The sequence below is a fragment of the Zoogloea sp. GDB6 genome (genome assembly GCF_056724105.1).
Genome location: NZ_CM161497.1, coordinates 2573766 through 2630377, shown reverse-complemented (window position 1 = coordinate 2630377; position 56612 = coordinate 2573766). Strand labels below are relative to the sequence as shown.

At 61.5% G+C, this 56612-nt stretch carries 54 protein-coding genes and 3 pseudogenes (2 of these 57 cut by a window edge); 12 read left to right on the top strand and 45 right to left on the bottom strand.

Features of this window, described 5'->3' with window-relative positions; translation table 11 throughout:
* Positions 1-764, top strand: the end of a protein-coding gene (locus AC1PQG_RS11890; RefSeq protein WP_481122750.1) for an MFS transporter. Its footprint begins 808 nt before the window's first position; only the last 764 of its 1572 coding nucleotides appear in the window; its start codon lies beyond the left edge, outside the window; it ends in the stop codon at positions 762-764.
* A 54-nt stretch (positions 765-818) separates the two neighbouring features.
* Here the strand turns inward: AC1PQG_RS11890 and AC1PQG_RS11885 are convergent, their stop codons facing one another.
* The 5 genes from AC1PQG_RS11885 to AC1PQG_RS11865 all read right to left on the bottom strand — a co-directional run bounded on the left by AC1PQG_RS11885 (position 819) and on the right by AC1PQG_RS11865 (position 8634).
* Positions 819-1028: a hypothetical protein gene (locus tag AC1PQG_RS11885; protein WP_481122749.1), complete on the bottom strand. Its 210-nt coding sequence runs from the start codon at positions 1026-1028 to the stop codon at positions 819-821.
* A gap of 265 nt (positions 1029-1293) precedes the next feature.
* Positions 1294-2223 carry an electron transfer flavoprotein subunit alpha/FixB family protein gene (locus AC1PQG_RS11880; RefSeq protein ID WP_481122748.1) on the bottom strand — a complete coding sequence of 310 codons (930 nt, stop codon included), beginning with the start codon at positions 2221-2223 and terminating at the stop codon, positions 1294-1296.
* A gap of 1 nt (position 2224) precedes the next feature.
* A complete protein-coding gene (locus AC1PQG_RS11875) occupies positions 2225-2974 on the bottom strand; it encodes an electron transfer flavoprotein subunit beta/FixA family protein (RefSeq protein WP_481122747.1) in 750 nt (249 codons plus the stop codon).
* Positions 2975-3002: 28 nt separating this feature from the next.
* Positions 3003-4985: an acetoacetate--CoA ligase gene (locus AC1PQG_RS11870; protein WP_481122746.1), complete on the bottom strand. Its 1983-nt coding sequence runs from the start codon at positions 4983-4985 to the stop codon at positions 3003-3005.
* Between the two features lie 76 nt (positions 4986-5061).
* The gene (locus AC1PQG_RS11865) at positions 5062-8634 is read right to left on the bottom strand and encodes an indolepyruvate ferredoxin oxidoreductase family protein (protein WP_481122745.1); all 3573 of its coding nucleotides are present in this window, start codon (positions 8632-8634) and stop codon (positions 5062-5064) included.
* 98 nt (positions 8635-8732) lie between these two features.
* Here AC1PQG_RS11865 and AC1PQG_RS11860 point away from each other — a divergent pair, with 98 nt between their 5' ends.
* On the top strand, positions 8733-9644 hold the full coding sequence (locus AC1PQG_RS11860) for a LysR family transcriptional regulator (RefSeq protein ID WP_481122744.1): 912 nt from the start codon (positions 8733-8735) through the stop codon (positions 9642-9644).
* 32 nt (positions 9645-9676) lie between these two features.
* Here AC1PQG_RS11860 and folE read toward each other — a convergent pair whose 3' ends face one another.
* The 19 genes from folE to AC1PQG_RS11765 form a co-directional block, all read right to left on the bottom strand.
* Positions 9677-10309 (bottom strand): GTP cyclohydrolase I FolE, encoded by a 633-nt coding sequence (gene folE / locus AC1PQG_RS11855; protein WP_481122743.1) that lies wholly within the window; start codon positions 10307-10309, stop codon positions 9677-9679.
* A 26-nt stretch (positions 10310-10335) separates the two neighbouring features.
* Positions 10336-12033 (bottom strand): methyl-accepting chemotaxis protein, encoded by a 1698-nt coding sequence (locus AC1PQG_RS11850; RefSeq protein WP_481122742.1) that lies wholly within the window; start codon positions 12031-12033, stop codon positions 10336-10338.
* A 112-nt stretch (positions 12034-12145) separates the two neighbouring features.
* Positions 12146-13270, bottom strand: a complete 1125-nt coding sequence (locus tag AC1PQG_RS11845) for an acyl-CoA dehydrogenase family protein (protein WP_481122741.1) — start codon at positions 13268-13270, stop codon at positions 12146-12148.
* A gap of 40 nt (positions 13271-13310) precedes the next feature.
* Positions 13311-14111 (bottom strand): crotonase/enoyl-CoA hydratase family protein, encoded by an 801-nt coding sequence (locus tag AC1PQG_RS11840; protein WP_481122740.1) that lies wholly within the window; start codon positions 14109-14111, stop codon positions 13311-13313.
* Positions 14108-15166: an acyl-CoA dehydrogenase family protein gene (locus tag AC1PQG_RS11835; RefSeq protein WP_481122739.1), complete on the bottom strand. Its 1059-nt coding sequence runs from the start codon at positions 15164-15166 to the stop codon at positions 14108-14110. Before AC1PQG_RS11835 ends, AC1PQG_RS11840 begins: the two co-directional genes overlap by 4 nt.
* Positions 15167-15168: 2 nt before the next feature.
* Complete coding sequence (locus AC1PQG_RS11830; protein WP_481122738.1) at positions 15169-16314, bottom strand: acyl-CoA dehydrogenase family protein; 1146 nt, start codon at positions 16312-16314, stop codon at positions 15169-15171.
* Between the two features lie 132 nt (positions 16315-16446).
* Complete coding sequence (locus AC1PQG_RS11825; protein WP_481122737.1) at positions 16447-17754, bottom strand: amidohydrolase family protein; 1308 nt, start codon at positions 17752-17754, stop codon at positions 16447-16449.
* Positions 17755-17880: 126 nt separating this feature from the next.
* Positions 17881-19155, bottom strand: coding sequence for a cytochrome P450 (locus tag AC1PQG_RS11820; RefSeq protein ID WP_481122736.1), 1275 nt, complete (start codon positions 19153-19155; stop codon positions 17881-17883).
* Between the two features lie 62 nt (positions 19156-19217).
* Positions 19218-19421 (bottom strand): CDGSH iron-sulfur domain-containing protein, encoded by a 204-nt coding sequence (locus AC1PQG_RS11815; protein WP_481122735.1) that lies wholly within the window; start codon positions 19419-19421, stop codon positions 19218-19220.
* Between the two features lie 40 nt (positions 19422-19461).
* Positions 19462-20001 carry a glutathione peroxidase gene (locus AC1PQG_RS11810; RefSeq protein WP_481122734.1) on the bottom strand — a complete coding sequence of 180 codons (540 nt, stop codon included), beginning with the start codon at positions 19999-20001 and terminating at the stop codon, positions 19462-19464.
* Between the two features lie 11 nt (positions 20002-20012).
* Positions 20013-20516 (bottom strand): carboxymuconolactone decarboxylase family protein, encoded by a 504-nt coding sequence (locus AC1PQG_RS11805; protein ID WP_481122733.1) that lies wholly within the window; start codon positions 20514-20516, stop codon positions 20013-20015.
* A gap of 60 nt (positions 20517-20576) precedes the next feature.
* The gene (locus tag AC1PQG_RS11800; RefSeq protein WP_481122732.1) at positions 20577-21749 is read right to left on the bottom strand and encodes a thiolase family protein; all 1173 of its coding nucleotides are present in this window, start codon (positions 21747-21749) and stop codon (positions 20577-20579) included.
* Positions 21746-22651, bottom strand: coding sequence for a 3-hydroxyacyl-CoA dehydrogenase (locus AC1PQG_RS11795; RefSeq protein ID WP_481122731.1), 906 nt, complete (start codon positions 22649-22651; stop codon positions 21746-21748). Before AC1PQG_RS11795 ends, AC1PQG_RS11800 begins: the two co-directional genes overlap by 4 nt.
* Positions 22652-22665: 14 nt before the next feature.
* Positions 22666-23538, bottom strand: a complete 873-nt coding sequence (locus AC1PQG_RS11790; protein ID WP_481122730.1) for a fumarylacetoacetate hydrolase family protein — start codon at positions 23536-23538, stop codon at positions 22666-22668.
* The gene (locus AC1PQG_RS11785; protein ID WP_481122729.1) at positions 23535-24629 is read right to left on the bottom strand and encodes an amidohydrolase family protein; all 1095 of its coding nucleotides are present in this window, start codon (positions 24627-24629) and stop codon (positions 23535-23537) included. Before AC1PQG_RS11785 ends, AC1PQG_RS11790 begins: the two co-directional genes overlap by 4 nt.
* A 278-nt stretch (positions 24630-24907) precedes the next feature.
* On the bottom strand, positions 24908-25312 hold the full coding sequence (locus AC1PQG_RS11780; protein ID WP_481122728.1) for a nuclear transport factor 2 family protein: 405 nt from the start codon (positions 25310-25312) through the stop codon (positions 24908-24910).
* A gap of 23 nt (positions 25313-25335) precedes the next feature.
* Positions 25336-25695, bottom strand: coding sequence for a Cif family virulence factor (locus AC1PQG_RS11775; protein WP_481122727.1), 360 nt, complete (start codon positions 25693-25695; stop codon positions 25336-25338).
* Between the two features lie 20 nt (positions 25696-25715).
* Complete coding sequence (locus tag AC1PQG_RS11770) at positions 25716-26747, bottom strand: hypothetical protein (protein ID WP_481122726.1); 1032 nt, start codon at positions 26745-26747, stop codon at positions 25716-25718.
* A 14-nt stretch (positions 26748-26761) separates the two neighbouring features.
* A complete protein-coding gene (locus tag AC1PQG_RS11765) occupies positions 26762-28042 on the bottom strand; it encodes a cytochrome P450 (protein WP_481122725.1) in 1281 nt (426 codons plus the stop codon).
* 196 nt (positions 28043-28238) lie between these two features.
* Here AC1PQG_RS11765 and AC1PQG_RS11760 point away from each other — a divergent pair, with 196 nt between their 5' ends.
* Positions 28239-28976: a TetR family transcriptional regulator gene (locus AC1PQG_RS11760; RefSeq protein WP_481122724.1), complete on the top strand. Its 738-nt coding sequence runs from the start codon at positions 28239-28241 to the stop codon at positions 28974-28976.
* 198 nt (positions 28977-29174) lie between these two features.
* On the opposite strand, the gene AC1PQG_RS11755 is transcribed toward AC1PQG_RS11760, so the two are convergent.
* Positions 29175-30809 (bottom strand): ATP-dependent acyl-CoA ligase, encoded by a 1635-nt coding sequence (locus tag AC1PQG_RS11755; RefSeq protein WP_481122723.1) that lies wholly within the window; start codon positions 30807-30809, stop codon positions 29175-29177.
* 181 nt (positions 30810-30990) lie between these two features.
* Here AC1PQG_RS11755 and AC1PQG_RS11750 point away from each other — a divergent pair, with 181 nt between their 5' ends.
* Positions 30991-31653, top strand: coding sequence for a TetR/AcrR family transcriptional regulator (locus AC1PQG_RS11750; protein WP_481122722.1), 663 nt, complete (start codon positions 30991-30993; stop codon positions 31651-31653).
* Between the two features lie 218 nt (positions 31654-31871).
* Here the strand turns inward: AC1PQG_RS11750 and AC1PQG_RS11745 are convergent, their stop codons facing one another.
* Entirely contained in the window at positions 31872-32249 is a 378-nt protein-coding gene (locus AC1PQG_RS11745; protein ID WP_481122721.1) for a VOC family protein, read from the bottom strand.
* A 238-nt stretch (positions 32250-32487) separates the two neighbouring features.
* Here AC1PQG_RS11745 and AC1PQG_RS11740 point away from each other — a divergent pair, with 238 nt between their 5' ends.
* Positions 32488-34068 carry a phytoene desaturase family protein gene (locus AC1PQG_RS11740; protein WP_481122720.1) on the top strand — a complete coding sequence of 527 codons (1581 nt, stop codon included), beginning with the start codon at positions 32488-32490 and terminating at the stop codon, positions 34066-34068.
* Between the two features lie 134 nt (positions 34069-34202).
* Here AC1PQG_RS11740 and AC1PQG_RS11735 read toward each other — a convergent pair whose 3' ends face one another.
* The 5 genes and pseudogenes from AC1PQG_RS11735 to AC1PQG_RS11715 form a co-directional block, all read right to left on the bottom strand.
* Positions 34203-35330, bottom strand: coding sequence for an ABC transporter permease (locus AC1PQG_RS11735; protein WP_481122719.1), 1128 nt, complete (start codon positions 35328-35330; stop codon positions 34203-34205).
* Positions 35331-38075: a ribosome-associated ATPase/putative transporter RbbA gene (rbbA, locus tag AC1PQG_RS11730; protein ID WP_481122718.1), complete on the bottom strand. Its 2745-nt coding sequence runs from the start codon at positions 38073-38075 to the stop codon at positions 35331-35333. It abuts the gene before it with no gap.
* Positions 38072-39142: an HlyD family secretion protein gene (locus AC1PQG_RS11725; protein WP_481122717.1), complete on the bottom strand. Its 1071-nt coding sequence runs from the start codon at positions 39140-39142 to the stop codon at positions 38072-38074. The genes rbbA and AC1PQG_RS11725 overlap by 4 nt, the downstream gene beginning before the upstream one ends.
* A gap of 25 nt (positions 39143-39167) precedes the next feature.
* Complete coding sequence (locus AC1PQG_RS11720) at positions 39168-40610, bottom strand: efflux transporter outer membrane subunit (RefSeq protein WP_481122716.1); 1443 nt, start codon at positions 40608-40610, stop codon at positions 39168-39170.
* Between the two features lie 167 nt (positions 40611-40777).
* A pseudogene (locus AC1PQG_RS11715) lies at positions 40778-41452 on the bottom strand (IS3 family transposase); the annotation flags it as partial.
* 51 nt (positions 41453-41503) lie between these two features.
* On the opposite strand from AC1PQG_RS11715, the gene AC1PQG_RS11710 reads away from it, so the two are divergent.
* Positions 41504-41803 carry a transposase gene (locus AC1PQG_RS11710; RefSeq protein WP_481122715.1) on the top strand — a complete coding sequence of 100 codons (300 nt, stop codon included), beginning with the start codon at positions 41504-41506 and terminating at the stop codon, positions 41801-41803.
* Entirely contained in the window at positions 41800-42621 is an 822-nt protein-coding gene (locus AC1PQG_RS11705; RefSeq protein WP_481122714.1) for an IS3 family transposase, read from the top strand. Before AC1PQG_RS11710 ends, AC1PQG_RS11705 begins: the two co-directional genes overlap by 4 nt.
* A gap of 139 nt (positions 42622-42760) precedes the next feature.
* Here AC1PQG_RS11705 and AC1PQG_RS11700 read toward each other — a convergent pair.
* Together AC1PQG_RS11700 and AC1PQG_RS11695 are read right to left on the bottom strand one after the other, a co-directional pair.
* A pseudogene (locus AC1PQG_RS11700) lies at positions 42761-43918 on the bottom strand (IS3 family transposase).
* Between the two features lie 107 nt (positions 43919-44025).
* Entirely contained in the window at positions 44026-44265 is a 240-nt protein-coding gene (locus AC1PQG_RS11695) for a hypothetical protein (protein WP_481122713.1), read from the bottom strand.
* Here AC1PQG_RS11695 and AC1PQG_RS11690 point away from each other — a divergent pair.
* The 4 genes from AC1PQG_RS11690 (at position 44162) to AC1PQG_RS11675 (ending at position 47889) form a co-directional block, all read left to right on the top strand.
* Positions 44162-46516, top strand: a complete 2355-nt coding sequence (locus tag AC1PQG_RS11690; RefSeq protein ID WP_481122999.1) for a heavy metal translocating P-type ATPase — start codon at positions 44162-44164, stop codon at positions 46514-46516. The genes AC1PQG_RS11695 and AC1PQG_RS11690 overlap by 104 nt on opposite strands.
* A 30-nt stretch (positions 46517-46546) precedes the next feature.
* Positions 46547-47008, top strand: coding sequence for a Cu(I)-responsive transcriptional regulator (gene cueR, locus AC1PQG_RS11685; protein ID WP_079436169.1), 462 nt, complete (start codon positions 46547-46549; stop codon positions 47006-47008).
* Positions 47009-47126: 118 nt separating this feature from the next.
* On the top strand, positions 47127-47375 hold the full coding sequence (locus AC1PQG_RS11680) for a hypothetical protein (protein WP_079436171.1): 249 nt from the start codon (positions 47127-47129) through the stop codon (positions 47373-47375).
* 148 nt (positions 47376-47523) lie between these two features.
* Positions 47524-47889 carry a hypothetical protein gene (locus tag AC1PQG_RS11675; RefSeq protein WP_079436172.1) on the top strand — a complete coding sequence of 122 codons (366 nt, stop codon included), beginning with the start codon at positions 47524-47526 and terminating at the stop codon, positions 47887-47889.
* Between the two features lie 55 nt (positions 47890-47944).
* Here the strand turns inward: AC1PQG_RS11675 and AC1PQG_RS11670 are convergent, their stop codons facing one another.
* The gene (locus AC1PQG_RS11670) at positions 47945-49192 is read right to left on the bottom strand and encodes a type II restriction endonuclease (RefSeq protein WP_481122712.1); all 1248 of its coding nucleotides are present in this window, start codon (positions 49190-49192) and stop codon (positions 47945-47947) included.
* Positions 49193-49356: 164 nt separating this feature from the next.
* Here AC1PQG_RS11670 and AC1PQG_RS11665 point away from each other — a divergent pair, with 164 nt between their 5' ends.
* Positions 49357-49542 (top strand): hypothetical protein, encoded by a 186-nt coding sequence (locus AC1PQG_RS11665; protein WP_374486927.1) that lies wholly within the window; start codon positions 49357-49359, stop codon positions 49540-49542.
* A 68-nt stretch (positions 49543-49610) separates the two neighbouring features.
* Here the strand turns inward: AC1PQG_RS11665 and AC1PQG_RS11660 are convergent, their stop codons facing one another.
* The 11 genes and pseudogenes from AC1PQG_RS11660 to AC1PQG_RS11610 all read right to left on the bottom strand — a co-directional run.
* Positions 49611-50882: an HD-GYP domain-containing protein gene (locus AC1PQG_RS11660; RefSeq protein WP_374486928.1), complete on the bottom strand. Its 1272-nt coding sequence runs from the start codon at positions 50880-50882 to the stop codon at positions 49611-49613.
* Between the two features lie 81 nt (positions 50883-50963).
* A complete protein-coding gene (locus AC1PQG_RS11655; RefSeq protein ID WP_374486929.1) occupies positions 50964-51212 on the bottom strand; it encodes a hypothetical protein in 249 nt (82 codons plus the stop codon).
* A gap of 46 nt (positions 51213-51258) precedes the next feature.
* Positions 51259-51510, bottom strand: a complete 252-nt coding sequence (locus AC1PQG_RS11650) for a hypothetical protein (RefSeq protein ID WP_481122711.1) — start codon at positions 51508-51510, stop codon at positions 51259-51261.
* A 140-nt stretch (positions 51511-51650) separates the two neighbouring features.
* Complete coding sequence (locus AC1PQG_RS11645; RefSeq protein WP_481122710.1) at positions 51651-51941, bottom strand: hypothetical protein; 291 nt, start codon at positions 51939-51941, stop codon at positions 51651-51653.
* A gap of 57 nt (positions 51942-51998) precedes the next feature.
* Entirely contained in the window at positions 51999-52358 is a 360-nt protein-coding gene (locus AC1PQG_RS11640) for a hypothetical protein (RefSeq protein ID WP_139379558.1), read from the bottom strand.
* Positions 52359-52450: 92 nt separating this feature from the next.
* On the bottom strand, positions 52451-54814 hold the full coding sequence (locus AC1PQG_RS11635) for a heavy metal translocating P-type ATPase (RefSeq protein ID WP_481122709.1): 2364 nt from the start codon (positions 54812-54814) through the stop codon (positions 52451-52453).
* A 28-nt stretch (positions 54815-54842) separates the two neighbouring features.
* The gene (locus AC1PQG_RS11630) at positions 54843-55493 is read right to left on the bottom strand and encodes a methyltransferase family protein (protein ID WP_481122708.1); all 651 of its coding nucleotides are present in this window, start codon (positions 55491-55493) and stop codon (positions 54843-54845) included.
* Entirely contained in the window at positions 55480-55743 is a 264-nt protein-coding gene (locus AC1PQG_RS11625; RefSeq protein ID WP_481122707.1) for a DUF2933 domain-containing protein, read from the bottom strand. The genes AC1PQG_RS11630 and AC1PQG_RS11625 overlap by 14 nt, the downstream gene beginning before the upstream one ends.
* Positions 55744-55770: 27 nt before the next feature.
* The gene (locus AC1PQG_RS11620) at positions 55771-56079 is read right to left on the bottom strand and encodes a hypothetical protein (protein ID WP_481123066.1); all 309 of its coding nucleotides are present in this window, start codon (positions 56077-56079) and stop codon (positions 55771-55773) included.
* A gap of 36 nt (positions 56080-56115) precedes the next feature.
* A pseudogene (locus AC1PQG_RS11615) lies at positions 56116-56268 on the bottom strand (YHS domain-containing protein); the annotation flags it as partial.
* Between the two features lie 88 nt (positions 56269-56356).
* A protein-coding gene (locus AC1PQG_RS11610; RefSeq protein WP_481122706.1) for an SET domain-containing protein-lysine N-methyltransferase crosses the window boundary here: on the bottom strand, positions 56357-56612 show its 3' portion. 299 nt of this gene lie beyond the right edge of the window; the window shows 256 of its 555 coding nt (coding positions 300-555); its start codon lies off the right edge, out of view; it ends in the stop codon at positions 56357-56359.

Below are 56612 nucleotides of genomic sequence, written 5' to 3'. Positions count from 1 at the left end.
CCGTCATCTCAGCGCTGAGTCTGCCCGGTCTGTACAAACGTCACCCACTCCAGCGTCTCGTCCTGCGAGGCGGCCTCATCTTCGGCCTCATCACGCTGTTGAGCGGTGTCCTGAGCAGCCTCCCGGTACTGTGTCTGCTCTACGTCTTTGGCGGCATGGCCTGGATGGCGGTCAATACCACCCTGACCACCGTTATCCAAACCTCGAGCGCCATGTGGGTAAAAGCACGGGTTGGGTCGATCTACCTGATGGTAATAATGGGTGGGATGGCACTAGGAGGTGTCTTCTGGGGACTGCTCGCGGCCCGACTGGGCCTAGTCGGTACTCTGACCCTGGCTGGTCTGCTCATCGCGACGGGCAGCATGCTCTCTTTCCGCCACCCCCTTGAATTGGGTCAGGAGAGGGAATTCAGCCCACACCCGGGAGGACTCCCGACCCTCCTTCCGACCGCCGTCGACAGTAACTGTGGGCCGGTGTGCGTGGAAATCAGCTACATCGCCCTTCCCGAATTGCGGGAGGATTTCCTGGAACTCACCCAGGCCATCGAAAGCGTCCGGCGCCGCAATGGGGCCAGCGATTGGCGCCTGCTGCGCGACTTGGCTTGTCCTGAGCGCTATACCGAGCGCTTCGTAGTCGCCTCATGGATGGACTATCTTCGTCAGCACGATCGCAGCACCCATGCGGACGCTATCCGGGAAAGTCGGCTGGCGGCGTTCCACTCCGCACCGGGCATGCTGCCCCGCTGTTATCTGATCGAACGCTGAAACAGAATCGGGCGGCATTCGCCGCCCGACAGACAGTTACCTGCAGCGCCAACCTCAGTGGGGGTGGGATAGGGCTGCCATCAGCGAACCCGCGGTGTATCCCCGCGCCATCACTAGGCTGTGATGCGAGGCATAAGACTCTGCAAAGTAAGCGTCGCAGGAAAACTCAGCGACGCTGCGCACGGGGACAGAGTTGGTGGGTGCAAAAGTGATTCCGGCACAGCCGATAACAAGTGCAACGGCGCTGGTGGGCTTGATGATCATCTTGTCTCCTCCTTGACCCTAATGGGTTCTTTGGGTAAAGGCAGCGCGGATACATGCTGCCTTGCTCTGACTTAAGAATAGCCCATCGAACAATAAATACAAAAAATAAAATACTGTCCAATTTAACAATCCTCAGATTTATCACGAGCCCTGCGATGTGACACCGAAAAAAAAAGCCCATCGGGGGAGACCGATGGGCTGAAAACTCTCCGGTGGCACGATGGGGAGGAGAGGTACTACATAACCACCAGAGAGGCGTTGAGCGTCAAGCGGCCACTGTCAGGGCCGGAACAACCTCAAACAGATCTGCCACCAGACCGTAGTCGGCCACCTGCAAAATGGGTGCTTCCGGATCCTTGTTGATCGCCACGATCACCTTGGAATCTTTCATACCGGCCAGGTGCTGAATAGCACCAGAGATGCCCACTGCGATATAGAGTTGCGGAGCAACGATCTTGCCGGTCTGGCCGACCTGGTAATCGTTGGGGACGAAACCCGCATCCACGGCAGCACGGCTGGCACCCAGGGCGGCACCCAGCTTGTCGGCAAGTGGCTCGAGCATGGCGCGGTAGTTCTCGCCACAGCCCAGGCCCCGGCCACCGGAAACGATGATCTTGGCCGCGCCCAGCTCGGGACGCGCGGATTGTGTCAGTTCCCGCCTGACCCGTTGGGTCAGACCGAGATCGGGTCCGGCGGCCACGGTCTCAACGGTGGCCGAACCTCCCAGCCCCGGTGCAGCGAAGGCCGTAGTACGAATAGTCAGAAACTTGATCGGGTCGGTACTCTTTACCGTAGCTAGCGCATTGCCCGCGTAAATCGGCCGTACAAAGATATCGGCTGATTCGATGCCGACCACATCCGACACCTGCGCCGCGTCGCAAAGAGCGGCGACCCGTGGCAACACGTTCTTGCCTTCCGCAGTCGCGGGCGCCAGCACGTGGCTATAGCGGCCTGCCAGCCTCTTTACCAGCTCTGCCAAGTTCTCAGCACTGCCCCCGGCGTAATGAGCGGCATCGCAAAGCAGCACGCGGGCAACACCCTCCACCTGGACCGCTGCGTTGGCGGCCGAGCTGCAGTCTGAACCAGCTACCAACACGTGGATGTCGCCTTCCAAAGCGCGGGCCGCGCCAATCGTACTCAGGGTTGCCGCCTTCAGGGTTTGGTTGTCGTGCTCAGCAATAACCAAGATCGTCATTTCAGATTACCTTTGCTTCCGTCTTCAGTTTCTCGATCAACTGGGCTACGTCGGACACGAGGATCCCACCACTGCGTTTAGGAGGCTCCACGACTTTCAGTGTGGAGAGTCTTGGGGTCACATCAACGCCCAATACCGCCGGCTCAAGGGTATCGAGAGGCTTTTTCTTGGCCTTCATGATGTTCGGCAGGGTCGCATAGCGCGGCTCGTTAAGACGCAGATCTGTGGTGATCACTGCCGGCAGGCGCACTTCCAGAGTTTCCAGGCCGCCGTCCACTTCGCGCACCACGGTAGCTTGGCCGTTGGTAATCGATACCTTCGAAGCGAAAGTCGCCTGCGACCAATCCAGTAGCGCTGCCAGCATTTGGCCGGTCTGGTTGGCGTCGTCGTCGATGGCCTGCTTGCCGCAAATCACCAGCGCGGGGTCTTCCCTGTCGCATACGGCCTTGAGTAGCTTGGCTACGGCCAGTGGCTGCAGATCGACATCCGACTGCACTAGGATGCCCCGATCAGCTCCGATGGCCATTGCCGTGCGCAGCACCTCTGCCGAGGCGGTCACACCACAGCTTACAGCTACCACTTCGCTGACCATGCCGGCTTCCTTCAGGCGCACCGCCTCCTCCACAGCGATCTCATCGAAGGGGTTCATGCCCATCTTCACGTTGGCCAGGTCGACCCCAGAACCATCAGCCCTGACGCGCACCTTGACGTTGTAATCAAGCACGCGCTTGATTGGAACCAATACCTTCATTGCTGTCGCTCCTTGTGTTGTTATAAGTTCAGCCGGCCAGCTCGGACCGGTCGGCAAACTGAGCCAGGGCTTCGGGGTTGGCCAGCGCGTCAACGTTTTTCACCGGCTGGCCGTGCACCACATTGCGCACGGCCAACTCGACCACTTTGCCGCTCTTTGTACGCGGAATTTCGCGCACCTGGACGATGCAAGCCGGCACGTGGCGTGGAGAGGCGTTGTTACGGATCTGCTGGCGAATGCGGGCACTAAGCGCCTCGTCGATAACCAGGCCATCTGCCAGGCGCACGAAAAGCACAACGCGCACGTCGGTTGGATCAGCCGGCGGCCAGTCCTGACCGATCACTACGGCTTCAAGAACTTCGGGCAGCGTCTCAAGCTGACGATAGATCTCCGCGGTTCCGATACGCACACCGCCCGGATTGAGCGTGGCATCGGAGCGGCCGTGGATGATGAAGCCGCCATGTTCCGTGATTTCGCAGAAATCGCCGTGGCACCACACGCCCGGGAAGCGCTCGAAATAGGCGGACTTGTACTTAACCCCGCCCGGGTCATTCCAGAAGCCAACCGGCATGCTTGGGAAAGGCTGCCGGCACACCAACTCGCCCTTTTCGCCGGTCACCGGTTGAGCGTTGTCGTCCCACACCTCGACAGCCAGACCGAGACCCGCACCCTGGATCTCGCCACGCCACACGGGCAGTGTTGGGTTACCCAGCACAAAGCACGAGACGATATCGGTGCCGCCCGAAATGGAAGCCAGCAGCACATCCTTCTTGATGGATTCATAGACAAAATCAAAGCTCGCCGGCGCCAGCGGGCTGCCAGTGGACATCACCATGCGGAGGTCGGGCAGGCGGTAAACATCGGCCGGACGCAGGCTGCTCTTGGCGAGGGTCTCGATGTACTTGGCCGAGGTGCCGAAATGAGTGAAACGCTCAGCCTCGGCGTAGTCCCACAGGATCCGGCCATCGTCCACGAAGGGGTTCCCGTCGTAGAGCATCAGCGTCGCCCCTGCGGCCAGACCGGACACCAGCCAGTTCCACATCATCCAGCCACAGGTGGTGAAGTAAAACAGACGGTCGCCGTCTTTCACGTCGCTGTGCAGACGGTGCTCCTTGAGGTGCTGCAGTAGCGTGCCCCCGGCGCCGTGCACGATGCACTTGGGTACGCCGGTGGTGCCTGACGAGTACATCACGTAGAGCGGATGGTCGAAAGGCAGGCGCACGTAGCGTGGCTCTGTGACATGCTGGAAAGGTGCAATGAAGGTCTTGTAGGACACTGCCCGCGGCAGCTGTGCCAGGTCCGGTTCCGCACCGGCAGCCAGATAGGGCACCACCACCAGCTGACGCACGCTGGGTAGACGCGGCATCAATTCGGCGAGTTTGCCCGTGATGTCGATCGCTTTGCCGTTGTACCAGTAGCCGTCACAGCTCAGCAGCACTTTTGGCTCGGTCTGGCCGAAGCGGTCCACTACGCCCTGCACGCCAAAATCCGGCGAAGCACTGGTGAACACCGCGCCGATGCTCGAAGCAGCGAGCATCGCGATGAGCGTTGCCGGTACATTTGGCAGATAGGCAGCCACGCGGTCGCCCTGCTCCACACCAGCGGCGCTCAACGCAGCGGCAAAGCGGGCCACCTCGGTGCGCAGCACCTGCCGCGACAGGCTCTGCTTGATCTTGTCTTCGCCCCAGAACACTAGTGCCTGAGGGTTGTCACTGTCACGCAGGAGATTCTCGGCAAAGTTGAGGCGGGCATCGGGGAACCAGCAGGAATCCTGCATGCTGCCCGAGCTAATCAGACCGCGCACGCCCTGCTCGCCGATCACTTCGCAGAATTCCCACACCAGGCGCCAGAACTGAACCGGCGAGTGCAGTGACCATTCGTGCAGGGCCATGTGGCTCTCCAGCGACTGGCCGGAAAGAATCCGAGCGCGGGCGGTAAAGGCTGCCATGTTGCTGGCGGCAGCCCGCGTTTCGGCGGGGCGCCACAGTGGCTGCTCACGATTGCTATCCATATTGCGTCTCCTCATTTTTTATATGCGGCAAGGCCGGAGCCATGCAGTCGAGGCACAAACACTGGCCTGAGCCAGCTCAAGCGGCGGCTTGATCGTGGAATTCGCCCCGGTAACGGGCAAGCAGGGCAGCACGACGGGCATCCGCCTTTTTCATGCTGCTTTCCTTTACGTGCCCGTAGCCGCGGATGGCTTCCGGCAGGCTGGCCAGCTCAAAGGCCAGTTGCAGGCGTTCGCCGTCGAGAGTGCGAGCGAACTCATCCACCAGAGCCAGGTAGTCGCGCACCATCTGCCGTTCGGCGCGGCGTTCGGCAGTCTTGCCAAAGGGATCGAGGAGCGTGCCGCGCAGGCCCTTGAAGCTGGAGAGCAGCGGGAACAGCTTCATCAACCACTGACCGTAGCGACGCTTGACCAGATGACCGTCAGCGTCCTTTCGCGCCAGCAGCGGCGGGGCCAGGTGGAAGCCCAGCTGATAGTCCTTGCCCGGCTCGCCCTCGAACTGGTCCCGCAGGCGCGCCAGGAAGGCCGGCGAAGTGTGCAGCCGAGCAACTTCGTATTCGTCCTTGTAGGCCATCAGCTTCGCAAGATTACGAGCCACAGTCTCTGTGAGTCTTAGCTGGCCGTCGCGCACACGCTGTTCTTCGACCGCCCGGATCTTGGATACAGCCTGGAGGTAAAGATCGGCATAGGCGCGGTTCTGGTATGACGTGAGATGAGAAGCCTGACGCTTGATAAGCATATCCAGACCTTCGCGCAGTTCGAGCACCTGACCAGCGTTCGTCACGTTGCCAGCTACAAGCAACATTGCCTTGAGCCGGGGCAGATCGTGGGCGGCTACACGCCCACACTCAAAAGCTAAACGGTTCTTTTCCACTGCGACGCCATTGAGCTCGATGGCTTTGAGCAGCGACGCACGGGACAGTGGTACCCATCCCATCTGCCATGCAAAACCGAGTACCAGTGGATTGGCGTAAAGGGTGTCACCGAGAAGGGCCAGAGCCAGCGCGTTTGCATCGAGAAATTCGCAGACCTCGCCGACGCTGTTGCGCACATCCGCCTCGGTGGATAAGGTTGGGAACTTCCAGTCCCGATTGCCGATGAATTCGGCCGTCGGTGTGCGGGCACGGTTTACAACAGCCCGGGTTACCCCGTAGCGCATCTTCGACAAGGCTTCGGACGAGGCCGATACGATGGCGTCGCAGCCGATCAGTAATTGGGCTTCCCCGGTCGCAATGCGGGTGGCGTGGATCTCGTTCGGCGCGTTGGCGATCTGCACGTGACTCAGTACCGCCCCCCCCTTTTGGGCCAGGCCGGTCATGTCGAGCACTGTGACACCCTTGTTTTCCAGGTGGGCTGCCATGCCCAGCAACGCCCCGACGGTGACGACTCCAGTGCCGCCGACGCCAGTGACGACGATACCGTACGGACGCTTGAGCGCCGGCAGGGTCGGCTCGGGCAGCGTAAAGTCAGCCAGCACGGCGCCAGGATCACGGCCACCGGCAGCTTTCTTCAACTTGGCACCCTCAGCGGTGACGAAACTTGGGCAAAAACCCTTCAGGCAGGAAAAATCCTTGTTGCAGGAGGATTGGTTGATCTTCCGCTTCGTGCCGAATGGCGTCTCTAGCGGTTCCACCGACAGACAATTGGACGCAGTTGAGCAGTCGCCACACGCTTCGCAGACGTCCTCGTTGATGAACACGCGACGGTCCGGGTCGGGATAGTCGCCACGCTTCCGGCGGCGGCGCTTTTCGGTGGCGCAGGTCTGATCGTAAATCAGGATCGTGACGCCCGAGGTATCGCGTAGTTCCTTCTGCAGGCGGTCGAACTCATCCCGGTGATGTACTTCCACCTCGTTTGGCAGGCCTTCACGCGAGGCGAATTTTTTTGGCTCATCGGTGACGATGAGGATCTTGCTGGCACCCTCGGCAGCCAACTGACGGGCAATCTGCGGCACGGTCAGGATGCCGTCTACCGGCTGGCCGCCTGTCATTGCCACCGCGTCGTTGAAGAGAATCTTGTATGTGATGTTGGCCTTGCCAGCCACTGCGGCCCGGATGGCCAGCAGGCCGGAGTGAAAGTAGGTGCCGTCGCCCAAGTTTACAAAGACGTGCTTATCCCCCGAAAAGTGCATCTGACCAAGCCAGGACACACCTTCCCCCCCCATCTGGGTGAAGGTCTCTGTACGGCGGTCCATCCACATAGCCATGTAGTGGCAACCGATACCGGCCAGTGCGCGGGAGCCTTCCGGCACCCGGGTCGAGGTGTTGTGCGGGCAACCCGAACAGAACCAGGGCTTGCGCTCGGCAGTCAGGCGCGGGCGGGCCGCCTCGCGCTCCTTGGCCTCGATGATGGCGATGCGATACAGGACCTTGGCGCGCACGTCTTCCGGCAGCCCAACCCGCTCCAGGCGACTGGCAATGGCCTTGGCAATCAGCGCCGGCGACAGTTCGTAACGGGCAGGGAGCAACCACTGGCCACGGGGCTGCGACCATTCACCGCCGGCGTTGTCGCGCTCGTCGAACTTGCCGTAAATGCGCGGACGCACGTCGTCGCGCCAGTTGTAGAGCTCTTCCTTGAGGGCATACTCCAGGATTTGGCGCTTCTCCTCGACGACGAGGATTTCTTCAAGCCCGGTGGCGAAGTCGCGCGCATCGTGGGCGTCCAGCGGCCACACGCAGCCCACCTTGAAAACCCGGATACCGATCTTCTGGCAGGTTTCCTCGTCGAGACCAAGGTCAGTCAGGGCCTGACGCACATCGAGGTAAGCCTTGCCGGCAGCCATGATGCCGAACCGGGCCTTAGGTGAATCGATGACCACACGGTTGAGACGGTTGGCACGGATATAGGCCAGCGCAGCGTACCACTTATGGTCGAGCATTCGCGCTTCCTGGTCCAGGGGAGGATCAGGCCAGCGGATATTTAGCCCATCTGGCGGCACCTCGAAGTCTTCGGGTAACACCACCTGTACCCGCTCCGGATCCATGTCCACAGAGGCAGTCGACTCAACTACGTCTGTAACACACTTCATCGACACCCACAGGCCCGAATAGCGGCTCATGGCCCAAGCGTGGATGCCATAGTCGAGATATTCCTGCACATTGGACGGGTACAGCATCGGAATGCCACAGGCAATCAGCAAGTGCTCCGATTGATGGGCCACCGACGAGGATTTGGCGGCGTGGTCGTCGCCGGCCAGCATCAACACCCCGCCGTGCTTCGAAGTCCCGGCTGCATTGGCATGCTTGAGCACATCGGCCGAGCGATCCACGCCTGGCCCCTTGCCATACCACATGCCGAACACCCCATCGACTTTGGCGTTTTCGTACAGATTGACTTGCTGGGTACCCCACACGGCAGTGGCTGCCAGATCCTCGTTGAGCCCCGGCATGAAAACTACGTCGTGGTTTTCCAGGTGCTTCCTGGCCTTCCACAGGGCTAGGTCGAGCCCCCCCAACGGCGAACCGCGGTAGCCGGAAATGTAGCCGGCAGTGTTCAAACCAGCCAGCCGGTCGCGCTCCTTCTGGAGCATCGGCAAACGGGCCAAAGCCTGGGTGCCGCTGATGTATACGCGCCCTTTCTCAAGGGTGTATTTGTCCTCAAGGGACACCGCACGCAGGGCGTCGGTGGTGGTCACCGTCAAGGGGGAATTCATGCGCTGTCTCCTGCTACTCGTTTTATTTGAACAAATAATACGAAACTGTATTGTTATCGTAAAATCACAAATACTGAGTTCAGGTATCTGAAAAACGCATGGACGCCGATAGCAACATCACCCTGCGCCAGCTGCGCTATTTTGTGGCCGCCGCCGAAACCAGGCAGTTCTCCATGGCTGCCACCCGGGCCCACGTATCCCAGTCAGCCATCACCAATGCGGTATTGCTGCTTGAGCAGACCCTCGGCGTGCGCCTGTTCGACCGCCTGCCGCACGGTGTTGCACTCACCGCGGAAGGACACCGCTTCCACCAGCACGCCAACCACATCCTTAATGCTCTGCGCGATGCGGTGCGCGAACCCTGCTTTCCAGCCCATCAGCAAGCAGGGGTGCTGCGCATCGCCGCGTCGTACACCGTGCTCGGGTACTTCCTACCTTCCCTTCTGGCACGTTTCCGCATGCGCCACCCGGATGTGGAGATCGACCTCCATGATATGAATCGGGAGAACATCGAACAGGCGGTGGTGGACGGTCAGATCGACATGGGTGTCGTAATCCTCACCAATATCGTCGATCGGAATCGCTTCGCTCATCAAGTGCTGGTGCGCTCCCGCCGCCAGTTGTGGGCCTCGGCAGCCCACCCTTTGCTGGGCAAGGATTTCGCCTCTCTGCAGGATATTGCTGCCTATCCCTATATCCAGCTGACCGTGGACGAAGGCGAGGCGTCCACCCGCACTTACTGGACGGCCAGGGGTATTGAACCCTCGATCGCTTTTCGCACAAGCTCAATGGAGTCCCTGCGTGGGCTGATCGCCCATGGTTTCGGGGTGACCATCCTGTCGGATATGGTCTATCGCCCCTGGTCCCTGGAGGGGAAAAGGATCGAGGCACGACCGGTCCTCGATGCAGTCCCCCACATGGAGGTGGGACTAATCTGGCGACCGGACGTGCCGCTGCCTGCGGCGACCGAGGCCTTCCGGGAGTTCCTGATCCACACCTGTGGCAGCTGACCGGGATCTAATCCCCTCAGCATCTGCTTCCACTAGCGATTGATGGCGCCGCGCCCCTCGCCCAGCCCGAGCATGCCGAGGAACTCCCGGCGGGTCGCTGGGTTTTCGCGGAAGGCTCCGAGCATGCGGCTGGTTACCAGACAGGCCCCCGGCTTATGGACGCCGCGGGTCGTCATGCATTGGTGGGAAGCCTCGATGACCACGGCCACACCGCGGGGCTGGAGTACCCGCTGAAGGGTGTCCGCGATATCGGCGGTCATCTTTTCCTGGATCTGCAAGCGCTTCGCGTACACATCGACCAACCTTGCCAGCTTGGAGATGCCGACTACCCGCAGGTCAGGCAGGTAGCCGATATGCACCTTGCCGATGATCGGCGCCATGTGGTGTTCGCAATGGCTCTCGAAGCGGATGTCGTTCATCACGATCATCTCGTCGTAGCCCCCCACCTCGCCAAAGGTACGGGCGAGGATTTCGGCCGGGTCGACCTGATAGCCGGCGAAAAACTCTTCATAAGAACGCACTACTCGCGACGGCGTGTCCACCAGACCTTCCCGCGCCGGATCATCCCCGGCCCAGCGGATTAGGGTGCGGACGGCCTCCTCAGCCTCTTCCCGAGTCGGACGGGCAACCGGCAGCCCTGCTGCGCCCTCTCTGCTTTTCGACATCCTTATATCCTTTCTATTATCCTTGCTCACACCCTGAAGTGGCACACCGCCCGGTCCAGCTCACCGGCCGACTCCCGCAGGAGAGCCACTGCCCGAGACACGTCACGGGTGAGCTGATGGCTTTCGCCGGCCAGCTGCGAGAAGCGGTCTACACCCGCAACGATGTCCTGACTGCCTTCGTGCTGAGTGATAACCGCTCCGGCAATCTGGTCCATGCCCCGGTGGGACGCATCCACCAGGACACTTGCCTTCTGTAGAACGCCCTCCAACTCCCCCGTCAGGCGGTGGCTATCGTTAAGGGCCTGAGTGCCTTCCCGCAGGGAGCGCTCGACTGCGTCCGACTGACGGCCAAGCTCCAGCGTCAATCCGTTGATGGAATTGGCAGCTAGCGCTGAACGTTCGGCAAGCTGACGGACTTCGTCGGCCACCACACTGAAACTGCGTCCCTGCTCGCCAGCCCGCGCCGCCTCGATGGCTGCATTCAGGGCTAACAAATTGGTTTGCCCGGACAGCTCCTTGACCTGCGCAATGCTCTCGGTGATGGATGAAGTGCTACGGACGAAGTCACCCACCGAGGCGCGAATCTGGTCAAAAGCACCACGCATGTGCACGATCTCGTCGAGCAGGCGTTGCAGCGCAGTGCGTCCGGCCTCTGCGCCCTGCAGGCTGGCAGACGCCGATTCACGCACATCATTGGCGCTGGCAGCGATTGACTCGACGCTGCGGATCATCTGTTGCACCGTTTCCCCAACCGATGCCGCAGCCTGCACCTGATCGTTGGCCCCGCTCGCCACCCGTCCGGATGCGCCGTAGAGTTCCTCGGCGGAAGCCACCACCACGGTCGAAACTTGCCCAACCTGCTTCACCGCCTTCTGGAATCCGTCCACCAACTCGTTAAAGGCCCGCGCAGTACGCGCCACCTCGTCATTGCCGACGACCGCAACCCGACGCGTCAAGTCACCCGAGCGCAAATCTATGGATGCCTCCTCGATAGCACGGATGGCACCCACGATCTGACTGCGAACCAGCAGGCTCACTCCCAAGGCCAGCAAAATCGCCAGTACGGACACACCGGACACCACAGCCACGACCTCACTCGCCATCCGGTGGGCACTGGTAAAATCCTCCTTGGCCAGGGAGTCCTGCAGGCGGACGAGGGCCGAGATCTGCCCGAAGACGCGGTCATATTCCTTGCGGACCAGGCTGAGTCGGCGGAGGCTACCTTCCGGATCCGCCGCCGCTGCGGACGTCAGCTCGCCAACCGCCTCAGCAAAGACCTGGACCTGCCCCTGCAATTCATCATAGAGGACCTTCTCCTCCTTGTTCAGACCAGGGCGGTTCGCGCTTGCCCCGATGACTCCAGTGAGCTCTGCAACACTGGCCTTGAGATCGTCAGCGTATTGGACGATCTCCTCCTTACGCTCCTCAGCACCCGGTTCCATCAAACGCACCACCATCGCGTATGTACTGACCATCGTGTCCTGGGCCGCTGACGAAGCCACTAGGGTCTTGCGGTATTGCTCGAAGCGAACCTGTTCGAAGGAACGCAGTACGTCCTGCTGACCGTCCATGCCATACCAGGCAACACCAGCCACTCCGAGCAACAGAAAGACAATCAGAACCGGTGCAACGAGAAGCTTGGTACCGATGGAATAGCGTCCCAGGAAGGACGCGGCGGGGCGCCAAGAGGAGCCGCCAAGGGACAGCGCAATAGCTTTCATCATTCCTCCACGCAATAGCGCGAAAAAAGAGGCCCGTGAAAACGGGCCTTCAAGTGGAGATGAATCGTTGAGCGACGGACGACAATGCCTACACGACCGCCCAGACTGGCTCGCCTCAAAGGCTGCGGCCGATGATCTCCTTCATGATTTCGGAGGTACCTCCGTAAATCCTCGCTACGCGGGCATCAACCCACGCGCGGCTGATCTTGTATTCGCTCATGAAGCCATAGCCGCCGTGGAGTTGCAGAAATTCGTCGAGGAGCTTGCCCTGCATCTCGGAACCGACCAATTTGGCCATGGCGGCCACGTCAGCCGAGAGTTCTCCGGTGAGAGCCTGCGCCAGACAATGGTCCACGAAAACGCGCAGCATGGTGGACTGCGCCTTGGCTTCGGCCAGCTTGAAACGGGTGTTCTGGTAGTCAAACACCGGCTTGCCGAAGGCCTTGCGCTCACGCGTGTAGGCGATGGTTTCCTCGAGCAGGGTGTCGATGGACTGGGCCGCACGGATGGCGATGATCAGTCGTTCCCAAGCGAGCTGATGGAACAAGTAATTGAAACCCTTGTTCTCCTCACCCAGGCGGTTTTCCACCGGCACACGCACCTCGTCGAAGAACAGCTCGGCCGTGTCCTGCCCTTTCAAGCCGATCTTTTCCAGCAGGCGTCCCTTGGAGAAGCCGGGCCGGTCGGTCTCGACGCAAATCAGGGTGAGGTTCTTGCTGGCAGGATCGAGCTTGACCGCTGCCACCACCAGATCGGCATTGCCACCGTTGGTGATGAAGGTCTTCTGGCCGGAGATCACATATTCGTCGCCGTCGCGGCGGGCTGCCGTGCGCATTGAGCGCAGGTCGCTGCCAATACCAGGCTCGCTCATGGCGATCACGCCGATGATCTCGCCGCTGACCATGCCGGGCAGCCACTTCTGCTTTTGCTCCTCGCTGCCATAAGCCACCAGATAGTTGGCGACGATCTCGGAATGAGTGGTGAAGCCCACCGCCGTCGCATTGACCCGGGCCAACTCCTCGATCATCACTGCCGAATGTCCATAGTCACCGCCGGCGCCACCGTACTCCTCGGGTACGCAGGAACACAACAGCCCGGCTGCACCGGCCTTCCGCCAGACATCCTTCGGTACGATGCCTGCCGTCTCCCATTCGTGGAGATGGGGCACAATTTCCTTGTCGATGAAGCGGCGGGCCATGTCCCGGAACATTTCGTGGTCTTCACGGAAGACGGTTCGCATTCTGTTGCTCCTCCAGATTGGATCTTGTAGTTGTTCCGGCTCAGCGGCCGGTGTACTGCGGGGTACGCTTCTCAAGGAAAGCGCGGACGGCTTCCTGGTGGTCGTCCGTGTGGTGGGCCAGCGACTGGAAGGCTGCCGACAGCTCCAGCAGGGAATCTAGGCGCATGTGCTGACCTTCCCGGAGCAGACGCTTGGTGAGGCGCAGGCCGTGGGAGGGGTTGGCCGCCATCCGGCGGGCAATATCCTGGGCTGCGCCCTCTAGTTCGGCCGCAGGCACCACCTCGGTCACCAGGCCCCACTCCAGGGCCTTGATCGCGTCAATGGTGTCCCCGGTCAAGGCCATCAGGCTTGCCTTCGGCATGCCGACGATACGCGGCAGCAGCCAGGCGCCACCATCGCCGGGCACGATGCCCAACTTGACGAAACTCTCGGCAAACTTAGCCGTGTCGGCCGAGATACGCACGTCGCACATGCAGGCCAGATCAAGGCCGGCACCGATGGCTGGACCGTTGATGGCAGCCACCACCGGCACATCCAGGTCATATAGGGCCAGCGGAATTCGCTGGATGCCGTTGCGATAGCTGTCGCGCAGCTCGTAGGGTGAGCCGGCGAAGATGCCGCCACGCTCCCGCATGTCCTTGACGTTGCCGCCTGCACAAAAGGCCGGGCCGTTTCCGGTAAGAACGACGACCTTGACCGAACGGTCAGCTTTGACGGCAGAGCACAGGTCCACGAACTCCTGCATCTGGGCCGGCTCGGACAGGGCGTTACGGGTTTCAGGGCTGTCCATACGCACGGTGAGGATCGCGTCCTCCCGCTCGACAATCAGAAAGGGCTTCATGCGGAGGCTCCGGCCTGGGTTTCGAGATTACCGGCGACGAGGGTCGGCCAGAAGAGCGCTGCCCCGCCCTGACACAGGGCCCTGCCGAGCTCACCGGACCAATGGGTAAGGGTTCCAAACTCGCTACGCCAACTCCACAGGCGGCGGGTTGTCAGGTGCAGCGCGTGCTCGTGGGTAAAGCCGATGGCCCCATGCACCGCGTGGGCAGCCGAGGCACCGATACCGGCAGCCTCCGAAGCGCACACTTTGGCACTCGCTACCGCCAGGCGGGAAAGGCTAACGGCAGACTGGGCGAAGGCCGCTTCGGCGCCCATCGCCGAGGCCGCCGTGTGCTCGGAGAGCACGGCGATCTGGTGCTGAATGGCCTGGAAGCTGCCAATGGGCTTGCCGAACTGGACCCGCTCGTTGGCGTAGGTGATGGTCATCTCGAGCATCCCCTGCAGGGCACCGGCGATCTGGGCAGAACGCAGCATGGCCCCGCCAAGGAGGAGCACATCGGCGGGAATACCCGCCGGCAGCGGTACGGAAAGCAGTGGTTGGACGGTTTCGAAACGGAAGCTGTCTCGAGGTTCAGCCGCAGTGTTGCTGCACGCCGTGCGGGCAGCTGCGGCCTCGACTGGCAGCAGCACCAGAGTCGGCGCTTCGCCAGCGGTAATGGCCACCAGCACCGGCACGTCGCGGCCCCAGGGCACGTCGGCCGCCACGCCGCTGACCTTGCCATCCGCGAGGGTCAGGTGGCCGCCGGCAGCGAAGGACAGCGGACCGGCTTGGGCTTCCTGCCCGCACACGCCGAGCAGCCAGTTAGCAAGCAGCGTTTCGGGCAGCGGCAGCGGCAGCCCGAAACGGCCACACAGGCGTACCACGCCACCCAAGTCGGCCCAGGTGGCCCCGGCTCCGCCCTGCTCTTCCGGGACCGCAGCCAGACCGAAGCCGGACGCCTCCATGGCGGCCCAAAGTTCGGCATTCCAGCCCGAGGTTTCGGCGGCCAGTACCTTTTCGGTGCTAACCAGGTCGACGAACAGACGCTCGACGGTCGAGTCGAAGATTTCCCGCATGGTTAACGCAACCCCAATCCGCGCGCGATGATGCCGCGGAGAATCTCCCGCGTACCACCACGCAATGAAAACGAAGGCGCCATCTGGGTCAGATAGGCCAGTACCCGGGCGTGATCCCCCCCGCCCTCCGCCGTCGGCGGAATCTCGACCAACAGCTGGGCCAGCTCGGGGATTTCCTGCTCGAAGACAGCGCCCAGATCCTTCACGCAGGACGCCGCCCAGGTCGGGTTTTCGCCAGCCGCAAGCTGGGCAGTGACCGACAAGGACATGTTGCGCAGGGTGACGAGACGTGCCGCTAGCCGACCGACCTCCTTGGCCTGCAGGGCGTCGGGCGATCTGCCCACCGCATCCATGAGAGTGTGGATCAGTGCGATGGAACTCAGGAAACGCTCCGGACCGCTCCGCTCGAAAGCCAGTTCGGCCGTCACCTGGGACCAGCCCTGCCCTTCGGTGCCGATCAGAGCGTCGGCGTCCAGCACCACCTCATCAAGGAACACTTCATTGAAATGCTCGCTGCCAGTCAGATCCTTGATGGGACGGATGGTGATGCCTGGCAGGGACAGATCGATGATGAACTGGGACAGACCTTCCTGGCGTTTGCTGTTCTCGCCAGTGCGCACCAGCGCAATCATGTAGTGGGAACGGTGGGCGTTGGTGGTCCACACTTTCTGGCCGTTAACCACCCATTTGTCACCCTCGCGGCGGGCTCGGGTCTTGATCGAGGCCAGGTCGGAGCCGGAGTTGGGCTCGCTCATCCCGATGCAGAAATACTGCTCGCCGCGACAGATTGCCGGCAGGTGCCGATCTCTCTGGGCATCGGTGCCGAAATGCAGAATCTGGGGGCCGCTCTGGCGGTCGGAAAACCAGTGGGCCGAGACGGGAGCGCCGGCGGCCAGTAGTTCCTCGATCACCACGTAACGAGCGAACGGACTCGCATCGGAGCCGCCGTAGCGTTTCGGCAGCGCCATGCCGACCCATCCGCGGGCACCAAGGCGACGACTGAATTCGGCATCGAAGCCCATCCAGGAATCAGCCCGGCGAATGGCGGGGTAGTCCTTTAGCGCATCGGCGAGGAATTCGCGTACCTCACCTCGCAAGGCTTCGGCCTCGGGTGGGATACGACTGTATTTGAACTGATCGATGGACATGGAGCGGTCTTAATTAAGTAAGAGGGGCCCGTATGGCGGACGATGTTCGGGGTGAGAGCTGCCCTGCCTCTCCCTTCAGGGGTCGGCAACCACCCCGGGGCCACAGCCCCGGGAGCAGGCGTGACTCGGGTCTTACAGCGCGGTTTGCGCGTCGGCAGCGGCGAACATCCTGTTGATGTCGCCAGATGTCACCGGCTTGGTCGGATCACGCTCGGGAGCGGCGCCACCCAGCCCGAGGGCCGGCTCGATATTCACGTGGCCGGCCTGGGCACGCAGGGCGCCGACCGTGCAGTTCTCACGACCGAGAATGGCGAACGGATCGTAAGAGAACTCGCGCATGGCGTTGAGGTGGGAGATCTTGTTGATGATCTCGGCCGGCAGGTGCTGCGCCTGTTTCCAGAATACGTCGGCGGAATTCGGCCAGGTGCAGTCAGAGTGGGGGTAGTCGCACTCCCAGGTGACCATGTCCACGTTGATGGCATCCAGATTTTTCAGACCAAAGGCATCCTCGATGAAGCAGGTAATGATGTGCTCATTGAAGATGTCGCTGGGCTTCTTGCCGCCGAAGTTGGAGTTGGTCCACGCGTTGTGATGGTTGTGGGTGAAGTCCGCCCGCTCCAGCAGGTAGGGAATCCAGCCGATACCGCCTTCCGACAGGGCCATGCGCAGCTTGGGGTACTTCTTCCACATCGGAGCCCAGATCCAGTCCGCGGCCGAGTTGGAGATGGAGATCGGCATGGAGGTGATCCAGGCGTCGATCGGTGACTCATCGGAAGCGTGGGCGGCCTTCACTCCGGTGCCGATGTGGCAGCAAATCACCACGTTGTTGTCCGCGCAGGCTTTCCACAGGGGATCCCAGTGTTCATTGTGGATGGACGGATAGCCATGCACCGTGGGATTGTCGGACAGGGTCAGGGCATGTACGCCCTGAGCGGCCAGGCGCTTCACTTCCGCGGCGGCGGCCTGCATGTCCCACCAGGGCACCATCATCAGGGGGATGAAACGGCCAGGGGCCGCGTTGCACCAATCATGTAGGTGCCAGTCGTTGTAGGCCTGGATAGCGGCAAGGCTGACGGCCTTGTCAGGCATGACCTGAAAGCGCTGACCGGCAAAGCCGGGGAAGGTCGGAAAGCACAGGGAGCCGAGCACACCGTTGGCGTTCATGTCATCGACACGGGCCTTGATGTCCCAAGTACCGCGACGCATCTGCTCGTAGGAGAGCGGCTCCATGCCGTACTCCTCCTTCGGGCGGCCGACGACCGAGTTGAGGCCCATGTAACCGGTGGCCTGCTCTTCGAACACCCAGATGTCTCGCCCTCCCCGCTGCTCGACCTTCGGCTCGCGCCCCTTGAATTTGGCCGGCATGTGGCGATCGAAGGCTCCCCGCGGCTCGATTGCGTGGTCATCGACGCTGACGAGAATCAGATCTTCCAGTTTCATTTTTGTCCCCTGTTGGAATGGTCCACGCCGGGCGTGGATCGATATTGGAGTTTCAGTTTAGTCCAACATCCATATTTTGTTAAACACTTTTTTGATAAGTGTTCAGTTTTGTTTTTGCTTCAGCCATCAGTCCCAAATTACCGGAACCGCGTGGGGGCCGCGCAGCTGGGCACCGGTGATGCGCGGTCGAGGCTGGTCCGGGTCGAGGCGGATGTTTGGGAAAATGTCGAGAATGGCGTTGAGCGCAACCTGGAGTTCGGTCTTGGCAATGAACTGGCCAATACACATGTGCGGGCCGAACCCGAAGCCGAAGGACGGTTTGGCCTTGCGGTCGATATCGAACTCTTCGCTGTTGTCGAAAACGTCCTCGTCCCGATTGGCGGAGGTAACGATGCATTGGATCATCGCGCCCTTAGGGATCTGCATGCCGGCCAGTTCCAGATCCTGGGCGGCCTGGCGCACCTTGAACGTGGCCACCGGCTCCAGACGGATCGCCTCGTCAATGGCCTTGGGTACCAGAGAACGGTCCTTGCGCACGCGATCGAGCACCTCCGGCCGTTCGAGCAACAGGACCATCAGCGAGCCAAAGGTACGGGTAGTGGTTTCGCCGGCTGCGGGCAGCAAGGAACGAACGAAGGTGGTGATCTCGTGGTCGTCGAGAGAACGTCCCTCGTAGGTGGCGCGGATCAGACGGCTGATCAGGTCGTTGCCTTCGGCGCCGTTCCTGCGCACCTCGACGACGGCCTCCTTGACCGCGTCATAGAGGGACTGAGCGGCCTCCATCGCAGCCTTGCGAGCAACGGCGGCCTTTTCCGGATCAACCTGTGGACCGGCCAGTATGGCCAGTGCCCAGGCAGCATACTGCTCGACTTTCTCCGGCTGGTCGTCAGGAAAGCCGATCAGCGCATAGATCAGGCGGATCGGAAAGTGAAGACCGAAGTCCATCAAATCCGCCTTCTTTTTCGGTACTAGTGGTAACAGGTATTCGTTGCGAACGATGGGATCCATCTTGGTATCGCGCCATGTATTCACCACGTCAGGCATGAAGATAGGCTGCAGCAATGCACGGGCCCGCCGGTGAGCTTCTCCGTCCATGCCGGTCAGGATCAGGCCGTCGAAGAAGGCACCGAGGCCTTCTGCAATGAAACCACTGGTGTAGTTGGCTGCATCGCGCAGCACGGCCATCACATCCTTGTGTTTGAAAACCGTGAAGGTCTTGCGCTCGGCGTCGTAACGGGCAATGTTCGGAACGCCGATCTTGCTCATGAAGTCTTCGGCGATAATCGGTGAGTTCCTACGCATCTCCCGATAGATCGGGTAGAGATCCACATCGTCACCACCGTAGTTGTTGGCGACGCCGGCAAAGGCGCGCTCCAGTGCAGATTCAGTCTTGTCGGTCATTGCTACTCTCTCCTCCTAGTGTATTCATTGGGCTGCACGCATCTAGGAACGGCGTCCATTGGTCAGACGCCTGCCGTCGGCACGTCGCTAAAGCCAGTCCTGCTGTGAGACCCATCGCAAAAAGGCTTATTTGCGGATGCGCCACAGCGACACAGGAAGGCCGTTGTGCCCTGCAAAGCCAATGGGGAACCATCCTGCAACAGTTCAATGGCGCCCTCGACTTTCAGGGGGCCGTTCTTCAACACAGAAACCTTCACCTCCGACATAGGCTCTCTCCTCTCGAAAGACATCTGATCCTCAAACAACTCAGCCCAGCAGGGCCTCGATAGCCGCTACCAGGGCCGGGTGATCCGGTGCCATGTCTGGGGCGAAACGCCCCGCAACACTCCCATCCCGACCAACCAGAAACTTCTCGAAATTCCACATCACATCGCTCCCGCGGACGGGCAGCAGTCCGTGCTCGGCCAGTACCCTGCGCAACTGGTCATCGCCTGACGGCGTGGCTGCTGGCATGGCCGCTATCAGTGCGTCGTAGAGCGGATGACGCTTACTGTTGATGCCGAGTTTGGCAAACAGTGGAAAGCTCACCTGAAAGCGGCTCTCACAAAAGCTCTGAATCTCGGCCTCGCTGCCAGGCTCCTGAGCACCAAAGTCATTGCAAGGGAAGCCAAGGACTACCAGCCCTTGCGAGCGGTACTTCTGCTGCAGGGCTTCGAGCCCGGCGTACTGAGGGGTCAGGCCGCAGGCCGAGGCGACGTTGACGATCAGAAGCACCTTGCCCCGGTAGTCCTCAAGGGTTGCCGGAGTCCCGTCGATACGTGGCACCGGAATTTGGTAAATGCTCATATGGGGATCTCCTAATAGGCTTGCTGCACGTAAGTCATGCGACCGCCAGCCAACATCAGTGCGCAAAACAGGTTGAGCTCGACGATCTGAGGTGTGGAGAACCAGCGCGCCAGATCGATATAAACAGCGTCGTCGATAGACAGATAGTCACCGGCGAACAGTTCGGCATAACGCAGCGCTGCCCGCTCGGGACCGGAAAAACGTTCGTGGTCGGCCGACAAGCAGGCGATATCCAGCTCGCTGACACGGTCGTCCTTGCGGGCAACCTGGCAGGCACGGCAGCTTGTTATGGATGCGATCTTCAGACGCACCAATTCCTTCAGCCGGCCATTCAGTACTCCGTTCAAGTGCATTTCCTCGAGGACTACCAGCCAGGCTTGGGCCACCTGCGGACAGTGGGCCCACACCTGCACGGGCAGGCTCGAGCTCAGCATGCGGCTGGCACGCCCACGGGCCACCGTTTCGGCAAGTGACGGCGGCAGGGCGTTGAGGGGGACGGGATCGATACGGGGCATACGTTCTCCTGCGGGGCCCCACCAGCAGGAGACTATGCTGCCTGCTGGTGGGGCCATCGTTCACAGTCGTTCGATGATGGTTGCGGTGCCCATTCCCCCGGCACAGCAGATCGCCTGCAAGCCGTAACGCGCCTGCCGACGCTCCAGCTCATGCAGCAACGAGGTCATGATCCGCGCGCCACTGGCCCCCAGCGGATGGCCCAGCGCAATCGCACCACCATTCACATTCAGCTTCTCCAGGTCCGCCCCCAGCTCGCGCTGCCACATCAGCGGCACCGGCGCAAAGGCTTCGTTCACCTCGTACAGATCGATATCCCCCAGGCTCAGCCCGGCTTGTCCCAGTACCTTGCGGGTGGCCGCGATCGGGCCCGTCAGCATCAGCGTCGGGTCCGAACCCACGGTGGTAAAGGCGCGGATCCGCGCCTTGGGGTTGACCCCCAACCGCTTGACCGCGGCCTCCGACATGAGCAGCAGTACCGCAGCCCCGTCAGAGATCTGTGACGAGTTGCCGGCCGTCATCCTGCCTTCGGGACGGAAGCTGCTCTTCAGCGTGGCCAGCTTCTCGGCGGTCGTGCCCGGGCGGATGGTTTCATCCGCCCCGAACTGCTCAAGGGTGGGTTCGGCCCAGGTCTTGTCCTTCAGGGCATTGACCGGCACCGGGGCGATTTCCGACTTGAAATAGCCCGCTTCGGCCGCCGCGGCCGCTCTCTGATGGCTCCTGAGCGCGAAGGCGTCAAGCGCTTCACGGCTCAGCTGCCATTTCTCGGCGACCCGTTCAGCCGCTTCGCCCTGGCTGGTCAGCTCGTACCTGTCGGCGGCCAGCCAGCCGAAGGCTTCGCCGTAAAGTTCCCGGTTGCCCCCCATGCGTACCCGGCTCATGTTCTCGGCGCCCCCCGCCACCACGACATCGGCGCTGCCCGATGCGATGAGGCCTGCGGCCACATGCACGGCCACTTCCCCGGAGCCGCACTTGCGGTCGAGCGTGAGACCGGGAATCGTCACCGGCCAGCCAGCCCCGAGCAGGGCTGTGCGGGCGATATTGGCGGACTGCTCCCCGACCTGCGTCACGCAACCGAAGATGACATCATCCACGGCTTCGGCAGCAATTCCAGCCCGCTCAAGCAGGGCGTTCAGGACATGGGCACCCAGATGGTCGGCGCGCACGCCGGCCAAGCTGCCCTTGTACTTGCCGACCGGGGTACGGACTGCTTCGACGATGTAAAGGGCGCTCATAGCGCGCTCGCCTTGAGACCGGAGTTCGGAACACGCTGGCCTGCTTCGTCGTACTGGTACACCCCATGTCCCGTCTTCCGTCCATAGCGGCCAGCGGCCACCATCTTGATGATCAGTGGACAGGGGCGGAATTTCTCTCCCAGCGTGCTGTGCAGGTAACGCAGCACCGACAGCCGGGTGTCCCACCCCGTCAGATCCCCCAACTCCAGCGGACCCATCGGGTGGTTGAAACCCATGCGCAGCGCGGTGTCGATGTCCTCGGCACTGGCCGTGCCTTCCTGCAGCATCCACATGGCTTCGTTGCCGAGCATCGCCGACATGCGGCTGGTGGTCAGGCCCGGTGATTCGTTGACCAGGATCGAGGTCTTGCCGATCGCTTCGCACCACGCCCGGCTGACCGCCACGGTGGTGACGTCGGTGGCGATGCCCAGCACCAGTTCCACCAACTTCATCTTGTGCACCGGGTTGAAGAAGTGCATGCCGATGACCCGCTCGGGCGATGGCACCGCGGTGGCGATCTCGGTGACCGACAAGGCCGACGTGTTGGTGGCGATGACGGCCCCCGGTGCCAGCACGGCGGCACCCTCGGACAGGACGGCCTTCTTGACGGCCAGGTTCTCAGAGACGGTCTCAACGAGGAGCATGGCGCCTTCGGCGGCGTCCTTCAGACTCACGTTGGTACTGAGACGTCCCTTGGCCGCTTCGGCCCGCTCGGGCGCCAGCTTGCCCAGCTTCACACCACCGTCAAGAATCCCGTGAATCGATTTCTCTGCCTTGGACAGAGCTTCGACGTTGCTGTCCACCAGCGACGTAGCAAAGCCGCTGCTGGCAAACGCATGCGCAATGCCCGTCCCCATCAGGCCTGCTCCCACCACGACTACACGCTGCTCTTGGCTGATCATGTCCGACCTCCTATTTACGCGGCGGCCTTGGAGCCGACGACGTTACTGATCGTGCCGATCCCTTCGACGCTGGCTTCGACCACATCGCCTGGGTTCAGGAAACGCCCGGTCCCCTGCCCTACGCCAGCTGGCGAGCCGGTAAACATCACGTCGCCACTGGCAAAGCTCGAACGAGCCTGGACGAAAGCCACCAGCTGGGCTACGTCCCAGGTCATCTCTGCGGTGTTGCCGTCCTGCCGAGTCTCGCCATTGACCTTGAGAGTGAGGCGTAGCTTCGGACTTCCGCCCGGAAACTCGTCGCGAGTAACAATCCAGGGGCCGAGGCCAGTACTACGGTCCTGGCTCTTGGCGGCGAACAGGTCCATGCCGATGCCCGCCGGGCCGCTACGCTGCAAGTCGCGGGCGCTCACGTCGTTGCCAACGGTGTAACCCAGCACGCTGGCAAGCGGATCCACCCCATCCTCGGGTGTGGAGCCAATTACAACCACGAGTTCAACTTCATGGTCGAGTTCATTGGTCAAGGGCGGATAGCGGATCGGGTCGTTGGCGCCGATCAGAGCCCCATAGGCCTTCAGGAAGGCAATTGGCTGGGGCGGCGCCTTGAGGCCAAAGTCATCGGCCAAATGTTTGGCGTAGTTTGCCCCGGCCACCACCACCCGATTGATTGGCTCAATCGGAGGGAGCAGGCGCACCGTGTCCAACGGCCGGGTTTCGCCGGCGAGCGGCAGAGCAGCCCGGCCGGCCTCGGCCTGACCGGCAGCGATCGCCCGGGTCAAGGTCGGGCCCCAGTCGGCGAAGGCACCGGCGAGGGGCTGGATGCTACGGGTATCCGTATCGACCAGCGCCCAGAAGGGGGCACCGCCTTCCATGCAGCGGGCGATCTTCACGCGACCACCGTGGCCGGTTTGTTGAGCTCGACGAGCTTGCTCGGGTCCAGATGCAGCAGCTCCACCGCATTCTTCCAGCGGATCTTCTGCAGATCCTCCTCCGATAAGCGCAGCCCGTCCGTCAGGTCATGGCGCACCGCGTCGCTGCCCCCGAAGTTCGACCCGTACAGGATCCGCTCCGCCCCGATCACGTCGATCAGCGCCTGGCGCATCGGCAACTCGTGCAGTTCCACATCGAAGTAGAAGTTCTTCAGGTACTCCAGCACCGGCTTCTGGTTGTGATAGACATCCAGGTTCGGGTTGGTCTGCGCCAGGCGACCCAGTTGGTAGGGCACGAAGCCGCCACCGTGGGTGATGTACACCTTGAGATCGGGGAAACGGTCGAGCACCCCGCCATTGACCAGGTACCAGAAGGCCTTGGTTTCGTCGTAGTTCATGCCGACGATGGCGGTGGTTTCAAAACGGTCGCTGTTGGCGTTCTTGCCCCAGGTCACCGACTGGTTGTAACCGTGCACGAACATCGGCAGATCCAGATCGCACAGGGTCTCCCACACCACATCCATCTCGGGAGAATCAAATTCCAGCCCCCCAAAGTTGGAACCCCCGGCCCCCAGGCCCTTGGCACCCAACTCGGTGCAAGCACGACGGAGCTCCTTTGCCGCTTCCTGCGGGTTCTGCAGCGGCGCCTGGGCCCAGAACATCAGACGATCCGGCGCTCCCGAGCAGTAGTCGGCCAACACATCATTGACCTTGCGGGAGAACGGCAAGGCGTACTCCAGCGGAGTCCAGTACATGTAGCAGTGAGAAGGCACCGACACCACCTGCGCGCTCTGTCCTGCCGCATCCATACCAACCAGACGCGTCTTCGGATCGCGCCAGCGGGCCATGTATTCCTGAACATTGAGCGCATGCCCTTCCGCCTTGGCCTTGCGCAGCGCCGCCTTCCGTTCCGGGGCTCCCAGGCTGAGGATCCAGTCCCCCACGCGCAGCTTGATGTCGCCGTCGGGTTGCGATTCGAAGGCCGGACCCCAGTAAGGGTCCTGGTCGTAGTAGTCCGGGTGCGGGGCGTGGGCGTGCAGGTCGATCAGCATGGTCGGCGGTCCTCTTTCTCAGGGATGGGCGCTCTCGGATTGAGCGGCTTGGCAACCCGAACCCGACCACCGGAGCGCGCGCACCGACCCCACGGAAACAACCTTTCCGTCAGACCTGTTGCACTTTGTCTCCTGCCGCCGGGCACTCGTCGTTGCCTCGATTCACTGGAAATATCATGCACAAATTAAACATAAAACGCAACTCTGTTCATATTTAAATTTTGGATAAAAAAGGCGGCGCTCAAGCACCGCCCTTCTTTGGCAAGAGCCCTAGCCCATCACGGCTCACTAGAAAATCCCCGGAACTGTCCCACGTTCACTGCCGCCAAAGGCGGCTTGAGGAAGTAACGGACGGCCAGACGGCCTGGGGTGAAAGTATAGGTTTCGATGCTCTCGATGACCTGATCCGTACCAGCAATACAGTTGTGATGATGTACCGCAGCTACACTACCGTTGATGATGGTCGTCACTACCTTGAGCTGGATCTGACCGTTGTGCTTGTCCCACATCTCCTCGATGACAAACCAGCCGTCCCTCTGCTTGGACCGACCGACGTATTCGATGTCGAGGCCGTCCGGTGCTACCTTCCGGTAAAGCCCCATGAATGTGGTCTTGTCCCCGGCGTTCCAGGCGGCCACCTGTCCGCGCGTGAAATGCTCAACGAATGGTCTGTCGATTTGCACCACCGTGGTCCTTTCTGGCATGTTCACGGCTGGCGAATGAAATAGCGAACGGTGACGCAGCCGTCATCATCGAAGCGATACAACTCGATGGTGTCGATAGCCAGGGCGCTACCCTTGACCTTGTTGCGGTTGTGACACGCAACCTCATTGCCATTGATGATGACGGCCACTTCCTCGATCTCGATCTTCGCGTTTTGCTGCTGCCACATCCTTTCCAGCACCAACCAGCCATCGCTTGGCGGGTGACCGACATATTCGATGGTGAGGCCACCGGGAGCGGCAGCACGGTAATGGGCCAGAAAGCTGTCCTTGTCATTGTCATTCCAGGCAGCCACTTGGCCATGGAGGAAGGCCTCGATGGCCTCGCGGGTAATTGAGCTCATGGGGCTTTCTCCTGTTCGGGCTACAGATCGGAACCACGCACATTGCGGGCAGTACCGTTACGGCGGTCGGATTCGCCCCAGCCGAACCAGCGGTCCGGCTCGCGGGTATCGCCGACACGGCGCCAGCGTCCTTCCTGCTGGGCGGTAATCGGGAAGCCGCCGACAAAGTCACGCATCTCCCCCTTTGGATCAGGCAGAAACTCCCAGACCTCATCGCCTTCCAGCACAATGTGCGCGCTTTCCACGAAGTAGCTGCCAGGCTTATGCACGACCTCACCCTCAATGGCAGTTGTGCAGCGCACCTCACCCTTCTCATTCTGAAGAATGGCGTAGCCCAGGTTGTCGTGGCCGACCATGAAGGAGCCCGCATCCCAGGTGCCATCCTTGTAGATGGTCGCGAAGGACCACCAGATGACATGCATCTTGTTTTCCACCACCAGATCCTTATGGAAGTGGATGGCACCGCCTTCAGCCAGCCAGGCTTGATCAAGGGCAATGATGCCCTTCACCGCCCTACCCTCGCAGGTGCCGGCAACGTCGTAGAGCTGTGACACATAGAAAGTGCCCCAATCGAGCCCCGGCAGGTACCACTGCATGCCGCAGCCGATCAGCGCGCCCTTTAGTTCGAACAGACCTTCCTCTTTCCAGGTGAAACCCTTTTCCGAAGCGGTGATCATCCATGGATTGCCCGGCTCGCCCTCCAGGCTGGACCACACAGCTGTGCCACCTCTCAGTGCCCGGTCGGGAAAGAGGGTCATGGCCTGAGCGGTCATGTGCACCCGGTCAATGCGAATGCTTTCGCCGTCGAGACGTGACGACTGGTAGATGAACTTGGTCGGGTTAGGGCTGCTGCCAGGCGCATTCACCGCCCGCACTACGGCATAGATGTGGCCCTCATCGTCACGCACGCAACCGAAAGGCATGTGCTTGGTGAGCTTGAGACCGAAGTGTTCCCGCAGATCAGCCAGACTCTCGCCGCTGACTCGCTGCGGGCCGACCAGGCACTGCCAGGCAAAGTCACCCCGTTCAGGAATCGTGTTGAAGGTTCTCATCGCGTCTTACCCGCTCAGTCCCAGATTACCGGGATCGACGATGCACCCCGCAACTGCCCCCCCTGGATCTCGGGGGCGGGCCGGTCCGGGTCCAGGCGGACATTGGGAAAAAGATCAAGGACGGCATTCACCGCGGCCACCAGTTCCAGCTTGGCAACGAACTGCCCGATGCACGTGTGCGGCCCGTAACCGAAGGTGAAAGAAGGTTTGAGCTTGCGATCGATATCAAAGACATCCGCATTCTCAAAAATGTCTTCGTCCCGATTGGCGGATGCGATAACGCACTGCACCAGCGCCCCCTTGGGAATCATCACGCCACCCACTTCAACATCACGGGCCGCCTGTCGGACCTTGACGGTTGACGTGGGTTCATACCGAATAGCTTCGTCGATCAACTTGGGGACAAGATTACGATCAGCACGGACGCGCTCCACGAGTTCGGGACGCTGCAGCAACAGGGTCATGACCGAGCTGAATGTACGGGTCGTCGTTTCCCCACCAGCAGCTACGAGCGAGCGCACGAAGGTGGCGATCTCCTTGTCATCAAGGCGGCGATCCTCAAACGCTGCCCGAATCAAGCGACTGATAAGGTCCTCGCCGGTCGCACCTTCCGCGCGCCGCTGGGCTACCAATTGAATTACGGCGTCATACAGCCCCTGGCTGGCAGCCACCGCACTCATGCGGGCGGCCTCCTCCTCGGCCGGGTCGTTCTTGGGGCCGGCAAGTATGGTCAGGCCCATGGCTGCGTATTCGTAAAAATCGCCAATGCTCTCCTGTGGAAAACCGATCAGGGCGTAGATAACCCGGATTGGAAAATACAGGGCAAAGTCCATCAAGTCAGCGTGCTTGTTAGGCACAAGCGGCGCAATGAATTCCTCTCGGATCGATCGCTCGATCTCGGCACGCCAGGGGTTGACGCTCTGAGGGGTAAAGACTGGCTGCAACAAGCCTCGAGCTTTCCGATGCTGATCACCATCCATGGCAATGATGATGAGGCCATCACCACCAAAGAAGGTACCCAAGCCCTTGGCAATGAAGCCACTGGTGAAGGTGGCCGCGTCCTGAAGGATCGCCTTGATATCGTTGTACTTGAAGACCGCATAGGTCGGATTGCCGTGACGCTGACCGGCATGGGTGGGTACCGACAGGCTGGCCATGAAGTCCCCCTCCATGACCGGTGCGGTCTTGCGTCTCTGCTGGCACAAGGCATAGATGTCCACGTCCAAGCCGCGGTAATTTCTGGACAGGGCCGCAAACGCAGCTTCAAGCTTTTCGGAACGGTGCAGGCTTGCCATTTCTTGTCTCCTTATCGCGTGATGTCGATGCCACCGATTCTCCGGCCTTACAGCAGGCCGCTCGTGGCTTTTAAGTACACAAAAATATAAAGTGTGCACATAAGGAGATGGTAGCTCTTGCACAGAAAATGGATCCCGGCCTCGTTTGACCCTGAGTCAAGTGGCGGGAATCCCTCACCGGACGGGAAGGAAGACAATGAAACAGGATCACCTCGTTACACAGGCAGCAAGGACAGCCCCGGCCAAGCGCGAGACTATCCGGCGTATTGTCAGTGCTGCACGGCAGGAGTTTGCCATCAAGGGGCTTGCCGATGCCCGCATCGAAGTGATTGCCCAAAACGCAGGCGTGACCAAACAACTCATCTATCACTACTTCAAGGGCAAAACAGAATTGTTCGCGTGCGTACTCGACGAGTCGTCTGACGACACAATGTCGCGGCTCGTGGCTCTGGACTTGGATCACCTGTCTCCCATTGAAGCCGTGCGCGCTTTTTTGGGCCACATGTTCGACCAGTTTCACGTAAATCCCAGCCTCGGAGCCCTGGCCCAGGAAGGCATCCGCTTTCATGGCAGCCACGCCACGCCACACGCCAGGTTCCCCGATCTGGCCCCCTTGCTCGAACGAAAACTGAAAGTAATCCTGGCGCGTGGTGCCGAGAACGGTGATTTCAAACCCGGCGTGGATGCAAGCCTGCTCTTCACTGCAGCGGGCTTGCTGACTACCGGCGTATTTACTAGCCCTTACCTCGTGTCAGTGCTTTCCGGCCTCAACCCAGACGCACCTGCCGACGTGGAAACCTGGCGAAACTACGCTGTGGACTTCGTCATCTCGGCAATCAGCCCGCGTGCCGCCGGCCACACAAGTCAGTGTCCGTTACCCACCAGACGCATGGACCTGGCCGACGAGCCGCGTTTGCAGTACAAACTCGCCTAACCCTGGTGGCGCCTTGCGGCGCCACCAGGTCTTCGGCCGTCCCGTCTCCCTGCACTGCCCGGAAGGCCGTCTATAGTCCCGCCCGACTCGTCCCTGATGAGTTGTACGTTAAACGCCATAGAGTCCAGTTTCATATCCCTCTCCTGATGTGAAACCGCCGCCTTTCGGCGGCGGCAGACTATACGACGAGGCGGGAAATCAGCGCTTGGCGACTTTGATATCGGTTTCTTCCCAGTCCCAGGTATCGGGCGTGCGGCCCTCATCCCGTAGCTGGTACTTGAGCACCCGCCCTTGAGGATTCTTTGGCATGCTGGTGCGAAACTCGATGTAACGTGGCAGAGCATAATAAGGCACTACGTCGGTAGCCCAGAGGAACAAGTCTTCGGCCTTGAGGGTTACACCCTCGCGCAGGATAGCTGTCACCTTCACATCGTCCTCGCCTTTGTCAGATGGCACTGCATGGACTGCAACTTCAAGGATGGCAGGGTGTTTGGCAAAGGCTGACTCCATCTCGAAGCTGGAGATGTTCTCCCCGCGGCGGCGCAAATAGTCCTTCTTGCGATCGACGAAATAGAAGAAGCCCTCGTCGTCGAACTTGCCTATGTCACCGGTGTGGAACCACATGTTTCGCATCACCTTGAGGGTGTCCTCAGGGCGGCGCCAGTAGCCTTGGAACATGATGTCCGGGCGTAGAGGCCGGACCACCACCTCCCCAGGAGTATTCGCGGGAAGCTCCCGATCCATCTCATCCACAATGCGCACATCAAAGTCGGGAACACGCTTGCCGGACGATCCGGGGGCAGCATATTCGCCCCCTGGCAGGGACGTCACAACACAAGCTTCGGTCAGTCCATAGCCATTGCCACCCACCTGGCGGGCACCGAAGCGCTCACGCCAAATGGCTTTGGTCGGCTCGGTGAAGGGATTGCCACGAACGGTGTGAATCTGCCCGAAGCAGCGCCTCATGGCATCACTGTCCGGAGCCTGGGCCAGTAGCCCACCCATACTGCCGAGAATAGACGCAATGGTGGCACCCGAGCGCTCCACTTCAGGCCAGAAGTTCGACACCGAAAAGCGCTCGACGATCGCCACGCGGGCACCCACCATAATGTTGGAGATGATACCCACACACAGCGCGTTCATATGAAACAGGGGCAGCGGCGTGATGGTCACATCGTCTGCCGTTGCCGGCCCGGCGCGCAATTGAAGGCGGGCAAGATTGCACATAAAATTGTAGCTCAGCATGCACCCCTTGGACGGGCCAGTGGTTCCAGACGTGTAGACCAGGCAGGCAAGATCCGCGGGATCCGGCTTAGTCAGGATCGGAGTGTCGTCGTGACCACGGAACTCATCCAAAGGCGCTACAGGTACGGCGCATCTAACGGTACCGACAGGCGCCTCCCCTCGGTACAGCACGCGCTTCATTTCAGGTAACTCGGCCGAAACAGCCGCAATACGCGGCAAGAAATCAGCTTCGCAGATCACCAAAGCAGCACCGGCGTCTGCGATCTGATGACGCAGAAACTCTCCCCGTAACGCGGTATTGACCGGCACACTGACCGCACGCAACTTATTGACGGCAAGCCAACACACTACAGCGTCGATGTTGTTGCCCAGCATGGTGAGGACGGTCGCACCGGGACGTACACCTAGGGCCTCCAATGAGTGGGCCAGACGCGTGGACAGTCGGTCTACATCGGCATATGTGTAGAGATCGCCCGCGAAATCAAGCAGAATCCTGTCCGGATGTGACGCAACCGCCCGATCCAGGGCCGCAATGACAGTATCGCGCTCGCCAATGGTCCAAGTCTCCGGATTTCCCATACCCGCCATGCCCGTGTCTCCTTGTTGTGATCAGCGCCAGAGCCGACGCCTAGTCAGTATTTGTATGTTGCTGCACGAATAAAATATAAACACAAAACAGAGAAGTGTCAAAATTTAGCATGCTGGCTTCGCACGTCCCTTTCGTGGCGTATGCATGCGCCGAAACAGGAAAATGCCTGGGGAGAACCCAATGAAACACACAGAAAAGGCTGGCTTCCCGGCCGTCGAAGAAGATCAGGTTGATGACGCTAGCGCACCGATTCGGAAGACGCGTCGCAATCGGCGCTCGGAAGGAACGATCCAGACCATCTTGGAAGTAACGGAAGCGATTATTCTGGAGTCAGGCGCCGATCGCATCTCGATCCTGGATGTATGCAAAGCTGCCGACATATCCCGGGGCACCTTCTACCGCTATTTCGCCTCTCAAGACGAATTGCTGGATGCCTTTTCACGACACAAGCGCGATCGTTTCTACGCTGCTCTGATCGAGACAACCTCGCCCCACAAGGATCCGGATGCCCGTCTCAACGCAATGATCAAGTTCATCAGCGACTACATCAGCAATAACCGCGCCCGACGCCTACTGATCGTTGCACCGGAATACGCAATGAACTGGTTCCAACGTATATTCCAAGACTCCATCGTGCGCTTTCAAGACGTGCTATGCATCGTTTTCGATGCATGGGACGAGCGCCTCGGCGTGAAGCTAGACCGAGAGTTAATCTGCGAATTGATCATCCGTTACGTGCTAAGCGAGCAACTAGTCCCCGCGGGACCCGATCAGCACAACCTTCCTCGACGCATCGAGCGCTTGATTAGCGCTCTCATCACCGGCAAGACAGCCCGTCGCTAGAACACATCAGCAGACCTTATCCACGACAGGAATGCACAGCCGGGGATAGTAAGCGATGGGCCTCCTCCGGCCCTTCCTTCCCAGCCTCCCCATCTCGGCAAACTTAACTAAAAGCACCATTGCCTTGGCAGCGTCAAGTCGGATCGATGCGGAGGTGCGGCAGTCGCCCTCTGCAACTTTGAGCCCGAACGCAGCCCCCTCCGACATCATCGACAAGCTCACCCTAGCTTGCGACACGATGCGACGATCTTGTGGCCATCCAGATCGCGCACGTAGGCCGCATATGCGTCGGGGGCAAAAGTACGCGGCCCTGGCATCCCCTCGTCGACGGCGCCAAGCGCCAAGGCACGACGGTGAAATTCTGCGACGGCAGCCCGATTGGGTGCGCTAAGCCCCACGGTCACACCATTACCCGCAGTCGCAATCTCACCATTCCGGGGATAAAGGACCATCAACTGGGGAACATCAGTCCCCCAGCCCAGCACCTTTTCCAGTGTCACTAGCCGCTTTAACCCAAGGGGCTCAAGTACAAAATCGTAGAAGTCCCCGGCTCGCTCCAGATTGGTTGTCCCCAGGGTGACATGGGTCAGCATCATTCTTTCTCCTTGAGCGCTGTCCGTTATACACAATCAAATCGATTAATTGCACATTAATTATAAATGTGTTCACCATTGCAATCACCCCTGCTAGGCACAACGCTGCATCTTGAAGTGAAGATTTTTTTAACTGAAGGTAAAACTAAATTTATGAACACAAATCAAGATTGTGATCAAATAAAATCAGGCTGATACTAGCTGTTACCCAACAAGAGAACTGCCAAGAAGAGGAGATAGAGTGAAGGCACACAAAGAATATGACGTCGTGATTGTTGGCGGCGGTCATAATGGCCTGTCCGCGGCGTGCTATCTGGCTGGAGCTGGCAGGAAGGTGCTCGTCATCGAAGGACGGGAGAAAATCGGAGGCATGGCCTCGTCAGGCTATCTGATTCCGGAAGCCCCCCAACACCTGATTCACCCGTGTGCTCTGGACCTAATGTCCCTGCGGGTGCATCCCATGATGCCTCAGGAGTTACAGCTGGAACGCCACGGCTTCCGTCAGATAGAAATGGCCCCAGGCTATGTTTACCTCCATCCGGACGGCCACTCCCTTGTCTTCTGGCGCGACCCGGCCAAGACAGCTGCAGAAATCCGGCGATTCTCCGAACATGATGCAAAGGAATTTCTCGCACTAATGAAGCTGATCGACGCTTTCATGGATATGGCCATCCCCATGATGCGGGTCGATCCTTCCCAGCGGAACCTAGGTGCCAAGTGGGAGACTGTCAAAGCCGTGCTGCGCAATCGCCACCTCAAACCAGAGATCATGGCGTTGATCGGCAGCCCAGCCTACGTGTCGATCATGGAACGCTTCGAACATCCGATTACCCAGTCTGCCATGTGCGCGTTGCTTGGTGCAGCTGGACCAATCACGAACGAAGCAACCGGAATTTACTTCGCCTTGCTGGGCTTCATCCACCGCTTCGGGCTTGGTCGAGCCGTAGGCGGGATGCAGACGCTTTCCAATGCCCTCGCAGCTCGCCTTGAAGAGCTTGGCGGAGAAATCCGCCTTGCCACTCCCGTCAAGGAAATCGTTGCTGAGGGGGGGCGGGCAACGGGTGTCCGTCTGCCCGACGGCAGCCTAATCAAGGCAAAAGCAGTTGTCGCATCCATCCACCCCAAGATGGCCCTCGAGATGGTTACTCCCGGAGCGTTGGAGCGTCGTGTGCTGACACGCATTGCCTTGGCGCCCGCGAACGGGCACGGTGCATCTCCCCTCAAAGTAGACGTAGCATTACGAGGTCAGGTCCAATACCGGCGCCACGAGGCATTGCGCCCAGACGGGCTGAGTCTGCGCAAGTGTGTACTCCTGATAGGTACAGTCGAGGCTGTACTGGAGAACTTTCGTAGTTCCGCCCGGGGCGAAGTGCCCAAACTGCCATATATGTGGATCACCGCGCCCAGCGCCGTCGATCCTGGTCAAGCGCCAGAAGGACAGGATGTAGCCTACCTCTATCCGGTTGCGATGCCGGTGGAGCCACGTGATGGCTGGGGTGCGATCCGTAGCCAAGTGGGGCAGCAGGTCATCGAACAGGCAGGCCAATACATGGATGGCCTTACGGAGTTCGAGATCGGTCGCCGAGTCGAGGCTGCCCCCGACTTGGCCGCAAGGCTCAACGTACATCGAGGTTGCGTAGTACATGTGGACACCTGCACTACACGATCGGCACTGATGCGCCCAGCCCCCGGACTCGGCGGGGACACGCTACCGCTCTCAGGTCTTTTTCTTGGTGGTGCAGGCATTCATCCAGGCGGGGGCATAAATGGCCTCCCCGGACGCATCGCCGCGGGGCGTGTGAATCGATATCTCGGCAAATAACATTGTCCGAGATGTTTACTCGATGCTCGTAGCCTCCCGTGGTTGGGGAACACTACCTGTCTCTGACCAGCCAAGGGGCTGGTCAGAGACAAAACACAGTCTTCGATCGAGGCACTCCAAATATACGAATCCGTTCAAGCCATTTGTGCGATGGCCTTGCGAAAGCGGGCCAGCGACAGGGAAAAAAGCACCGCGCCGATCACCACCAGCCACAGGAAGGGTTTCCAGACAATGTCGAGCCCCGCCCCGCGGAACAGGATGGCCTGACTGAGCTCGGTAAAATGGGTGGTCGGTGCCAGCAACATCAGGTTCTGCACCAGCACCGGCATGCTCTCCCGCGGGGTCAGGCTGCCCGACAGGATCTGCAGCGGCATCAGGGTCAGCATCAGCAGCAGGCCGAACTGGGGCATGCTGCGGGCGATCGTCGCCATGAAGATGCCCATCGAGGTGGTGGCGAACAGATGCAGCGTCGTCCCAACCAGAAACAACGCCAGCGAGCCCTCGATCGGCACATGCAGCGCGCCGCGGATCACCAGATTCAGGGATACCGTGGCCGCGACCACCACCACCAGGGCGCAGGCCCACACCTTGGCGAACATGATTTCCGTCGGGGTCACCGGCATCACCAGCAGGTGCTCGATGGTGCCGTGCTCCCGCTCACGGATCAGGGCTGCGCCGGTGAGGATGATCGACAGCATGGTCACGTTGTTGACCACCTCCATCAGCCCACCGAACCAGGACTGTTCGAGGGACGGGTTGAAGCGTGCCCGCAGGGCCAGGTCCACCGGCGGCGTGGCGCTGTCCCGGTATCGCTGCACGAACTCGCCCACCTCTCCCATGACGATCTGCTGCACGTAGGCGTTGCCGCTGAAGGCCTGACTCATGCGGGTGGCGTCCACGTTGAGCTGCATGCCTGGCGAGCGGCCGGCCAGCACGTCGCGCTGGAAGTTGGGTGGAATGTCCAGCACGAAGGTGAAGCGCCCGGCATCCAGCGCCGGGTCCACCTCGTTCACCGCAATTTGGGCCGGCGGCGTGAAGCGCGGCAGATAGAAGGCGGCGGCGATGCGCTGCGACAGGGCCGACTGGTCTTCGTCCACGATGGCGATGGGGGCCTTGTGGAGTGTCTCCGGCACGGTCGTGGCCGCCATGTAGATGGCCACCGTGAAGGTCCAGCCGATCAGGAACAGCATCATCGGGTCACGGCGCAGGCTCCACAGCTCCTTCACGCCAAGACGGTAAATGTTCATCAGATGATCGCGCATTCAGCGCTCCTGCTTCTTGAGCAAGGCGATGGCCACGCCGATGATCACCGGCACGGCAATCAGCAGCGGCCAGAACTCGCCGTGCAGGTCGGCGAAACCCAGTGCCTTGCTGAACACCCCGCGGCTGATCGTGAACATGTGGGACGCCGGGTATATCTCGCCCAAAACGCGCCCCCCACCCTCCAGCGCAGCCACCGGATTGATCAGCCCGGCAAACTGGATCGCCGGGATCATGGTGCCGATGGCCGCCAGGAACATCGCCGCGGTCTGGCTGCGGGTCACGGTGGACGCCAGCAAGCCCATGCCGGTCGCGCAGAGACAGAACAGGAAGGCCGCGGCCAGCAGGGTCGGGAAGCTGCCGGTTACCGGCACGTCGAAAACGGCGACGGCCATGAGGCACATCAGCACAAAGTTCAGCATCGCCAGCATCACGTAGGGTGCCTGCTTGCCGAGCAGGAATTCGCTGCGGGTCACCGGCGTGACGTACAGGTTGATGATCGAGCCCAGTTCCTTCTCGCGCACCACCGCCAGCGCCGTCAGCATGGCGGGCAGCATCAGCAGCAATAGCGGGATCACCGCCGGCACCATCGCCGGCAGGCTTTTCACATCCGGGTTGTAGCGGTAGCGCGTCTCGATGCGGGCCAGGCCGGCAGCGCTGCCCCGGCCCTGCTCCCGCGCCTGCTCGAGCAGCCATTGCTGGTGCATGCCCTGCACGTAGCCGCCGACCGTCTCGGCGCGCTGGGGCATCGCCCCGTCGATCCACGCACCGATCTGCACCGGCTTACCGCGGGCCACGTCGCGGGCGAAGCCCGGCGGAATCTCGATGGCCAGCGACAATTCCCCACTGCGCATGCGCCGGTCGAGCCCGGCGTAGTCGGCCAGCGGCGGGCGCTCGCTGAAATAGCGCGAGCCGGCCAGATTGAGCACGTAGTTGCGGCTCAGCTGGGTCTGGTCCCGGTCGAGCACCGCATAGCGCAGATTCTCCACGTCCATGCTGATGCCGAAACCCATCACGAACATCAGCACCAGCGACCCGACCAAGGCCAGCGCGGCGCGCAGCGGGTCGCGCTGCAGCTCCAGGCTTTCGCGCCATACGTAGCTGTAGATGCGTCCCAGACTGCGGCGCACCCGCCCGGCGAGACTCGAACCGGCGACAGGCACCGGCGGGGGCGCTACCGTCGCGACCGTGGCGTCATCGGCTGCACTGCCGCCGCCAGCCTCGACGAGGTAGTCGATGAAGGCCTCTTCCAGCGTCGCCTTGCCGCGCTTGGCGATCAGCGCGGCCGGTGCATCACTGTCGAGCACCCGCCCGGCGTGCATCATCGACATGCGGTCGCAGCGCTCGGCCTCGTTCATGAAATGGGTGGAGATGAAGATCGTCACCCTGTCACGGCGGGCCAACTCGATCATCAGGCGCCAGAAGTTGTCGCGGGCGATCGGGTCAACTCCGGAAGTGGGTTCGTCGAGGATCAGCAGTTCCGGCTTGTGCACCATCGCCACCGCCAGGGACAGGCGCTGGCGGATGCCCAGCGGCAGGTTCTCGGGCAGGGTGTCGAGCACTTCCGCAAGGCCGAAGCGCGCCACCATCTCGTCCACCCGGGCCGGCACCTCAGCCTCCGGCACGTGGAACAGGCGGGCGTGCAGCACGAGGTTCTGGCGTACCGTCAGCTCCCCGTACAGGGAGAACGCCTGGGACATGTAGCCGACCCGGCGGCGGGTCGCAACGTCCTTCGGATCCACCGGCTGACCGAACAACCAGGCCTCACCCTCGCTGGCCGCCAGCAGGCCGGTGAGCATCTTCATGGTGGTGGATTTGCCACAGCCGTTGGAGCCCAGAAAGCCGAAGATCTCGCCGCGCCGGATGCGGAAGCTGACATGGTCCACCGCCACAAAATCGTCGAAGCGCATGGTCAGGCCGCGGGCCTCGATGGCGATATCCTCTTCCCCGCCGTCTTCCAGCGGAGGAATCTCCACCGCCCGGTGGCCGCGCCGCTTGCCCTCGGGCAGCAGGCCGATGAAGGCTTCCTCCAGGGTCGCGGCACCGCTCCTGGCCATCAACTCCGCCGGCGTACCGGTGGCCAGCACCCGGCCGGCATCCATCGCCACCAACCAGTCGAAGCGCTGGGCTTCGTCCATGTAGGCGGTGGCGACCATCACGCTCATGGCGGGCCGGCTCCGGCGGATACGCGCGATCAACGCCCAGAACTGGGCGCGGGCCAGCGGATCGACGCCGGTAGTGGGCTCGTCGAGGATCAGTAGATCCGGGTCGTGGATCAGCGCACAACACAGGCCGAGCTTCTGTTTCATGCCGCCGGACAACTTGCCGGCCGGACGATCCAGAAAGGAATACAGCCCGGTGCTGCGGGTCAACTCGTCGATGCGCCGCCGCCGCTCGGCATGCCCGTGGCCAAACAGGCGGGCGAAGAACTGCAGGTTCTCCTCCACCGACAGGGTCGGATAGAGGTTCTTGCCGAGGCCCTGGGGCATATAGGCGATGCGCGGGCACACCGCGTCGCGGTGGCCCTTGCCGCCCATGTCGCCGCCCAATGCCTCGACCCTCCCCTGCTGCACGGCGCGGGCGCCGGCCGCAAGGGACAACAGGCTGGACTTGCCGACCCCGTCGGGACCGATCAGGCCGACCATGCAGCCGGCCGGCACGTCCAGCGTCACCGCGTCGAGCGCGAGGGCGCCACGATAGCTCAGCGTGACGGCGGCCAGGCGGACCACCGGGGGCAACGCATTCATGGCGTGGCTCTCTTCTCCAGCTGGGCAGGCCATTGCGCCTGCGGATCGGTCTTGACCCACGCCACGCCGGGCAGGCCAGTCTTCACCTGGTCCTTGTACCTGTTGAGCAGTTCACGGTCGATGTGCGCCTTCACGCGGAACATCAGCTTCTGGCGCTCGCTGGCGGTTTCCACCGTCTTCGGCGTGAACTGCGCCGTGCTGGCCACGAAGGAGACCTTGGCCGGAATCACGAAATTGGGCGCCACATCGAGCACGATGCGCACCTCGCTGCCCAGGGCCACCTTGCCGGCAACCGTTTCGGGCAGGAAGAAGCTCATATATACATCCGACAGATCCACCAGGTTGAGGACCTTGCCCCCCGCCCCCAGCACCTCGCCGGGCTGGGCGACCCGGTATTGCACGCGGCCGTCACGGGGCGCCGTAAGCACGTTGTCGGCGAGGTCGGCATCAATGCGCGCAACGGTCGCCTTGACCGCTACGACGGTGGACTTGGCCCCGGTCACCTGGCTGCGGGCCGCCACGGTGGCAGCCCGGGCCGCATCCACCTGGGCCTTGGTGGCCGCAACGGCAGCCTGGGCACTGCGGAAACGGGCGCGATCGTCATCGAGCTCCTGGCCCGACGAGGCGCCCTCGCCGGCCAGGGTTTCGGAACGGGCCAGGCGGCGCCTGGCGGCGTCAAGCTCGCTCTCCCGCTGGACCACCAGCGCCTGGGCCGCCTGCTGGTCACTGTCCCGCGCGGCCACCGCCGCCTCGGCGCCGGCGACCGCCTGCAGGGCCTGCTGGTAGCGCGCCTCGGCCTCATCCCGCTGGGCCTGCAGGCTTCGTACCTGCATGTGCGCCAGCGGCTGGCCGGCAGTGACAAAGTCGCCCTCGCGCACGAGGATGTCGTCGATGCGGCCGGCCAGCTTGGTGGCGACATCCACTTCAGTGGCCTCGATGCGGCCGTTGCCGCTGCTCAGCCCTTCCGTGTGGCCGTCCCCACGCCAGGTACTCCAGGCGAAATAGGTCCCGGCCGCGGCGGCCGCGAGCACGATGACGGGGATGAATTTCCTGATAGTGGCGTTCATGGCGTAGCCCACATTCTCGTCTTGGTCATTCGGCGCAGCCCTCGGCCGCGTTGCCCCCCGCTTGGGAGCCACCACCCAGCGCGGCATACAGGGCGACCTGGGCGCTCAGCAGAGCCCGCCGGGTCTGCACCAACTGCTGCTCGACGACCAGCAGTTCGCGCTCGGCGTCGAGCACCTCCAGGTAGCGGGCCGCGCCGCTGTCATAGCGCAGCTTGGCCAGGCGGGCGCGCTCGCTCTGCACGGCCTGGGAGGCACTGAGGGTATGCACCTGCTCGTCGAGCCAGTGGCGCGCCGACAAGGCATCGGACACGTCGCGGAACGCCGCCTGGATGGCCTGCTGGTAGCGCGCCAGGGCCTGCTCACGACGCAGCCGGGTGACTTCGAGGGCGGCCTCCCGACGCCCGCTGTCGAAGATCGGCAGGGAAACGCTCGGCGCCAGGGTCCATGCACGGCTGCCGCCCTGGAACAGGCCGTCCAGCTCCGCGCTGGCGGTGCCGGCCGAGGCGGTCAGCGCAATGCGCGGGAAGAACGCGGCACGGGCCGCGCCGATGTTGGCATTGGCCGCTTTCAGGGCATGCTCGGCGGCGACGATGTCGGGCCGGGAAATCAGCAGTTCGGACGGCAGGCCGGGCTGCAACTCGCGAAACACCGCCAGGCCGTCGAGCCGGTCAGCGGTGCGCAGGCTGCCTGCCTCCTGGCCGACCAGCAAGGCCAGCGCCTGGGACTGAGCCGCCCGGGCCTGCTCCAGCTGGGCCACCAGGGTGCTGGCCTGCTGCCACAGTACCTCCACCTGGGTCAGCTCCAGTTTGGACGTGGCGCCCAGTTCCACCCGGCGCCGGAAGATGCGCAGCGTCTCGGCCCGACTGGACGCACTGCGCCGGGCCAGGGCCAGGCGTTCATCCAGTTCGCCAAGGCCCAGATAGCCGTTGGCTACCTGAGTCACGAGACTCAGCACGGCAGCCCGGTGGGCCGCCTCGGTGGCCAGGTAATTCTCGAGGGCAGCCGTTTCGAGACTGCGTACGCGGCCCCAGAAATCCACCTCCCAACTGGTGAAGCCGACGCCAACCTGGTATTGCCCACCGACGACCGGTTGTCCGCTGACACTCAGGTCGCCGGGCACCCGCGAACGCGCCATGTCGACGCCGGCGGCGAGGGTCGGCAATCGGTCGGCGCGCTGGATGCCATAGGTGGCACGGGCCTCCTCGACGCGTAGCAGCGCAACCTTCACGTCCCGGTTGGTAGCCAGTGCCTGGGCAAGCAGCTGGCGCAGGCGGCCATCGGCAAAGTAATCCCGCCAGCAGATTTCCATCGCCGGGTTTTCGGCCTCGGTGGCGGGAACGTCAGCATAGGTGGCGGAAACGGGAAGCGGGCCGCGCTGGTGTGGTGGGGCGAGATTTACGCAGCCCGCCAACAGCACTGTTACCAGCGGCAAAGCTTGGAAGTACGAGCGCATGTCAAAACGTGCCATTGTTGTAACGCCTTAGCACAGCCGGTCTAGATCCTAGCTCCTTAGCACTACCCTATCCAAGTATTTCAAATGTAACCACATGGATTTACCGACGCATTGGTCATTAGCTTACTCCAACATCAGTGGTGTGAATCGCCCCGGGTTTCGCGGAGGCCATTTGGTTTAAGTCAGGCCATGACAGCCTGAGCGGTTTGACTGCGGTAATAGTTTGCCTCAGCTTCAGCCGGCGGCATGTAGCCAATAGGGGCGAGCAGCCGATGATGGTTGAACCAGGCCACCCACTCGAGGGTTGCCAGTTCCACCGCTTCAGCACTTTTCCATGGGCCACGGCGATGGATCAACTCTGCTTTGTAGAGTCCGTTGATCGTCTCGGCCAAGGCGTTATCGTAGCTGTCCCCCTTGCTGCCAACCGACGTCTCAATGCCCGCCTCGGCGAGTCGCTCGGTGTAGCGGATGGACACGTATTGCGACCCTCTATCCGAATGATGGATCAGGGCGTCCCGCTGGGGCTGGCGTGCCCACAAGGCTTGCTCCAGTGCGTCCAGCACGAACTCGGTGTGCATGGAGCGGCTGACGCGCCAGCCGACGATGTAGCGGGCAAACACATCCACGACGAAGGCAACGTACACGAACCCCTGCCAGGTCGAGACATACGTGAAGTCGGAGACCCAGAGCTGATTCGGGCGCTCGGCCACGCACTGCCGATTGACCCGGTCCAGCGGACAAGGCACAGCGGGATCCGCGCGAGTCGTGCGGACGGCGCTTCCACGCTGGGCGCCGACAAGTCCCTCGGCCCGCATCAGACGTCCGACGGTGCAGCGAGCCACCTCGATGCCTTCCTGTATTGACCCAGTAAAACCCTGCTCAGGTGTTAACCTTGAAAGGAAGGACACATGAGTACGGTGATGGAAGACGAAATCAAGCGTTGGACGGCCAAGCGCAAGAGCGCGTTGGTGATGGAGATCCTGCAGGGCAAGACGACGGTGGCGGAGGCCAGTCGCTCGTACGATCTGCCCCCGTCCGAGATCGAGACCTGGATCGAAGAAGCCAGGCGGGGGATGGAAAACGCGCTGGACATCCGGGAGCAGTACGAGAAGCAGATCAAGCAACTGCAGGAAGCCTATGGGGAAGCGATGCTGGAGTTGCGCGCCCGAAAAAAATTGCAGTCCCTGCTGGGCGAGGACGAGAAGTGATCGAGACGATCCGCCAGGGACTGCAGGAAGAAGGTGTCGTCGTCTCGATCAGTCAGCTGTGCCGGTGGTTTGAAGTGCCCCGTCGGACGTTCTACTACCAGTCGGTGAAGTCCCCGCCGAAAGTGCAGCCCCGTTTTGCCGAACCGATCAAGGCGATGATCGAGGACAACCCGTCCTTTGGCTACCGGACGGTTGCGCACCTGCTCGGCTTCAACAAGAACACGGTGCAGCGGGTGTTCCAACTCCATGGTTGGCAGGTCAGGAAGCGTCCGGTCGGGTTTCGGCCAAGGATCGAGGCGCGGCGTTCTCGGGCTTCGCGACCCAACGAGCGCTGGGCGACAGATCTATGCCGTGTCTGGGCAGGCCGTGACGGCTGGGCCACGCTGGCGCTGGTGATCGACTGCTTTAGCCGGGAATTGCTGGGCTGGCACGTCTCGCGCAGCGGCAAGTCGCGTACCGCCGAAAGTGCGCTGGAGCAGGCACTGATTGCTCGCTTCGGTACGCTGGGGCGCGTAAAAGAGTCGTTCCTGCTGCGTTCCGACAACGGCCTGGTCTTCACCAGCCGCAGCTACACGGCCTTGGTCAAAAGCTACGGCCTGAAGCAGGAGTTCATCACGCCCTACACCCCACAGCAGAATGGGCTGGTGGAACGGATGATTCGCACGCTGAAGGAGCAGTGCATCCACCGTCACCGCTTCGAAACCCTGCAACACGCCAGCAGAGTGATCGGCGACTGGATCCAGTTCTACAACCACCAGCGGCCCCATCAGGCCCTGGAGATGAAGACCCCCGCTGAGGCATTCGCATTAGCGGCGTGACCTGTGCAGGATTTGCTGGGTCAATACATCCACGCCATTTGGCGTGGACACGAATACGCTATTTGGGCTGCCAGGGGAAGGTGGGATGGCTGAACGCTTACTAAGAACGACACTTACTCCCTGAATTGCCCCGGGTTTCCTAGACGGTCCCGTTCCTCAAAAGATACCGCTGTTCAAACTCGACTGGCGAGAGCTGGTCGTTGTGACTGTGCCTGCGTTTCGGGTTGTAGAACAACTCGATGTAATCGAACACGTCAGCCCGCGCCTCTGCCCGGGTCAGGTAAATCCGGCGCTTGATCCGTTCGCGCTTGAGAAGTTGGAAGAAGCTCTCCACCACGGCGTTGTCGTGGCAGTTCCCACGCCGGCTCATGCTGGGCTTGAGTCGATAGGCCTTGAGGAAGTCCTGCCAATCGTGGCTGCTGAACTGGCTGCCCTGGTCGGAATGCACCAGCACCTCCTGCACGGGCTTTCGGCGCCAGACAGCCATCAGCAAGGCGCCGATGGCCAGATCACGGGTCATCCGCTCGCCCATCGACCAGCCGACGATCTGCCGTGAGAACAGATCCAGCACCACCGACAGATACAACCAACCCTCGTGGGTGCGAATGTAGGTGATGTCGGTCACCCAGACCGTGTTGGGCGCGGCCACGTCGAACGCCCGCTTCAGGTGGCGCCACCACGGCCGGCTTTCCACCGCGAAACCCGGGCCTGCGCGTATAACCCGTCTGGGACTTCCAACCGGCCTGGCGCATCAGTCGGGCAACCCGATGCTTGCCGCAGCGCTCGCCCAAGTCACGCAGGTCGTTGCAGACCTTGCGGTAGCCATAGACCCGTCCGCTCTCGAGCCAGGATTGATGTACGAGGGCGCTCACGCGTCGGTCGTCTTGGCTACGTCGTGAAAGGGGCTGGCGCCGCCATGCGTAGTAACCGCTGTGATGGACGGCCAGTACTGCGCACAGGCGTCGCACCGGGTGATGATCCTCATTGGCCTGAATGAACGCGTACTTCACCCGGACTGCCTGGCAAAGTACGCGGCGGCCTTTTTTAAGATATCTCGCTCCTCAGTCACCCGGCGCAGCTCCGCCTTCAGGCGCCGAATCTCCTCGCTCTGGCTGTCCTGTTGGGCGCGCTGCGCCGGCGGAACACCGTAGCGTTTGATCCAGGCGTACAGGCTGTGGCTGCTGACGCCCAGTCGGGCCGCCACTTCAGCGACCGGATGCCCCCGCTCCGTTACCTGACGGACCGCCTCGGTCTTGAACTCTTCAGTAAAGCGTTGCTGCGACTTCTTCGTTTCCATGAACACCTCCGAATTGCCTCAGTTGTGAGGCTACAGGGTGTCTAGGAAACCCGGGGCAATTCACCCGTCCTATTTCCCGATGTACGTATAAGCTATTGCACTGGAGCTTAGCCTTTAGTTCCTAACGCAACTAAATGTGATAATTCCTTCCAAAACATGGAAGTAATCATTATTACATCGGGGCCGAAATTGATATTTTTCGTTGAAAAATCATCAACATTGATAATATGAAGACAGCTAGAGATTAGTTCTGAGAGCTCCACGCGCATTGAAAAAGCACTCGCAAAGCTGCCGGACGTCCAGGCAGTCAGCGTCAATCTCGCCACTGAAGAGGCCATCGTCAGCACTGCGGCGACACTCCAGCCTGCTGTTCTCGCCGAGGCCGTGCGTGCCGCGGGCTATGATGTGGAAACACGTACGACCGAACTGCAGATCGGCGGCATGAGCTGCGCCTCCTGCGTGTCCCGTCTCGAAAAGGCGCTCCTGAAAGTGCCCGGCGTGCTCAGCGCAACAGTCAACCTCGCCACTGAGAAAGCCCGGATCGAGAGCGTCACCTCCATTTCCTATGCCACGCTTGCCGCAGCCGTTGAGGCGGCCGGCTACACTGCATCTCCCGTCGCGCAGGCTCAGCCATCCGCACCACCGCTTCATCGGCGGCCTGAATGGTGGCCGGTCCTTGTCAGCGCCCTGATGACGCTTCCTCTCGTCGCGCCCATGGTGCTTCAGGTCTTGGGATACCACTGGATGCTCAGCGGTGAGTGGCAACTCGCCTTGGCCACACCGGTGCAGTTCTGGCTCGGTTGGCGCTTCTACGTTGCCGGCTGGAAGGCGCTGAAGGCCCGCGCCGGCAACATGGATCTTCTGGTGGCACTCGGGACCTCCGCGGCGTACGGGCTGTCCTTGTATATGCTGGTCCGGCAGGCCGGCGCGGGGATGCCCCACCTCTACTTCGAAGCCTCCACCGCGGTCATCACGCTGGTGCTGCTGGGCAAGTGGCTGGAGCACCGGGCCAAACGGCAAACCGCCGATGCGATCCGTGCGCTGAATGCACTTCGCCCGACGATCGCCCGCGTCTGGATCGATGGTCAAGAGATCGATACGCCGGTCGAGCAACTGTCGCTGTCGGACGTCATGGTGGTTCGACCTGGCGAGCGGATTCCCGTCGATGGGGAGGTGCTGGAAGGCCAGAGCGATGTCGATGAATCACTGATTACCGGCGAGAGCCGCCCAGTGCCCAAGTCACCCGGCCAGACGGTCACCGGGGGTGCCATGAATGGCGCCGGCCTCCTGCGCGTCCGCACGACTGCGATCGGCACCGAAACCACCTTGGCGCGCATCATCCGGATGGTCGAATCGGCCCAGGCCGCGAAAGCCCCCATTCAGCGGATCGTGGATCGTGTCAGTGCGGTGTTCGTGCCCGTCGTCCTGCTGATTGCGGCGGCAACCTTCGCGGGTTGGATGCTGGTGTCGGGTAGCTGGGAGACGGCGATCCTCAACGCGGTCGCAGTCCTGGTGATTGCCTGTCCCTGCGCCCTGGGGCTCGCAACCCCCACGTCGATCATGGCTGGGACAGGGGTTGCCGCCCGACATGGCATTCTGATCAAGGATGCCACCGCTCTTGAGATCGCCCATGCAGTCACTGCCGTCGCATTTGACAAGACCGGCACCCTGACCGAAGGCAAACCGTCTCTGACGACCCTCATCGCCGCCGAAGGCATCGACGAGGCCGAGGTGCTCAAGTTGGCTGCAGCGCTCCAGCAAACCAGCGAACATCCCCTTGCTCATGCGGTTCTGGAACGGGCCGATGCGCTCAGTCTGGATGTTCCCGGGGTCCGCGATGCGACCGCCCTGCCAGGACGAGGTATCCAGGGTGTTGTCGGGAACGAAGTGTTCGCGCTCGGCAGTGCCCGCCTGATGACGGAACGCGGGGCCGATGGTGGCCTTCTTCAGTCACACGCCCAACAGTTGGAGGCTGAAGGACAGACCGTATCGTGGTTGTTGCGCGGCCAGGGCAATGAATGGGAAGTTCTGGGGGTATTGGCTTTCGGTGATTCGATCAAGAAAGCGTCCTTTGCCGCCATCAAACGGTTGCAAGCCCTAGGCATCAAGACCGTGATGCTCACCGGGGACAATCGGGGCAGTGCGCAAGCCGTGGCCAGATCGCTGGGCATCGACGACGTGAGGGCCGAGTTGCTGCCTGGGGACAAGGCCTCCATCGTGCAATCCCTGCGCGACCAGGGCCACGTCGTAGCCATGGTGGGCGACGGCTTGAATGATGCGCCCAGCCTCGTGGCTGCAGACGTCGGGCTCGGTATGTCCACGGGAACAGATGTGGCAATGGAAGCCGCTGGAATCACGCTCATGCGTGGCGATCCGCGCCTGGTTGCGGACGCCTTCGACGTGTCCCGGAGAACCTACTCGAAGATCAAGCAAGGCTTGTTCTGGGCCTTTGCCTACAATGCGCTAGGGATTCCGTTGGCGGCCTTTGGCATGTTGAATCCCGTTGTTGCGGGGGCCGCCATGGCATTCAGCAGTGTCAGCGTCGTGGCCAATGCATTGCTCCTGCGCCGTTGGCGCGGGGCATCCGCCGTGCAATGACCCACTCCATAATCCAGAAGGAACGCCATCATGAACATTGGTGAGGCCGCCAGGCTCTCTGGAATCTCGGCCAAGATGATTCGTCACTATGAGGGGGTTCAACTGCTTTCCCCGGCACAACGAACCGACTCAGGGTATCGGCAGTACACGGAGAACGACGTACGTGCCCTCCAGTTCATCCGTCGTGCGCGCGACCTCGGCTTCTCCATCGACGAGATCCGCGATCTGCTCAGTCTCTGGCAAGACCGCAACCGTCCAAGTCGCGAGGTCAAGGCGCTGGCTGCGGTGCATCTGGAAACACTCGACAAACGCTTGAAAGAACTGCATTCCATGAAATCCGCACTGGAACATCTGGTCCACGGCTGCCAGGGAAATGATCGCCCTGACTGTCCGATCCTGGAGACCTTGGCAGGAAGCGGCGACGAGGCCACGTCGGAAGCCAACGCGGCGTCGCTCAAGCGCCATCGCCGCGGCCACCAAATCACGGGCTGAGCGGCTTGGTGTGCGGCCCTCGCCACCTCGACGAAATGCTTCTTGGTCCAAGCAAGAGAATTCCAAAGTCATGTATGCTGTTGGCGCGTTCCTTCACCAATTATGAGGAGAATTCGTAATGCCGAACACGAAGACGACGGGGGGCAAGGCTGCGACGGCGGCGTCCAAGACCCTGCAAAGCAAGGCGACGGGCAACAATTCCAAGACTGCTGCCGGAAGTGCCCTCTCACAAAAAGACGCACCTAAGAAACAGACCTCGCCGAAAGCCGCGACAGCGGCATCGAAGGTCCTGAACGATGGTCGAACCAGCGCCCAGTCGAAATCAGCAGCAGGCAGTGCCCTGGCACAGTCCAAGGGCAAGAAATGAGGCCCCGTCGAGGGCGGCGAAGCGGGTCAGGACATCCTGACAATTTGATGACCGAGTTGTAACCGCCCGGTTCGGGAACGGTAAGGGTCGAAGTCGCATGATGTGTCTGCCAGTTAGTTCATAACAACGGAACCGAAGGAGATACATCATGAAACTGATTTCGACCCTGTTTGCCTCTTTGATGGTCGCCGCCGCAAGTGCCTACGCCGACCCGGGCATCGACAACCATGAAGAAGCCAACGGCCACATGTTGAATGAGGTCCAGAAGCAGAAGCCCACGGCGGCAGACGTCAAACTGGAGCGCGAGCGCCAGAAGAACCTGGACCGTGACAAGGGCAATCACGAGGAAGGCGTCGGAGGTCACGCCCTTCACGAAGTGAAGAAGATGGCCCCGGCCACCAAGGAGAGCCAAGCCAAGAAGCGGGCGGCCGAGAAGTCGCTCGACCGTGGCAAGGACAACCACGAAGAAGGCGTCGGCGGGCACGGCCTCTACGAGGCCACCAAGGGTAAATAAGAGGAATAACGCGGCGGTCCTCCTTGGGCCGCCGCTTCACCTTCAGCCGCGCCCGTCAGAATGCACGGGCGATGGCTTCCACAGGTTTGATTCCGCTCCCGAAGCGCGAGATGGCTTCCCGGTGCTGTCGTAGCTCGCCATACGGCAGATAGCGAATATTCAGTTCCCGAACCTGAGAAAACGCGGGACGCAGCACCTGCTGCCGAACATCGGCTTCCCGATCATCGGGAGCAACGAGGAACAGGTGAAGACGCTGTGCCGTTCCACCTGACAGCGCCAGATCCAGGAGCCGAACGATGCCGGAATAGATCGACGTCGTGTGCTCCACCTCGAAGGCCGCCACGACGGCACCGGAATCCCGTTCGGACCAGATCACATCGATGAGTCGCACGGCCTCAGCTCCTTCGCTCTGCAAAACCGGCGGCAAGACCGTGATACAGCCATCCCCGAGGCGACCCTCTCGATACGGGCGCGTCTGATCGTTGCTGGCGATCCACACCGAGAACCCCAAGGCCAGCCCGAGATCTCTCAGCCACCCTTGCACTTCCGTGTGCCCCTCGTCGGAGACCCGGTTCTTGTCCAGTTGCTTGGCAAAGGCAGCCGTTTCCTCCCGCACGGCCGCCAGGTCCTTTTCCCAGGCGTCGGTCGCCTTGGCATCCCCCGCCGCAGGCGGTAAAGGGTAGCGCTCCATGCCCAGATCGAACATGAGCCCAGCCACGGCACCCAAGTCATTGGACAGGCGATCCCGGTGACGCTGGTTGAACTCGATAAGCCCTTGCCGCATCGCCAGATAGTGATCCCAACGCCCGAGCTTGACCCCCGCACCGGTCAGGGCGTTGTAGCCCTTCACGATGGCGGTATTGAACGGAACAACGATCGTCGGATGGATGAAATACAGCAGGTTGGCCGCGGCGGGGCCAAGGCCCTTGATGCCCTTGGCCTCAAGCGTGCGGATCGCCTGGAGCACGTCGGCCTCCTTGGTGCAGCAATCACATGCATGCAGCAGGCGGCCAAAGGCGCGCTGATTGTCCCTGTCCTCGTAGATGTCCGGGATGCGCAGCTTGGGCTTCCACAGGAAGGCATGGTCAGCCCCCTTGAAGATCTGGCGCTGCTCGGCAATCGAGGCGACAACGGTTTCGAGCGATGAACCTCGATAGAGATTGCCGAATGTGTCCTCGTCGATCTCTTTGATGACCTGGCCGATTCCACGTCGGATCGAACGAAAATTCTTCAGGCGTTCGGGCCACAAGAACCACGACTGGTACGTTCCATTGGGGTCTTGCTTCCAACGATCAATCAGCACCCCAGTTGTATCCGACATAACTATGAATTTGAATGAGGGAATCGAAAAGCATAACACCGACGACATCAGGCCGATATGAAGCACTTGGGATTCGAGTGGGCGCGGTGTTGTCGTAGCCGGCATCGCATGACAACATAACTCTTCCATCCAAACGGAATGCAGTCATGGACGTCTACGAAGTTGGCGGTAAGCAGTATCAAATCGAGATCACGCAAAAGGGGCACCGGTTTGACTGGTACTTCATCGATCCCGAGATGCGGATGCATCGCAACATGGATGAAACGGCACCGACCTACGAGATTGCCCTTGCCGAAGCCAAGTTCGCCATTCAACGGCACGGTCGCAGCTAAGTGGGCCCTGTGTGACCAAGGTGCTCCGATCTCGTCCGGCCCACACCGCCGATTGCACGCGACTGTGCTCACTTGAAATACTTCAACAGGGCACCTTGCAAATGATTGCGCAAGATCTCGGGATGGGCTTGGGCGATCGCGGCATACAGATCCGGCGCAATGGCCTGGAATGAGGAGACGATGCGCGGATCAAAATGACTTCCCGATTCGCGGACAATGATCTGCATCGCCTCCTCGAACCCCATCGGGGATTTGTAGGAACGCTCGGAGGTCAGTGCGTCGAATACATCGACGACGGCAAAGATCCGGGCAATCAGCGGAATCTCGTCACCGCGCAAACCATCCGGATAGCCCTTCCCATCCAGGCGTTCATGATGGTGCCGGATGATCACCGCAGCCTCCTGCAACCAGGAGTTCCCGGTGACGATTTCTGTACCGAGGACCGGATGGGTCTGCATGATCTGAAGTTCAGCGGGCGTCAAGGCGCCCCCCTTCAGGAGAATGTGGTCGGGAATGCCTATCTTGCCTACGTCGTGCAGAAAAGCGCCGGCGACCAGATGCGAGATCTCCTCCACCGAGACCTTCATTGCCTCCGCCAAACCGATCGCGTAGAGGGTGACCCGATAGTTATGGGCATCCGTGCCGGAATCCTTCTTGGCCACAGCATTACCCAGGGAGCGGATCAGTGACAGGTTCGAGTCGAGCAAGGAACGGGACAGTCCCATGGAGCGCCGCAGCATGGCGAGCATCAGCGGGTACAGCACGAAGGCGGTTGCCAGCACGGCCCCGACAGCAGTGAGCGCGCCGGTGCGCACCTGATCCCGCTGGGCCCGGACGGTTTCCGCATCGAGCCGGCTGATCGTTCGCACGTAGCCCACAAGGCGGTCATTGCTGTCCACGATTGGAACAACCACGTGAATGAGGTGTTCGGCACTGACGTCAAGCCAGGTGCGGTGGATCTGATCGCGTTCGGGGCGTTTCAGCGCCTGGGGACGAAGCGTGTCGATGAGCGAGGGGTCGCTCGCGCCCCAGTTCTCGTAAACCTGGCGGCCGTCCCGGTCAAACACCTGCAGGCCGACAAAGCGGGTTTTGTCGAGCAGGCGCTCAAGCCCGTCGTGACCGTCGGACCGACCAGAGCTGACAATCATCTGCATCGCCGGAGTCGCAAAATGACGGGCACTGCGCGTGGCTTGCTCCAAAGCAGCCCGCTCGGCGCGGTAAGTTCCAATCCAGTAGGCAACACCGCCGGCGATGAGCGCCACCACGAGCGCCGCCAGCGCCAGCCGGATACCCAGCATCCAGCGCAACTGACGGGGCGTCTCCGGCAAGGGTTTGCTCACGGCCGCATGCCACTGCATGTTCTGAAGAAATTCGCTCTCATGCTTGACGGGTCAGGCGCCCCTGAGGCTCGGCTCGGCCCTTTACTCCTGTTCGTTCATGATCAGGATGGCCTTCACCGGGTCGATCGGTCCGGTCTCATGCCATTTGCTGCTGAGCTTTGGCGCTGGTGCCTTGTCCATGCAGCCATGGTTGCACTCCACGATCCAGCGTTTCATCAACACCGCCTGGCAGAACGAAAAGGCGATGGCTTCGGGCTTGCAGCCGACCGCTTCGGCCAGGATGCGGCACGAACACCGGCTCCCGTGTTCATCGTGGACGTGCGATTTCATTTTGGAAACACCGAGGCCCCTAAAGAGGGGCCTCTGAACGATTAACTTACTTAGCGTCTCGCTGGTGGTTGTGACGCTTCGCATCCTTCGCCGGAGCCGGCTTGTCCGCCGTGGCTTCGGGCGCCGGAGCCGGCACGCCGGTCTTCTCGGTCATGTGGGAATGGGGCTTCACCTTCTTCGGTGCAGCCTTTTCGGTTTGTTCGGCCGGCGCCTTGTCGGCTTCTGCCGCCTGCGCGCCAAAGGACAGGGCTGCGACGGTGGCGATCAGGGCGGTCGAAAGGAAGGTATTGAGTTTCATGACAGCATCTCCAAAAGTGGGTATCCAAAAAATTCGTGAAGCCGGTGGGCGAGTCCGACATGCCCAGTGTGTGCTTTTCTAGCCGTCAGAGACATGACCCAACGATTACATTCTTGTCAGGTTGCCAGACCGCCACATGCTCACTCGTGCTTTGGAAGTGCCGCCAGAACGGCTTTCTGAAACTCCAGCGTGCAGGACAGCAGCGCCGTCCAGTGATCCACGGCAATCCGACCCTTTTCCGGGAATACGGAGAAGTCCCCGCGTATCAGCGCCTCGGCATCGTGATCCGCCTGGCGCACCCACTTCTGCACGGCCTCAGTGGATAACGTGGCGACTTGCTCGCCGTAAGTAAAACCCAGCCGGCACAAACCCGCGGCTAGGTCCAACTGGGCCTGCAGGCGCTCCCGCAGGTCTTCGTTCGATTCTTGCATGGTCTTCCCCCTCGCTTTCGATGACCCCGCCGCACCTCCCGCCGGGGCACCATGCCCTCATTGGCTCAGACTGGCCGCTGCGTCGCGATGTGCCTTTTCCAGCACTCGGGCCTCCTGGGCCGCTTCCTTGAGCTTCAGCCTCAAGGCACTGCAGTGAGAGGCCCACAGCCCGGCGTCGCCCTTGGGACGCCCCGAATACGCGACAGCCATCCTGTCGTGTTGCTTCGCTTCGGCGTCGTAGCCCGCCGCCTTCTTCGCAAAGTAATCGGCGATGCGTTGATGATCCGCCGGCGTGGACGCGTTCGAGATGAACTCGGGCAGCTCCGCGACAGGGGGCGTGATCGGCGTCGAAGAACAGGCGCCCAGTGACAGGACCAGTGCGACACCCGCGAGTGTCATGCCAAGACTGCGTTTCATGATGTCACCTCCGTATGAATGTGCAGGATCAGTATGCGACTGGCCGGCTGACGCTGGCGTGACCCAAGCATTACATCGCTGTCCTCGAAATGTCAGGAAGACTGCGGGCCTGTCTCCGCGCTCCGGAGGCGCAAGGCATTCCCCACTACGCTGGCCGACGACAAGCTCATCGCCAGCGCCGCGATCATCGGCGAGAGCACCAGCCCATAGGCCGGATAGAGCACGCCCGCGGCGATGGGAACACCCAGGGCGTTGTAAAGAAATGCGAAGGCGAGGTTCTGCCGCATGTTGCGGACCGTGGCCGCGGATAGCGCACGCGCACGGGCAATGCCTCTCAGGTCACCTTTGACGAGGGTCAGCTGCGCACTGTTCATGGCCACATCCGTGCCGGTCCCCATGGCGATGCCGACATCCGCCTTGGCGAGGGCTGGTGCGTCGTTGATACCGTCGCCGGCCATCGCCACGACATGTCCTTCCTGCTGCAGTCTTTCCACCAGGGCGAGCTTGTCGGCCGGCTTGACCTCTCCGTAGACTTCGTCGATCCCAAGCTGCTGCCCCACTGCGCGTGCGGTGGTGAAACCGTCACCGGTCGCCATCACCACGCGCAGTCCGGCGGCCCGCAGGCTCGTCAGTGCTTCCGGCGTGCTCGCCTTGATCGGGTCGGAAACGGCGAGCAGGCCAATAAGGAGCCCGTCACGGGCGAGATGGATCACGCTGGCACCGCTGTGGCGAAGGGCGTCGAGCTCGGCGGTGGAGTCGAGCGCCACGCCCTCCTGTGCCATCAACGCCGCATTGCCAAGCGCCAGGCGCCGGCCTCCCACGATGCCATGGACGCCGATGCCGCTCGATGACTCGAACGCATCGACCTTATCGAGAGTCAGTCCCCGCTCGCGGGCCGCTCGCACGATGGCATCGGCAAGGGGATGCTCGCTGCCCTGGTCGAGACTCGCCGCAAGACGCAGGATCTCGTCCTCGCCCATGCCTTGCAAAGCGATGGCCCGCTCGAAGGCGGGACGCCCTTCGGTCAGCGTGCCGGTCTTATCGACGATCAGGGTGTCAATCCGGCGCAGGTGTTCGATGGCCGCCGCATCGCGGAACAGGATGCCCTGGGTGGCGGCTTTGCCCGTGGCCACCATGATCGACATCGGCGTCGCCAGCCCGAGGGCGCAGGGACACGCGATGATCAGTACCGACACCGCACTGATGAGCCCGAAGACCCAGCCTTGCTGCCCCCCGAACAGCCCCCAGGCAAAAAAGCTGGCGACGGCGATGGTGACGACGGCCAGCACAAAGTAGCCGGCCACGCTGTCAGCCAGGCGCTGCATCGGCGCCCTGGAGCGCTGGGCCTGCGCCACCATCTGGACAATCTGTGCCAGCATGGTCTGGGCGCCAACCTTTTCCGAGCGGATGACGAGGCTGCCCGAGGTGTTCAGCGTCGCACCAATCACCGTGTCCGCCACGCGTTTGCTGACCGGCAGCGGTTCACCGGTGAGCATTGACTCATCGACGGCACTGCTACCTTCCACCACCACGCCATCGACCGGGACTTTCTCGCCCGGTCGGACTCTCAACAGATCCCCCACATGAACGTGGTTGAGGGGAATGTCCTCCTCGCTGCCGTCGGCCCGGATGCGTCTGGCAGTCTTCGGAGCCAGGCCCAGCAGGGACTTGATCGCCGCCGAGGTCTGCGAGCGGGCGCGCAGCTCCAGCATCTGCCCCAGCAGCGTCAGCGAGATGATGACGGCGGCCGCTTCGAAGTACACGCCGATCCGACCATGGACCATGAAGGACTCCGGAAAGAGCCCAGGCGCCAGCGTGGCGACAACACTGTAAAGAAAGGCTGCGCCGGTACCGAGACTGATCAGCGTCCACATGTTTGGACTGCGATGCAGCACCGACCGCGCTCCCCGCACGAAGAAGGGCCAACCGGCCCACAGGACGACAGGAATGCTCAACCCCATCTCCACGCTGCTACGCACCGCGGGCGATACGCCGCTCAGCTGATGTCCCGCCATCGCGAGCACGACCACCACCAGGGTGAGCGGTAAGCTGAACCAGAAGCGGCGCCGGAAATCCTGGTACTCACCCGTGTCGTCTTCTGCCGACAGGTCCGGCATCACCGGTTCGAGCGCCATCCCGCATTTCGGACAATTGCCGGGCCCGATCTGGCGGACTTCCGGGTGCATCGGGCAGGTGTATTCCGTCTCGGGATCCGCCTTCGGCGCCGAAACCTGCGGCTGGACGTAGCGCGGTGGATCGGAATCGAACTGGGCTTTGCAGTGACTGCCGCAGAACCGGTAGGTCGCGCCCGCGAATTCGCTCTGAAAGGCCGACTCGGGTTTGACCTTCATTCCGCAGACGGGATCTGTCGCTGTCTCCGGCCCCGTAGCGTGGGGACCGGAGGGGGAATGAGAGTGGGCATGGTCGTGACGATGCCCGGAAGCGGCGGAGGTCATGGCAGCTCCTTGTGGGTGCGCGTCTGGCTCAGTTGGGCGACCGACGCGGCTTGAAAGCCGGCCACCACCCGGGTGTCCGGCGCATGTAGTCGCGATACGTATCGCCGAAAGTCTCCAGCGCCTGTGATTCCTCCCGCTTGGCAAGACGGACATAGGTCACGAGCAAGACGGGAAAGAGAATCAGCGTCAGCAAGGTCGGCCACTGAAACAGGAAGCCGATCATGATCAGGATGAAGGCGACGTACTGAGGATGGCGGATGCGCCCATAAGGCCCGGTACAAGCCAGCCTCCCCGTCTTTTGTGCCTCGTAGAGCACCGGCCAGGCGTCCGCAAGCAGCCAGAAACCGCCGATGACGAAGAGACTGGATAGGATGTGGAAAGGACCGAAGTGGGGATTGGCCTTCCACCCGAAGATCATTTCCGGCAAATGCCCCGCATCATGGGAGAGCCAGTTGATCCCTGGAAAATGCTCAGTGAGCCACCCTGAGAGCAGATAGATGGTCAGCGGAAAGCCATACATCTCGGTAAACAGCGCAACCACAAACGCCGAGAACAGGCCCAGCGTGCGCCAGTCCTGTTTGCTCTTCGGCTTGAAGTAGCTTGCGGCAAACAGGATGAAGAAAAGCGAATTGATGACGACCAGCGTCCACAATCCGTAATCACCGTCATGGCTGCTCATGGTGATCCTCCTTGTCTTCGGCCGCATGGTCATGCTTGTGGCCATGATGCCCATGCATGAAGCGGTGCATCAGGGGACAGGCCAGCACCAGCAGGTAGGGCAGAACGCCGAACAGATGGGCACGGTGCTCCGCCAACAGGTAGAACAGGGCCATCGCGGCAAACAGCCACCACATCCATCGACCGCGGCGGTGATGGACGTGGGCCTGGGCATCCGTTCCAGTTTGAGACGATTCACGGGAGTCGATCATCACGGCCTCCTAAAGTGAAGGACTCACTCAGCGCGGCGTGGGCGGCCGGTTGCAGCAAGCCTGGGGCCCGCTGCGGGCCGCGTTCTGCAGTTCATTGTGTTCGGTGAAGCGCCACAGGCTACGGCGCAGTGCGTGTAGGCCACCTCTCAGGACGATGCCCGCCGCCTGTATTTCGGCTTCGATCTGGGAAAGGGACACTTGGCGCAGGTCGTAGTCGACATGCAGTCGATTTGCTTCCGCCTGCACCGACGTCACGCCCATCATCGCCCGCAGGCGGCGGCAGGCCTCGTCAAGCGCCGCACCCGTCGCGATCCTCAGCACACGGCGTTTGGGCATGGCCTTGACGTCCTCTCGGCGGACTGCTCCGGCATATAAGGCCGGCGCCTCCAGAAAGTGATCCCGGCACTGTGCCGAACAGAAGTGAAAAGTCATTTGATGATAGATCGCCGGATAGCGAGACTCAGCAATGATCACATCCATGCCACAGACCGGATCCTGGCAGATCGAGGGAGGATGACGGATCACGTGTAACCTTTCCTTGGATAGCCATAAAAAACGTAATACATCTTGCAACAAGAACCCAAAGAGGCATTCGTAGACAAGATGCACAACTCTAAAGATACGCCGCGCCGGGACCGCACAGATAGCTTTCGGGTAATGGCTCAGCGCTGTAGTCTAGAAAAAGTTCCTCACCGGCATGAATCGCCCTTGCTGTCCTGACCTCAAGAGGAAGTCCGGTCAGCACCAAATTCGGATTTCTGGAATGATTAATGAAGCTGTACTTTGTGCGAAACATTCTCGCCAATATTCGCCCCTCTCCAAGGCAGTTCCACTCCATAAATAGATAGCCATTCACCCTCTCTGATAGC

Excerpts from the sequence above, each read along its gene's own strand:
- AC1PQG_RS11885 (WP_481122749.1), bottom strand. The coding sequence starts at position 1,028 with ATGATCATCAAGCCCACCAGCGCCGTTGCACTTGTTATCGGCTGTGCC.
- AC1PQG_RS11880 (WP_481122748.1), bottom strand. The coding sequence starts at position 2,223 with ATGACGATCTTGGTTATTGCTGAGCACGACAACCAAACCCTGAAGGCG.
- AC1PQG_RS11875 (WP_481122747.1), bottom strand. The coding sequence starts at position 2,974 with ATGAAGGTATTGGTTCCAATCAAGCGCGTGCTTGATTACAACGTCAAG.
- AC1PQG_RS11870 (WP_481122746.1), bottom strand. The coding sequence starts at position 4,985 with ATGGATAGCAATCGTGAGCAGCCACTGTGGCGCCCCGCCGAAACGCGG.
- AC1PQG_RS11865 (WP_481122745.1), bottom strand. The coding sequence starts at position 8,634 with ATGAATTCCCCCTTGACGGTGACCACCACCGACGCCCTGCGTGCGGTG.
- AC1PQG_RS11860 (WP_481122744.1), top strand. The coding sequence starts at position 8,733 with ATGGACGCCGATAGCAACATCACCCTGCGCCAGCTGCGCTATTTTGTG.
- folE (WP_481122743.1), bottom strand. The coding sequence starts at position 10,309 with ATGTCGAAAAGCAGAGAGGGCGCAGCAGGGCTGCCGGTTGCCCGTCCG.
- AC1PQG_RS11850 (WP_481122742.1), bottom strand. The coding sequence starts at position 12,033 with ATGATGAAAGCTATTGCGCTGTCCCTTGGCGGCTCCTCTTGGCGCCCC.
- AC1PQG_RS11845 (WP_481122741.1), bottom strand. The coding sequence starts at position 13,270 with ATGCGAACCGTCTTCCGTGAAGACCACGAAATGTTCCGGGACATGGCC.
- AC1PQG_RS11840 (WP_481122740.1), bottom strand. The coding sequence starts at position 14,111 with ATGAAGCCCTTTCTGATTGTCGAGCGGGAGGACGCGATCCTCACCGTG.
- AC1PQG_RS11835 (WP_481122739.1), bottom strand. The coding sequence starts at position 15,166 with ATGCGGGAAATCTTCGACTCGACCGTCGAGCGTCTGTTCGTCGACCTG.
- AC1PQG_RS11830 (WP_481122738.1), bottom strand. The coding sequence starts at position 16,314 with ATGTCCATCGATCAGTTCAAATACAGTCGTATCCCACCCGAGGCCGAA.
- AC1PQG_RS11825 (WP_481122737.1), bottom strand. The coding sequence starts at position 17,754 with ATGAAACTGGAAGATCTGATTCTCGTCAGCGTCGATGACCACGCAATC.
- AC1PQG_RS11820 (WP_481122736.1), bottom strand. The coding sequence starts at position 19,155 with ATGACCGACAAGACTGAATCTGCACTGGAGCGCGCCTTTGCCGGCGTC.
- AC1PQG_RS11815 (WP_481122735.1), bottom strand. The coding sequence starts at position 19,421 with ATGTCGGAGGTGAAGGTTTCTGTGTTGAAGAACGGCCCCCTGAAAGTC.
- AC1PQG_RS11810 (WP_481122734.1), bottom strand. The coding sequence starts at position 20,001 with ATGAGCATTTACCAAATTCCGGTGCCACGTATCGACGGGACTCCGGCA.
- AC1PQG_RS11805 (WP_481122733.1), bottom strand. The coding sequence starts at position 20,516 with ATGCCCCGTATCGATCCCGTCCCCCTCAACGCCCTGCCGCCGTCACTT.
- AC1PQG_RS11800 (WP_481122732.1), bottom strand. The coding sequence starts at position 21,749 with ATGAGCGCCCTTTACATCGTCGAAGCAGTCCGTACCCCGGTCGGCAAG.
- AC1PQG_RS11795 (WP_481122731.1), bottom strand. The coding sequence starts at position 22,651 with ATGATCAGCCAAGAGCAGCGTGTAGTCGTGGTGGGAGCAGGCCTGATG.
- AC1PQG_RS11785 (WP_481122729.1), bottom strand. The coding sequence starts at position 24,629 with ATGCTGATCGACCTGCACGCCCACGCCCCGCACCCGGACTACTACGAC.
- AC1PQG_RS11775 (WP_481122727.1), bottom strand. The coding sequence starts at position 25,695 with ATGAGCTCAATTACCCGCGAGGCCATCGAGGCCTTCCTCCATGGCCAA.
- AC1PQG_RS11770 (WP_481122726.1), bottom strand. The coding sequence starts at position 26,747 with ATGAGAACCTTCAACACGATTCCTGAACGGGGTGACTTTGCCTGGCAG.
- AC1PQG_RS11765 (WP_481122725.1), bottom strand. The coding sequence starts at position 28,042 with ATGGCAAGCCTGCACCGTTCCGAAAAGCTTGAAGCTGCGTTTGCGGCC.
- AC1PQG_RS11760 (WP_481122724.1), top strand. The coding sequence starts at position 28,239 with ATGAAACAGGATCACCTCGTTACACAGGCAGCAAGGACAGCCCCGGCC.
- AC1PQG_RS11755 (WP_481122723.1), bottom strand. The coding sequence starts at position 30,809 with ATGGCGGGTATGGGAAATCCGGAGACTTGGACCATTGGCGAGCGCGAT.
- AC1PQG_RS11750 (WP_481122722.1), top strand. The coding sequence starts at position 30,991 with ATGAAACACACAGAAAAGGCTGGCTTCCCGGCCGTCGAAGAAGATCAG.
- AC1PQG_RS11745 (WP_481122721.1), bottom strand. The coding sequence starts at position 32,249 with ATGATGCTGACCCATGTCACCCTGGGGACAACCAATCTGGAGCGAGCC.
- AC1PQG_RS11735 (WP_481122719.1), bottom strand. The coding sequence starts at position 35,330 with ATGCGCGATCATCTGATGAACATTTACCGTCTTGGCGTGAAGGAGCTG.
- rbbA (WP_481122718.1), bottom strand. The coding sequence starts at position 38,075 with ATGAATGCGTTGCCCCCGGTGGTCCGCCTGGCCGCCGTCACGCTGAGC.
- AC1PQG_RS11725 (WP_481122717.1), bottom strand. The coding sequence starts at position 39,142 with ATGAACGCCACTATCAGGAAATTCATCCCCGTCATCGTGCTCGCGGCC.
- AC1PQG_RS11720 (WP_481122716.1), bottom strand. The coding sequence starts at position 40,610 with ATGGCACGTTTTGACATGCGCTCGTACTTCCAAGCTTTGCCGCTGGTA.
- AC1PQG_RS11710 (WP_481122715.1), top strand. The coding sequence starts at position 41,504 with ATGAGTACGGTGATGGAAGACGAAATCAAGCGTTGGACGGCCAAGCGC.
- cueR (WP_079436169.1), top strand. The coding sequence starts at position 46,547 with ATGAACATTGGTGAGGCCGCCAGGCTCTCTGGAATCTCGGCCAAGATG.
- AC1PQG_RS11680 (WP_079436171.1), top strand. The coding sequence starts at position 47,127 with ATGCCGAACACGAAGACGACGGGGGGCAAGGCTGCGACGGCGGCGTCC.
- AC1PQG_RS11675 (WP_079436172.1), top strand. The coding sequence starts at position 47,524 with ATGAAACTGATTTCGACCCTGTTTGCCTCTTTGATGGTCGCCGCCGCA.
- AC1PQG_RS11665 (WP_374486927.1), top strand. The coding sequence starts at position 49,357 with ATGGACGTCTACGAAGTTGGCGGTAAGCAGTATCAAATCGAGATCACG.
- AC1PQG_RS11655 (WP_374486929.1), bottom strand. The coding sequence starts at position 51,212 with ATGAAATCGCACGTCCACGATGAACACGGGAGCCGGTGTTCGTGCCGC.
- AC1PQG_RS11650 (WP_481122711.1), bottom strand. The coding sequence starts at position 51,510 with ATGAAACTCAATACCTTCCTTTCGACCGCCCTGATCGCCACCGTCGCA.
- AC1PQG_RS11645 (WP_481122710.1), bottom strand. The coding sequence starts at position 51,941 with ATGCAAGAATCGAACGAAGACCTGCGGGAGCGCCTGCAGGCCCAGTTG.
- AC1PQG_RS11640 (WP_139379558.1), bottom strand. The coding sequence starts at position 52,358 with ATGAAACGCAGTCTTGGCATGACACTCGCGGGTGTCGCACTGGTCCTG.
- AC1PQG_RS11635 (WP_481122709.1), bottom strand. The coding sequence starts at position 54,814 with ATGACCTCCGCCGCTTCCGGGCATCGTCACGACCATGCCCACTCTCAT.
- AC1PQG_RS11630 (WP_481122708.1), bottom strand. The coding sequence starts at position 55,493 with ATGAGCAGCCATGACGGTGATTACGGATTGTGGACGCTGGTCGTCATC.
- AC1PQG_RS11625 (WP_481122707.1), bottom strand. The coding sequence starts at position 55,743 with ATGATCGACTCCCGTGAATCGTCTCAAACTGGAACGGATGCCCAGGCC.
- AC1PQG_RS11620 (WP_481123066.1), bottom strand. The coding sequence starts at position 56,079 with ATGCCCAAACGCCGTGTGCTGAGGATCGCGACGGGTGCGGCGCTTGAC.